Origin of the sequence: Saccharopolyspora sp. NPDC000359 (assembly GCF_040300525.1) — a bacterium.
Classification (GTDB): Bacteria; Actinomycetota; Actinomycetes; order Mycobacteriales; family Pseudonocardiaceae; genus Saccharopolyspora.
On record NZ_JBEPDU010000002.1, the window covers coordinates 226,893 to 277,788 of the forward strand.

Genomic DNA, 50,896 nt, shown 5'->3' on the forward strand with positions numbered 1-50,896 from the left:
TCGGTGCGCGCCAGCACGTGCAGCAGGTCGAGGAAGCGGCGGTGGTGCGCGGCCGTGGTCGCGCGGTCGTACTTCGCCGGGTCGGAGTTGAAGTCGATCCGCAGCGATCCGTCGGTGGGCCGGTCGTAGACGTTGACGCCGAGCCCGGTCACCGGGCCGTTGGAGAGGTTGCGCAGCACCGCGGGGTGGCTGCCGAACCGCAGCCGCCCGTCGTGGGTCATGACGTTCATGCCCCAGTCGCCGAGGTACCCGCCGCGGTGGTGCGCGATGCCCAGGTCCCGCACCAGGTGCGACGAGGAGTAGCGCTGGTGGCGCAGCAGGTCCTTCGCGCTGTTCGCGGTGGTGCGGACCAGCTCGGCCACGGTGGTCGACGGCGTCATCCAGGTCCGCAGCGGCAGCACGTTGGCCACCATCGACGGCACGCTGCGCGCGACGCTGCCAGACCGGCCGTTGACGGTCAGGTCCAGCATCACCTCGTCGCCCCCGGCCAAGCGGTGCAGGTAGAGCGCCAGCGCGGACATCGCGACCGGCGGCAGGCTCGTGCGCGCCTGCCGGGCCAGCTCCCGCAGCCCCGCGGCGTCCTCCGGCGTGACGTACCCCGTTTCGCGGAGGAAGGTGTGCGGCACGATGGACGACAGCCGCCGCGTCCGGTCCGCCTTGGGCCAGTCCGCCAGGTGCTCCGCCCAGTACTGGCGGTCGCGGGCGAACCGCTCCGACGCCTCGTAGTCGGCTTCGTCGGCCAGGATCTGCGCCAGCGTCCCGAACCGGCACGGTGGGAAGGGCTGCTCCGCCTCGGCCGCCGTGTAGAGCTCGGCGACCCGCTGGATGAACAGCGACAGGCCGAACCCGTCCATGACGATGTGGTGCAGCGCAAGGTAGACGGTGCAGGCCTCGTCCCCGGTCCGCAGCACGGCGAACGAGAACAGCGGCGACCTGCGGAGGTCGACCGGCGTGCTGAGCTCGGCCCACATCCACTCCTCCGCGGCCGCCACCGGGTCGGCGGCTCCGCGCAGGTCCACGTGCGGCAGTTCCCAGTCCAGCAGCGGTTCGACGGTCTGCCAGACCCGCCCGCGTTCGTCGCTGCCGAAGCGGACGCGGAAGGCCTCGGTCTCGGCGATGGCCTGCCGCAGCGCGACCTCGAGCAGCGCCACGTCCACCGGGCCGCTGATCTCCAGCGCTTCCGCGGCGCGGTAGAGGGGGTTGGACGGATCGAACTCCTGGGCGAACCACACTCCCGTCTGGGCAGCGGTCAACGGGAGCATTCCATGGTCGGTCTCCTCAGGCATGGCACGCTGCGTACCACGGGACCGCGGAATCCACACAGCGCCGCACTCCGCGCGTCGGGGTGACGATTGCATCGACCCTCCAGATCTCCGGCCCGCACACCAGGAACGTCCTTTTTGCACGGACCGACTCGCGACGAACACCTCGTGCTCCGCGCCAGTCCACCTGATTCCGTTGCGGGATGCGACTTTTCACGACCAGACGTGGTCGTCGATCGCCGTTGACCAGCCACTCCGCAGCACGTTTGCACGATCGAGTGACATCTAGATCCACTTCGGCCAGTGGGAGTCGGCCTGGACGAGGCACCCGCCACCGACGACGATCTCCACCACTACTTGAGATCCGGATAAAACAGACATTCCGTATACCATGGCCGAATCGGTGTGCCGCGAAAGCTCAAACAGCGCAAGAAGACGTCGCCACCGACATCCCGGGTACCGAGCCGATCAGCCGTTCCGACCGCCAACTTCCGGAACTCGGATCCACAACCGACCGAAGTTGATCTCCGCCAATTTCTCCTGCCGCAGCGGGCTTTTTCGCCTCCGCCGTCACCGCCCCACCCGGTCGGCGCCACTCGATCGTCCGCCCGAGTGGCCCTGCCTCCCTATGGTGTGGCGGCCGGAGCGGATCGGGCGAGTTCGGGGCAACGTAGGTCATGCCGGTCGGCGCACCCCCTCAGACCCCGGACGACCGGGACCGCTGATGCCGATCCGGCACCGTTTCAGAACATGGATGGGAGTTCAAGCAATGCGCACTTCGCTTCGTCTTATCGGTGTCACTGCTGCTTGCGCCGCGGCGCTGGCCATCGGCTCGCCCGCCTTCGCCGGGGATGACGCGTTCTCCGGTGCCGCTGGCGGCAACGGTGCCGGCGGCAACGGCGGGCTCGGCGTGAACGTCCTCTCCGGCATCAGCGCGCTGTCCAGCGGCGACGGCGGCAACGCCTCCGCGGGCAACGGTGGCGCCGGGATCGGTGGCGACGCCGCCTCCATCGCGGCCAACGACTGACCCGATTCGGGCGAAACCCCCGAAGACTGCTGAACCAGGTGTGGCGACCGGCCTCGCGCCGGTCGGCACACCTGCGCGTCCCGGACCAGGACATGGGCACGGTTGCGCGGCAGGGTGCTTCGCGATCCCAAACATCGGCGCGACTGGGCGATTCCCCAGCTGGCGCCTGGTTCAGCCGCGCTGGCTCATGATCTCCGCCACGACCTCGGTCTTGGCGTCGGCGTAGTCCTGCACGTACCGCCACAACCGTCGCGCCAGCACGCGCGTAGCGGTCGCGGTCGGCGTCGTTGGCCCGCAGCCGGTCGCGGAACCACAGCATCCGGTCGACCTCGGGTTCCCAGAGCTGAAGACGTGCGGGTTGGCGTCGGTGTCCGGCCCCTCCAGCAGGCGGTGCCCGCACCAGTCCGGTTCGCGGACCCGCAGGAGGTAGCCGACCGACTCGAGCGCGGGCAGGTAGGACGACTCGTCGGCGGCGTCCGGCACGACCAGGAGCATTGCCCCTCTCCTCGAAGCGGCGGGAACGAAGCCCTCCAGGATATACCGCCCCGAGGCTGAAGTCGCACCCGCAGCCGTAGGCCTCGGCTGTGGTCACCGCGCGGCAACGATCTGATCGCCCGAAGGGGTGGCATGCACCAGAGGTGGTTGGTATATGCCATCTGCGTGTTTACCGTGGAGGCGCGCGAGTGACGTTCGCGACCGAAGAGCCGACCGCGGAGTTCGCCGCTTCTGCGGCCGGCTCACCCAGCTGCGGCGCTTGATCGACGTTCCCCCAGATGGTCAAGCGCCGCAGCGCCTACTCCGTCTGCCTTGCCCACCCGACTTGCCTTGTTAATCCACTGTGGACTAGATGCTGCTCGGCTCGACACCGACCCTCGATCCGACTCGCCACGGAGGTGCCGAGGTGCGATCCCGTGACGCCGAACGACCGTGACGGCACCGGGTCCGGCCGATTCGGCGACGCGCGGTGGGGAGGTCGAGCGCGCAGGGGGTGGTCCGTCTTCCGGGGATCGTGCGATTCCGGTTGAGCTCGGATGTCCAATTTTCATTGGAACCACGCAGGTCTCGACGGAATCCCACTGTGAGGACGCAGCTGTGCGGCGGGCCGGAAACATCCACTTCTGGGTAATTCCGCCTCTGGGCTGGTGATCGCGTGGGACACTCCTGTCCGGTGATGCCGGCCTACCTGGGGAGACTGACATGGGTCGACCAGCGGGGACCGGGACGTTGGCAGATGCTCTCAACGAGCTGAAGCACTCCAGCGGTCTCAGCTACCAGCAGATCGGCGACCGGGCGCACTTCGGTCGATCCACCGTGCACCGGTACTGCAGCGGGCAGAGCGTGCCCGCCAGCTTCGGCACCGTCGAGCTGATCGCGAAGGTGTGCGGCGCCGATCGGGACAGCCTCTCCGGGCTCTACCGCCTGTGGGAGCAGGCGAACGACCCGAACCGCGAAGCCGAGCCGGAGGAACCGCCCGCCGCTGCGGAGGAGGTCGATCCACCAGTCGAGCAAGCACCAGTGCCACCGAAGCGGCGCGGCTGGTGGTTGGTCGTCGCCGCTGCGGCGATCACCGCGGTCGTTGGTGCTTACGCCTACCTGCCGGAGGACCGCACCGAGGTGCCGCGGAGGGACATCGCCGCGCCCAACTGGACCTACAACCCCGGCCTGGTCCCGCCCGAGTTCGTCGGGGTCACCATCAACAGCGCGACCGGTGCCATGCCGTCCTTCCCGGTTGGTTCGGTGCGGCTGTGGGATTCCAAGACCCGTTGGCAGGTCCTCGAACCCGAGCGCGGCCGGTTCGACTGGACGGTGCTGGACCGGCACCTCGCGGGCGCCGGGGCCAAGCAGCTGCCGGTGGACTACGTCCTCGGCGGCACCCCCGGGTGGGCCGCCCCGGACGGCCCGCCGACGCCGTACGGGGACGGGTCCCGGACCGACCCGCCCGACGACCTGGCCGACTGGGAGCAGTTCCTGCGCGCCCTGGTCACCCATGCCGACGGGCGCATCGAGTCCTACGAGCTGTGGGACATCGGGACCCCGCCGTTCTTCACCGGTTCCGTCGAGGAGCTGGTGGGAATGGCGCGGGTCGCCAGCGGGGTGATCCGCGAGCTGGCCCCGGCCGCCAACGTCGTCTGCCCCGGCTTCACCGGCCTGTGGGAGCCGGCGAACCAGCAGGTCATGCAGCGCTTCGCCGAGCTGGGCGGGTACGACCACTGCGACTACGCCGCGGTCAAGCTGTACCCGCGCGACGCCTCGGACCCGCCCGAGACGATGATGCAGCTCGCCCGGGAGGTCGAGCGGACGCTGGCCCGCGCCCGGACCGGCCCGCAGCTGTGGGCCACCGGGTGGGGGACCGAGGTCACCCAGCAGAGCCGGGTGGACCCGGAGCTCGCCGCCGACTACGCGGTCCGCTCCTACCTGGTCTCGCTCTGGCGCTGGTACGACCGCTCCTACTTCTACAGTTGGGGCGGCAGCCGGGTACCCATCGTGCTGCAGACCAACGGGTACCCGCCGACCAAGGCGGGCCTGTTCGTCGGTGAGCTGCACCGCTGGTTGGCGGACGCGAAGATCAACTCCTGCGGGCACGGCGCCGAAGCGGGCCTGCCGGACAACGTGTGGCAGTGCCACTTCCTGCGACGGGGCCAGCCGTTTTTCATCCGGTGGACCCACGAGAGCACCGCGCGGATGCGACCCGACCCCGGCACCACGACGGTCCGGCGGTTGGACGGCACCAGCGCACCGGTCGATCCGGCCGAGCCGGTGGAGATCACCGGTCGACCGGTGCTGCTGGAGCGGGGCTGACCCCGGGTTCACGCGGCCCCAGCAGTTCCAGCAGCCTCGGGGTGCGCAGGGCGGTCGCGGGGCTGATGCCCGCGAACACGTCGAAGTAGGTCGAGGTGAGTGCGTCCACGTACCCGTTGCGCCGGGTGGCGAGCGTCCCCGGCGCGTGCGGGGAGTCCGCGCCGTAGCGCGTCGGCGGTGTCGCCCCGGTGGCGTCGACGCCGTCGCGCAGCAGGTCCCACAGCTCGTCAGGTCCCGACGCGCCGGGGAAGAGAAGTCCCCACCGGCGTTCTCGTCGGTGGGGACTTCCGGGCCGTGCTCGGCGGGTCAGCGGACGTAGGTGCTCAGGAGGGCTTGCACCTCGTAGACGTCGACGCCCTTGCCGAACTGCTTGGCGATCGGCTCGGACGTGCCGGACAGCCAGATCTTCAGCTCCGCGTCGAGGTCGAAGGTGCCCGCGGTCTCCACCGAGAAGTGGGTGATCGCGCGGTACGGGATCGAGTGGTACTCGACCTTGCGCCCGGTCACGCCCTGCTTGTCGACGAGGATCAGGCGCCGGTCGGTGAACAGGAACGAGTCCCGGATCAACTGGTACGCGGCCTGGATCTCCTCACCCTGCGCCAGCAGGCGCCCGAACTCCTTGACCGCCGCCCGCGGATCGGTCCGCGAAGCGTTGCCCATCATCCCACCGAACAGTCCCACCCGAACTCCCCTGCCGAAGGTCCAACACTGCCCACCACGGTAGCGAAGATCGCGACGCCCGGACGTGGTCAGCTCTCGGGAGCGGTCAGGGTCAGGCTGCCGGGCACGGCGTCGAAGGCCTCTTCGATCCGGCGCACCAGCACCGCCCGGGTGCCCCGACCGCGGCGAGCGGTCTGGCGCTCGACCCGCACCCAGTTCTTCGCCGCGCAGCGCCGAGGTGTGCGCGACGAGCCCTCGGGTGGCGAGAAAGGGGCGTCCCAGTCGTCGGCCACCTCGATCAGCACCGGGTACCTCGTCGCCGCGGGGCGTGCGGGGTGCTCTTCGTCGTGCTGTGGCGCCTCCGGTTCGGGCGGCGGAGGCCGCTCAGGGCGGTCAACCGGTGAAGATCCGGTCGAGGTGGGCACTGAGGACGGCTTTCGCTTCGCTCGGGGCGCGTTGGCCGATCAAGATGCTCGTGCCGAGGCCGTTGTTGAGCGCCAGCAGGTGCGCCACCTCGGTGGCGACGTCCACGCCTTCGGCCAGCTGGCCGTGGGACCTCGCCCGCTCCAGAGCCCCGGTCAGCTGGCGCCCGAGTTCGTCCACATCGGACACGAAGGGTTCGCGGGCCAGTTCGGGGTCCGTCATCGCCAGCACCGCGTAGGACGTGCCGACCAGGTGGAACACCCGGCTCTGCGCGTCGGTCGGCAGCGCCTCGTCGAGGAACGCTTCGACGAACGCCCGGGGCGGCGCCGGGTCCGGCAGGGCGGCCAACCGGTCGCTCCAGCGCTGCCTGCTCTGCCGCTCCAGGTGGCGCAGCGCGCCGAGCAGCAGCTGGGCCTTGGTCTCGAAGTAGTACTGCACCAGCCGCAACGACACCCCGGACTCGGCGGCGACCGACCGCATCGTCACGGCGTGCAGCCCGTCGCGGGCCGCAACCCGGACCAGGGCTTCGGCGATCTGCGCACGCCGCTCGGTGTGGTCGACGGTCCTCGGCACCCGCACTCCTCCCGGTCGTTGTGGTACAACCGTATCTGATACAGACGTATCATAACGTGGGCGGTGATCGATGGCGCAGCGCGCGGAGGACCGCGCCGGTTCCCAGGCCGGGCGGGTGGTGCTGGCACTCGCGTGCGCGGCGCAGTTCATGGTCGTGCTCGACATCTCGGTGGTGAACGTCGCGCTGCCCTCGGTCCAGCGGGCGCTCGGGTTCGCCGACGGCAGCCAGCAGTGGGTGGTCAACGCCTATGCCCTGGCCTTCGCCGGATTCCTGCTGCTCGGCGGCAGGCTGGCCGACCTCGTCGGGCGGCGGCGGGCACTCGTCCTCGGCCTGCTGCTGTTCTCCGGCGCAAGCCTGGCGGGCGGTCTCGCGAACTCCGCCGAACTGCTCGTCACCGCCCGCGCGGCGCAGGGGCTCGGCGCAGCGGTGCTCGCACCCGCCACCCTGACCGTCCTGACCACGACCTTCCCCGAAGGGCCCCGGCGCACGCGCGCGCTGGCGACCTGGACCGCGGTCGGCATGGCCGGGGGCACCGCGGGCAACCTGCTCGGCGGCGTGCTCACCGAGTACCTGTCGTGGCGGTCTATCCTGCTGATCAACGTCCCGGTCGGCGTGGTCGCCGTCCTGCTCGCCAAGCGCTACCTGCCCGGCGCCCCGGAGAAGGGACGCGGGCGCCCACTGGACGTGGCCGGCGCGGTGCTGTCCACCGGCGGCCTCGCCGCGCTGACCTTCGGCATCGACCAAGCCCGCACGCACAGCTGGGCGACGGCCAGCACCGCCCTGCTCGGCGGGTTCGCGGCCCTCGCGGCGTTCCTCGTGGTCGAGGCGCGCTTCGCCCAGGAACCCCTGATCCCACTGCGGTTGTTCCGGCTCCGCGCGGTGTCGGTGGGCAACGTCGCGATGCTGCTCGCCGGGGCGGGCCTGAACCCGATGTGGTACTTCCTCACCCTCTACATGCAGCAGTCGCTGCACTACAGCCCGTTGGAAACCGGGTTGGGCTTCCTCCCGCACACCGTGCTGACGATCGTCGTCACCGCGCGCCTGGCCCCGTGGCTGGTGGACCGCGTCGGCAGCCGGGCGCTGATCGTGACGGGAGCCTTGATCGCCGCCGCCGGGTTCTGGTGGCAGGGCCAGATCACCGCCGACAGCGGCTACCTCCCGGGAATTCTCGGACCAGCCATCGTCTTCTCCCTCGGCAGCGGACTGCTGAACACCCCGCTCACCGCGACCGTCACCGCCGGGATCAGCGCAGCCGACGCGGGAGCGGCCTCGGGGCTGATGAACACCACCAAACAGTTCGGCGGTGCGCTCGGACTCGCCGTGCTCGTCTCCCTCACCGCCAGCGACCTCACCACTCCACAAGCACTCGCCGCGCAGTACGGCAGCGCCTTCCGCACCATCGCCGCCGTGCTCGTCGTCGTGGCCGCGGCGGCGCTGGCCCTGCCCGCACCACGCGACCGGCGGGCGCCCTGACTCCTGGCCACCAGCCCGCGCCGAACCACGTCGATTACGGTGGAGCCGGGTCCGGGCTGGGAAGGGAACGACGTGAGCGAGCGGATGCAGATCGGCGAGGTCGCTGAGCGCACGGGGTTGTCGTTGCGCACCATCCGCTACTACGAGGAAGTCGGGCTGGTCGTGCCCAGTGACCGCAGCCAGGGCGGATTCCGCCTCTACACCGAGCCGGACGTCGACCGGCTGAAGCTGATCATGCGGATGAAGCCGCTGGGGTTCCAGCTGGAGGAGATGCGCGAGCTGCTGGCGATCATCGACCCGACGCCGACCAGCCCGGAGGTCGACGACCCGGCGGGCAGGCTGGCCGCGTTCAGCGCGTCCGCCGAGCAGCGCTGCGAGGAACTGCGCGCCAAGCTGCGCATCGCCGAGGAGTTCGCCGCCACCCTCCGGGCGCACCTCGGCACCGGGCACGAGCGCACCGGCCGAGCCCGGCAGTGATACCGACCTCACCCGCGGCGGCGGGCTGGGGCGCACGGGCAACCCTCATCTAACGTGAGGGTAGAGTTCCGCGCCCCGAGTCGGGAGCGCGCCCGCGGCACCGTTCGCCGCACCGCCGAATCCCCGCGCCACCGTGCGGCGCCCGAGCATGTCAGGTCGTGAAGTGCCGAGTTCCCCGCTGTCCACCCGCCTGCGACCGTCCCGGCCGCCGTGGCTGTCGCCCAAGGTCCTGCGCACCGAGGTCCTCGCCGGACTCGTGGTCGCGCTCGCGCTGATCCCGGAAGCCATCTCGTTCTCGATCATCGCCGGGGTCGACCCGAGCATCGGGCTGTTCGCCTCGTTCACCATGGCCGTGGTCATCTCGGTCGTCGGCGGGCGCCCCGCGATGATCTCCGCGGCCACCGGCGCGATCGCGCTCGTGGTCGCCCCGCTGGCCCGCGAGCACGGGATGGACCACCTGGTCGCCACCGTCATCCTGGGCGGGGTGTTCCAGATCGTCCTGGGTTCGCTCGGGGTGGCGAAGTTGATGCGGTTCGTGCCGCGCAGCGTCATGGTCGGCTTCGTCAACTCGCTGGCGATCCTCATCTTCCTGGCTCAGGTGCCCGAGCTGGTCGACGTGCCGTGGCCGGTCTACCCGCTGTTCGCCGCGGGCCTGGTGATCATGGTGCTGTTCCCGAAGCTGACCAGGGTCGTCCCGCCGCCGCTGGTGTCCATCGTGGCGCTTACCGCGCTGACCGTCGCCGCGGGCATCGCCGTGCCCACCGTCGGCGACAAGGGCACCCTGCCGTCCTCGCTGCCGGTGCCCGGCATCCCCGACGTACCGCCCACATTGGGCACCCTCGGGCTCATCGCCCCCTACGCGCTGGCGTTCGCGCTGGTCGGGTTGATGGAGTCGCTGATGACCGCCAAGCTCGTCGACGACATCACCGACACCCGCTCCAACAAGACCCGGGAGTCCATCGGCCAGGGCATCGCCAACGTCGTCACCGGGATCTTCGGTGGCATGGGCGGCTGCGCGATGATCGGCCAGACCATGATCAACGTCCGAACCGCCGGCGCCCGCACCCGGTTGTCGACGTTCCTGGCCGGTGCGTTCCTGATGGTCCTGTGCATCGCCTTCGGGCCGCTGGTCTCGCAGATCCCGATGGCCGCGCTCGTGGCCGTCATGGTGCTGGTCTCCGTCGGCACCTTCGACTGGCACAGCATCGCCCCGAAGACCCTCAAGCGGATGCCCGCTGGCGAGATCACCGTGATGGTCGTGACCGTCGCGGTGGTCGTGGCCACCCACAACCTGGCCATCGGCGTGGTCGTCGGCGCGATCACCGCGATGGTCATCTTCGCCCGCCGCGTCGCGCACCTCGTCGAGGTCACCGCCGTCACCGACCCGGACGGCACCGAGGTCGTCTACCGGGTCTCCGGCGAGCTGTTCTTCGCCTCCAGCAACGAGCTGGTCACCCAGTTCGACTACGCGGGCGACCCCGGCAGGGTCGTCATCGACCTCACCGACGCCCACATCTGGGACGCCTCCACCGTCGCCGCGCTGGATGCCATCACCACCAAGTACCGGTCGCGCGGCAAGGCCGTCGAGATCATCGGATTGAACTCCCGCAGCGCCGAGATCCACGACCGGCTCAGCGGCGAGCTGTCCGGCAGCCACTGATCCCGCTCCAGCCAACGGCCCCTGCTCCCCGGCAGGGGCCGTTCGCTTCTCTGGCATATGCAAGGCATGGCTATGCCATCGATCCGGCACGGCGGCGGTGTGATCTTCAAGATCAATCTTTCGGCCCACCTGGGGGCCACTGATCGTGAGAACGCACTGGGCTGAACGCATGTTCTCGACCACCGGCGAGTGAACGTCCCCCGTTCTGGTCGCGAGCGGATCCACCGCTGTGGGATACAGGAGGCATCCCGTTCAACCGAGGTTCGCGAGGTCAGGGTGCGCCGGTTTCCCCTTCTGTTGCAAGGTGATCCAGCGCACCGCCGCATTGCCAGTCCTTTGTGGAAGGACCTGTTGCTCCTGCGGATCTGACCGGTCGACAACCTCATCACGGGAACCCCCCACAAGTAACCAGACCCTCCGCCGCCTGCGCTCGCAGGTGGCGCGGTCCCGCGCGTCCAGACGAAGGAGTTCGATGCGCACTGGCATCACCACGACAACCGGCGGAACCGCGTTGAAGGAGAAGGTCGCGGGGCTCATGCCCGCGCTGAAGTCCGACCTGATCGAGCTGGTCAAGATCAAGTCGGTCGCGGGCGGCGCCACCACCGAAGCGGCCAACAAGGTCGTGTCGCTGCTCCGCGGAGCCGGGGTCAGCGACGCCGCGCTCCTGGACATCGGCTCCAAAGCACCCGCGGTGCACGGCACGATCACCGGTCAGCCCGGCAAACCCACGGTCCTGCTCTACGCCCACTACGACGTGCAACCGGCCGGATCGTGGGACGAGGCGGTGGCCTTCAACCCCACCGAGGTCAACGGGCGCCTGCAGGGCCGCGGCGCGGCCGACGACAAGTCCGGGATCATGATGCACATCGGTGCGCTGCGGGCGTTCGACAAGGAACCCCCGGTGAACCTGGAGATCCTCATCGAGGGTGAGGAGGAGAGCGGCAACGGATCGCTGGAGGCGTTCCTCGCCAAGCCGGAGAACCAGCAGCGGTTCAAGGCCGACGCCTACGTCGTCGCCGACACCGGGGGCACCGCGGTCGGCCACCCGGCGCTGACCACCACGCTGCGCGGGATCGCCCAGGTCGACATCTCGGTCCGCACGCTCGACGCACCCGTGCACTCCGGGATGTACGGCGGCCCGGCGCCGGACGCGTTCATGGCGCTGGCCCGGATCCTGGCCACGCTGCACGACGACAAGGGGAACGTGGCGGTCGAAGGACTGCTCAGCAAGCCCGAGGCCAGTCCCGGCTACCCCGACGAGGCGACCTACCGGCGCGACGCCGGGGTGCGCTGCGGCGTACCGCTGATCGGCACCGGTTCCGCCTCGCAGCGGCTCCACCTCAAGCCGTCGATCAACGTCACCGGGCTCGACGGCGTGCCGACCATGGGCGAGGCGATCAACGCGCTGCGCCCCGAGGCCACGGCCCGGATCAGCGTCCGGCTCGCACCGGGCCAGCAGCCGGACGAGGCGATCGCGGCGCTGCGCGCGCACATCGACCGGCACCGCCCGTGGTTCCTGCCGGTCGAGGTGACCGGCATCGGGGGCGGCGAGGGGTTCGAGGCCCGGACCGACTCAGCCGCCTTCGCCAAGGCGCAGGCCGCGTTGCAGGAGGCCTACGGGCAGGCCCCGACCACGCTCGGCCAGGGCGGGTCGATCCCGCTGGTCAACCTGCTCCAGGCGCGCAACCCCAAGGCACCCGTGCTGCTCTGGGGCACCGAGGAGCCCGCCGCTCGCATCCACGCCCCCGGCGAGAGCGTCGACCTCGGCGAGCTGGAGCGCATGACGCTCGCCCAAGCCCTGTTCCTCAAGTCCCTGTCCCAGCAGTGATCCCCAGGAGGACGAGATGACCGAGCAGAAGGCACCGAAGCTGGACGACAAGGCGTTCGAGCTGACCGCCAAGGGGCTCAGCGACGACGAGCGCACAGCCCGGCTCAAGGAGTTGCACGAGTACCTGGACTACTACCAGGCGCACTTCCTCGGCTACCAGGTGAACCAGAAGTTGAGCTCGCTGGTGGAGGAGCTGGCGCCGTTCCTCGGCGTGCACACCAACAACATCGGTGACCCCTACGTCGACTCCAACCTCGGCACCCACACCAAGCCGCTGGAGCGGGCCGTGCTCAAGCGGTACGCCGAGCTGTGGGGGATCGCACCGCACGACGAGGCCAAGACCGAGGAGGCGTGGAACACCGCGTGGGGCTACGTGCTGTCCATGGGCAGCTCCGAGGGCAACGTCTACGGACTGCTCAACGCGCGGGACTACCTCTCCGGCAAGATCCTGCTCTCGCACCCCGGTGCGGACCCGGGTCTGCTCATGTCGCAGGCCGAGGTCAAGGCTGCCTACCTGGACAGCCCGACCAAGCGGGCCAACGCGCTGCAGCCGGTGGCGTTCTTCTCCGAGGACAGCCACTACTCGGTCGCCAAGGCCGCGCACACGCTGGCCATCCCCACCTTCGGCGAGGTCGGCAACAAGTACTACCGCGACGCCGCCGAGTACGAGAGCTGCGGCTACCAGGACGGCTGGCCCGCCGAGATCCCGTCCAACAACGACGGCAGCATCGACGTCGAGAAGCTCGTGACCACTGTGGACTTCTTCGCCCGCCGGGGGCACCCGGTGCTGCTGGTGTGCAACCTGGGCACCACGTTCAAGGGCGCCTACGACGACGTCGGGCACATCGCCAAGCGGCTCCAGGACACGGTGTTCAGCAAGTACTCCATGAACGAGCGGGAGTTCACCGTCAACACCAAGAGCGGCAAGCCGGTCAAGGACAAGCGGCGGGCGTTCTGGATCCACGTGGACGGCGCGCTGGGTGCCTCGTACCTGCCGTACCTGAAGAAGGCACAGGCCGAGGGCAAGCTCGGCGGCGAGAAGGTCGAAATCCCGGACTTCGACTTCCGCGTCCCGCAGGTGAGCTCGATCGTCACCAGCGGCCACAAGCACCCCGGGTCGCCGTGGCCCTGCGGGATCTACATGACCCGCCGCCAGTTCGAGCTGCAACCGCCGCCGATGGCCGCCTACGTCGCCTCGCCGGACACCACCTTCGCCGGGTCGCGCAACGGCTTCTCCCCCATCGTGCTGTGGAACCACCTCGCCAAGGTCTCCGAGGACGAGCAGGTCGAACGCATCGCCGAGAGCGTCAAGCTCGCCCGCTGGACCTACGAGGAGATCAGGGAGCTCGGGAGGCTGCACGGCAGGGACCTGCTGGCCGGGTACACGCCGGAAACGCTCAGCGTGCGGTTCCTGCGCCCGGCCGCCCACATCGTCCGGAAGTACTCGCTGGCGAGCGTCCCGATCGACGAGAAGACCACGATGTGCCACCTGTTCGTCATGCCGCACGTCACCAGGGAGGGGACGTTGAAGCAGCTCCTGGCGGATCTGAAGGCACCCGACGCCTTCCCGTCGGAGGACACCGGTCACGCCCAGGCGCCCGCGGAGTACCAGGCGTCCGAGTCCGCCGAGTGGCAGGCGCTGCTGGGCATCAACCGCGGCTTCATGTGATCCGCTGACGCCGGGAGGGCCCCAGCTGTTCGAGCGGCTGGGGCCCGCGCGCTCAGGGCACGAGCACCAAGCGGACCGGGTCGCCGGTCTTGTTCTCCAGGCGGTGGACCGCTTCCTCGGCCTCCGCCAGCGGCAGGTGGTCGGTGATGGACGGGGACAGGTCGAGGCGGCCGGTGGCGGCCAGCCGGATCAGCTGCTCGACGTGCTCGGGGCCGGATCCGTAGTGGCCGCGGACCTGGTTCTTGTTCCAGCTGAACCGCGTTCCGTCGGCGATGGTCAGCGGCTGGGGTGCCAGGCCCACCAGGACCATCGCGCCGCCGCGGCACAGCGCGGTGGCCGCCTGCTCCCGGACCGCGGGGACCCCGGCGAAGTCGAAGGCGACGTCCAGGCCATGGCCGTCGGTGGCGCGCCGGACCGCCGCGGTGAAGTCCGGGTCGGCCGGGTCCAGCGCCAGGTCGGCGCCGAAGGTCAGGGCGCGTTCCCGGGCGCTGGCCAGCGGATCGACGGCGATGACCGGGGCGGCCCCGGCCAGCCGGGCCAGCTGGATGCCGTGCGCGCCCAGGCCGCCCGCGCCCCAGATGCCCACCGCCTGGGCCGGGCGGACCTCACCGGTGGCCACGATCGCGGCGTAGGGGGTGGACACCGCGTCCGGGATGATCGCGGCCTGGTCGAAGGGCAGCTGGTCCGGGATTGGGGCCAGGGTGTCCTCGCGGGCGATCGCGAACTGCGCCCAGCCGCCGTCGTAGTCCACGCCACGGGTGCGGACCGCCAGGCAGGGCGCGCGGCGACGGCGGCAGTTGGCGCACTCGCCGCAGCTCTGCCCGGCCTGCAGCGCCACCCGGGTGCCCGGGGTCCAGTCGCCGCGCAGGTCCGGGCCGAGCGAGTGCACCACCCCGGCGACCTCGTGGCCAAGGGTGAGCTCCTCGGTGGGCACGAACGGCTTCAGGGTGCCGTCGACCAAGTGCACGTCGGACAGGCACACGCCCGCGGCCTTGACCTCGACGAGCACCTCCCCCGGCCCGGGGACCGGCACCGGGACCTCCTCGACGCGGAACCGGCCGCTGGGCACGTGCAGCCGTCCGGCGAGCATGGTGTTCATGGGTGGGAACCTCCGATTCTGCGCGGCGATCAGCGCGCGGTGTGCACGTCCTCGACGTAGCGGCCCTCGGCGATCAGCGAGTCCAGCCACGCGGTTCCGTCGCCACCGGTGCGCTCCGCGTGGATGGCCCGGAACGCCTCGCGCACGCCGGGGGCCATCCGGGTCCCGTCGCCGCAGACGTAGATCTTCGCCCCGGCGTTGAGCAGCTGCCACAACTCCTCGGCCTCGGCGGCGATGCGGTGCTGGACGAAGGCCTGCCCGTCGACCGGGGCGGCGCTGAAAGCCGGGCGCACCTGGACCACCCCGACCCGCTCGGCGGCGCGCAGCTCGGCGCTGTGCAGGTAGTCGGCATCCGGCGCGTCGCAACCGAAGTAGCACAGCGCCGGGGCCAGCGGGGAGCCGTTCGCGGCGCGGGCGAGCCGGTCGGCGATGGCACCGCGGAAGGGCGCCAGGCCGGTACCGGCCGAGACCATGACCACCGGGACGTCGTGGTCGACCCGGAACGCGGCCCGGCACGGCTGGACCCGCGCGAGCACGGTGTCCCCGGGGCGCACATCGTTCAGGTAGCCCGAACCGGTGCCGCGGAAGGTGCCGCGGCCCGACCGCGCGGGGGCTTCGAGCAGCGAGACCATCAGGTCGACGTGGTGCGGGTCGGCGCTCGGTGACGACGAGATCGAGTAGTGCCGCGGCCGGATCGGCGGCAGCAGGCCCAGCAGTACCGGCCAGCTCAGCTGCTCGGCCAGCGCGGGGTGGTCCTCGACGACCTCCAGCAGGTTCCGGTCGTCCGGGTCCTCGGCCAGGGCGCGCAGGGCCTGCTGCTCCGGCGGGCACGGGTTGAGCTCGGCGAGGGTGGTCAGCTGCGCGCTGGTCGGGCGGTCCTGCAGTTCGACGTGCCGGGTCAGCAGCTCGCGGGCGGTCACCGGGCGGTCGACCGCGACCCCGCCCCGGCGCGGCGCGATGTTGAGAACGGTGTCCGGGTCCACCCGCAGGATCCGGGCGGCGCGCTCGACCAGGGCCGGGTCGTTGGCGGGGAGCACGGTGAGGTGGTCGGCCGTCCGGTAGGTCTCGCCCTCGGGCAGTGCCAGGCGCACGAAGCGCTTGGCGCGCGGGTAGTCGGGGTGGGTGAGGCTGTCGGTCTCGGTGACCGCCATCGGCGTCATCCCGTGCCGGGCGGCCAGCGCGTCCAGCGGTCCGCCGGTGATCTCGGTGACGACGTCTGCGGTGCGCACGGGCTCGGCGGCCGCGGTGGGGTCGCCGTGCCGCTCCAGCACGGCGTCGCGCAGTGCGGTGGTGAAGGACTGGACCGCGCCGGTCAGATCGCCTGCGGCGTCGGCTTCCGCGCGCTCCAGCAGGCGGGTTCCGCCGAGGTCGGCCAAGCGCGCGTCGATGTGGGTCGGGATGCGCTGGTAGGTGGCCGACCAGTTGCGGTCACCGACGCCGAGGACCGCGTAGGTGACGCCCTCGGCGGCGCCGGGTTCGGCGTTGTCCAGCCAGCGGACGAACTCGGCCGCGTCGTCGGTGGGCTGGCCGTTGTAGGAAGCGGCGGTGATGACGACGATCCGGTCCGCGGGCAGTGCTCCGGTGTGCTTGTCGAGCGGGGCGGTCTCGGTGTCGCAGCCGATCTCGGCGGTGGCGTCAGCGAGCTGGGCGGCGAAATCCCGGCAGGTCCCGTAGTTGCTGCCGTGCAGCAGCAGGACCCCGGTGCCCGGCCGCACCCGGCTGGGCAACCCGCTGGCCTCGACGGGTGCCTCGGCGGCGCGGGCGGGCGCGGCGACGCGGTCCGCCGAGGTGCGCCGGGCCAAGGTGAGGGTCAGGCCATCGGGCTTGATGGTGAGGGCCTGCTTGAGGCGCAGCTGGTAGTCGGCGTGGTCGAGCAACCGGTAGCGGTGGACCAGCATCCCGAGCAGCATCGTGGCCTCGTGCAAGGCGAACTGCCTGCCGATGCACGCGCGCTCACCGGTCCCGAACGGCTTGAAGGCGTGCGGGGAGCGGGCCGCCTCGGCCTCGGGTGCGAAGCGGGAGGGGTCGAACAGCTCGGGGTTGTCGCCCCACACCGGGTCCCGGTGCAGCATCGGCGTCACCACCGACGCCCACTGCCCCGCCCGCATCGGGATGCCACCCAGCTCCGTGTCGTGGCGGGCCTGCCGCGAGAAACCCGGTGCGGGCGGGAACATCCGCAGCGTCTCGTTGAGCACCTGGCGGGTGAAGTGCAGGCGGCCGACGTCCTCGAAGGTCGGTTCCGGGTCGGCCTGGGCGCCCCACAGCTCGTCCACCTCCTGCTGCACCAACCGCAGCGCGGTCGGGTGCTTGACCAGGTTGTGCAGCGCGAAGGACAGGGTGCCCGAGGTGGTCTCGTGCCCGGCGATGAGGAAGGTGATCACCTGGTTGCGGATGTTGGCCAGGTCCAGGGTGGTGCCGTCGGAAGGGTGGGTGGCGCTGAGCATCAGCCCCAGCAGGTCGTCGTTCTCCGGTGCTTGGGCACCGGGCGCGGTGCGCGCCGCGATGACCTCGTCCACGACCGAGGCGAGGAAGGCCGCGTCGGCCCGGAACGCCTCGTCGGTGCTCGCGTGGTCGGCGTCCGGGTCGCGGCTGAGCTTGGTCATCGCCCAGTGCAGGCAGCGCACCAGGGCGTCGACGAACGGGTGCGGTTCGTCCCGCTCGAACGAACCGAAGTCGAACCCGAAACCGGCCAGGCCGATGGTGTCCAGCGTCATCCGGGTCATGTCGTCGGCCACGTCGACCGGGCTGCCCGCCGCGCACCTGCGGTCCCAGACCTCGACCAGCCGCTGCGCGACGCGCAGCATCACCGGGTGGTAGGCGCGCATCGAGCCGAGGGCGAAGGCGGGCATCAGGATGTCGTGCGCCTTGGTCCAGTTCGGCTCGTCGTTGTAGGCGGTGAACAGGCCGTCCTGGGCGAACTCGCGGACGTTCTCCAACGCCGGTCCGACTGCCTTCTCGAACCGCTGCTCGTCGGAGAGCTCGGTGACCAGCTCCAGGCTGCTGACCAGCAGGGTGTCCTGCCCGTGCTGGCGCTGGACGAAGGCCGGGCCGTGCTGCCGGACCAGCCGCATCGACCGCAGGACTGGGGTGCGGGTCGGTTCGCCGGAGACGTCGACGACGGGAATGCCGGGGGTCGCGGCCATGTGCGGGCCAACCGCCTTTCGTGGTCGGGTCGACCGCCGGGGAGAGCGGTCCCCTCCACACTCGCGCCGCGGGTGCCCCCGCCGCCGCCACCGCACTGCACAATCGTGTAGTAGGTCGGTGCGTCTCCGGCTTGCCAAACCGGCCGGGAACCGCAAGCACCAGGAGGGCTCCAGGTGGACATCGAGGACAACGGCGGTGGCGCACCGGACTGGCGCCGGGAGGCGATCTCCTGGCGAAACCGGTTCATCCTGCTGCTCGACCACCTGCCGCTGCCGCTGGCGCTCTGCGACCCGCACGGCGAGATCCGCGTGGCGAACCCGGCGATGGCCGCGGAGTGCGGCCTGCTGCCCGGCCAGCTGCGCGGCCGCAACGCGCTGGACTTCTTCGTGCCCAGCACGAAGGCCCGGCTGCACCCGATCGCGGAAGCCGTGCGGCGGCACCGCAGGTCCCGCTACCCGGTCGAGGTGACCTGGTGCCCGCCGAGCGGCGTCGAACGGCACGGGGAGATGGATGTGACCCCGGTCAGCGACGCCCCGGACCTGCCCCCATCACTGCTGCTGATGCTCCGCGTCGCGGGAGAACGCGCGGAACCCCGACCCGAGCCCACCTCACCGGCGAGCGAGACCGAAGCGCGCATCCTCGCCCTGGCAGCGGGTGGCGGCACGACAGCGCGAATCGCCAAAGCGGTCGGCCTGACCGCGGACGGCGTCAACTACCACCTGGCGCAGCTCTCCCGCCGCTGGGGCGTGCGAGGCAGAACAGCCCTGGTGGCCCGCGCCTACACCCTCGGCGTGCTCGACCCCGGAGCCTGGCCGCCGGTCGCAGCCCAGTCCAGGTGAACGGAGCCGGTCGGCGCGCTCAGGACCGGACGGCGGCGATCAGCTGGTCGATCCTGGTCGCGATCGCGCGGGCGTCCGCCGACGCGAGGACGCAGAGCTGTTCGCCGGACGAACCGCGTTCGCGGTAATCGAGGTAGCGGCCGTCGGGCTCGGCGTTGTCGAACCAGCGCAAGACCTCCGACCGGTGCACGCGGCCGTAGCGGTCGCGCGAGTTCGCCGCCAGCTGCCCACCGCGGACGTGCTCGGCCCGCCCGATCTCCTGGTACGCCGCCACCAGCCGGTCACCGCTGCTGCCCTTGGACTGCGTGACCTGCTGCATCATGCTGTCCGGCGGTTCCTCCGCGCGGTCCTGCGGGCGGAAGGACTCGGTCGGCACCCGGACCACGCCGCGGTTCCCGGGCGGTGCAGGTGGGAACGTCGGCAGGAGCACCTGGGGCAACGGCGCCTTGTCGTGCACCTCAACGGTCAGCGGGCCGCCGAAGCGCTCGGTCTCCCCCGGCCCCTGCACGCCGAGCACGACGCGCTGGCCCTCGGTGATCGCGGCGACCGCGCGCCAGGAGTGGTCGCTGTCGAAGTTCGGGAACCACAGCGAATCCACCCACAGGTACGGCTTGGTGAGCACCTTCAGCGCCTGCGCCAGTCCCGGCTCGACCTCGTTGTCGACGAGCAGGCCCAGCATGTCCATGGTGGGCGCTTCGCGCTTCGCGACCTCGCCGAGCTGCTGGAGGGTGCGCCCGTAGGCCTGCCCCTCCAGCGGCAGCGTCAGGTCGTCGAGGTCGAGGTAGCGGCGCACCAGGTACAGGTGCAGCGGATGCAGTTGCCAGCGACCGACGAGGGCCACGGAGTCCTCCCCCACATCACTCGTGAGCGGCGATGGTGGCCCTCACCACCACCGCCGCTCACGAACTGGTCCTGATCAGGCGCCGAACACCGGCGGCGCGGTCTTGGGCATGTCGTCGAGCCAGACGTCGTCCTGCTCCTCCAACCAGCTCGGGCGGTCGTGCTCCTGGTCCTCGCTGCCCTGCCCGCGCTGCCCAGCGCCAGCGGCACCCATGCCGCCACGAGCGCCACCCGCGCCCGCCGCGCCGCCACCAGCGCCACCGACGCCGCCGACCCCGGTCGCGCCACCCGCACCGAGCCCACCGGCACCGACGCGACCTCCGGCACCGAGCGAGCCAGCCCCGGCACCCGCACCGAGCCGACCGGCACCCATGCCGCCAGCACCACCGGGTTTGCCGAGCCCGCCAGGGCCACCGGTCTTACCACCGGCACCGCCGCCGCGAGGTCCACCGCCAGCGCCCGGCCCGTTGGGGCCGCCGATGCCGGGGCCGGGCAGCACCCCGGGACCGCTCGGATCGCCGGTCCCGCCGCGTCCCGGCAAGCCCGGAACACCACCACCCGGCCCACCGCCCGGTCCGCTCGGCACCCAAGCGGACCCGGTACCGGCCGGATTGGTGGATCCGCCACCACCGGGGTTGCCGCCGCCCGGAACACCACCGCCACCAGGAATGCTCCCGCCATCCCCAGTCCCGCCCGGGGGCACGCTGGAAGGCGTGACAGTGCTCGGGGGACGGACCTGCGGCGGCTCGATCGGCGGCGGCGGAGGTGGCGGCGGGGGCGGAGGCGGCGGCACGGGCTTGTCCTCGAGGTCCCGGAACGCCGGAACGGAGCTGTCCACATTGGTGTAGGTGGGGGTCAGCACCCGCCCCATGGTCTCCTGGGCGGCCCGCTCGGCCTGCTGCCGCTCCCGCATCTGCGCGACCGCGTCGGTGCCACCGGCAATCGGGTTGGCGAGCCCGATCGCGACAGACCGCCCGTAGTGGTGCCCCTCGGGCTCCGGCACCATGAGCTTGGCCTGCCCGGCAGCGGACCCGGCCTCCTCGATCTTGTTGCCGGTGGCCTGGAACGCATCAGCGCTGTCCGTCATCCACTTCACCAACGGCTCGGCGGACTGGTTGGCCGCATCCGCGGCATCGCCCTCCCAGCCGCCCTGGATGGCGGAACCAGCCTCCTGTTGCAGCTCCGGACCAATGGCCCGCAGCTTCTCCGCGATCTCCCGCCACTGGTTGGCGGCGTCCGCGGTCTTGCCCTGGTCCAGGGACCGCTGGTTGGTCTCGTAAAGCTCCTGGTGACCGTAGGCCTGCCAGTTCTCCTGCTGGGTGATCGAAGTGGGGTCGACGTCCATACCGGCCGTCAACTGTCGGTTCTGCCGCTCCAGGTCCTTGCGGAGCTGCGCGTTCTCCTGCTGCGCCCGCTCAGCCGCCTCCTGCCGAGCGTTCTCGGCGCGGGAGTCGTAACCGAACAGGTCAGCACCAAAGTCGTAAACCTCACCAGCGCCTTCAGCAACGGCATTGCCGACGGTCTTGACCCCGTCGACCACCGCGCCACCGACATCACTGGCAACATCACCGGCCCAGTCCATGAACCCCATCAGATCCCCCAGCTATCTCGGCATCCGAGGCGCAATGGCCTCAGCAATCTTCTGGGATTCGGCGCACTCGTCGAGTCCCTGGTCACGCGATTCGCTGACATCGACGATGATCGACCCGCCACCGGCGTCGAACAGGGTCGAGCAAATCCGTGCCTGCGTAGCAGTCTTGTCGATAGCACTCGCTGCTTTTCGCCCGTCGACCGTAAGCGCGTCGAACTTGGCCCAGTTGCTCTGCTGCCCGTAGGCCTCAACCGTCTGCTCTTGGTTCTTGTAGACCACTACAGCGGTGCGATCACCGTTGTAGTAGCAGCCAGGCTCCGACGCGATCCCGGTTTCCGGAGATCCCGGACCTTCAAGACCGAACGCCTGAAGGTCGTCGTCGGTGAAGATCCCGCAAGGATCGAGCTGCTCAAGCCCCTGCGTCTGTGATTCCGGGTCAGGCGTTTGACCAGCCGGGCCACCGCAACCGGCCACAGCCAGCAGCACCCCACCGGCACACACAGCGATCACTGCTTGAGACAAAGACTTCACGCCTGGCTACCCCTCTGCATGTCCTCGCCGATCTGCTCGTCGGTCGTAACATAGTCTTTCGCAGCCGTTCGGAAGAGATCAGCCTTGCGCCTCAGCTCATCACTCAGCTGCTTCAGCAGATCAGCAGCACCGTTCGTCCCATTGGAAGCCTTCTGGGCGAACTTGCCAGCCAGTTCCTGCGCAGAGCTGTAATCACCAAGCCCCTGAACACGCCCCAGCCTGCTCGCCCGCAGGCTGAGCCGCTCGACTTCATCGGCCTTCTTCTCGTAGACCTGAGCTGCCTTGTTCGCGGCATCGGGGTTCATCTTCAGCTGCCCCGAGGAGATCTGCTGCCCGAGCTGGTCGTTCTCCTGCCTGATCGCGCCCAGCGCAGCACCAGCGCCGACGAAGCCGAGGGCCGATCCTACCGCTCCTGCCCCCACCCCCAGGTCACCCGACATCTGCGCGTCCGCCATCCGCAGCCACCTCCGGTACCGATCGATCGACCCAGGTAAAGCTAGCGAACCGGGCAGACTACCCGCGATCGAACCCGAAAGATGATCACGTGATCAGCGCCACACCACCCGATCAGCCTAGCCAGGCTAGCTCCACTCGAACCGCAAGAACTCCAGCACCGGGACCTTCCGGTCCTTCTGGAGTCGCGACGCGACCGTCAGCGCCAGCGGCCTCGACACGGCATGCCCCATGCTTCTGCCCGACCGCCACCAACGAACAGCGGGTGAGCCACGCACCAGCGAGGTTGGAGCGCCAACCTATTTCGGCATCCAGGGCGCGATGGCCTCAGCAATCTTCACAGCCTCGCCGCACTCGTCAATGCCCTGGTCACGCTCGATTCTGCCGCTCCAAGTCCGCACAGAGCTGTGCGTTCTTCTGCGAGCTTGCTCAGCCGCCTCCTGCCGAGCGTTCCAAAGTCGTAAACCTCACCAGCGCCTTCAGCAACGGCATTGCCGACGGTCTTGGCCACCGCGCCACCGACATCGCTGGCGCCATCACCGGCCCACTCCATGAAGCCCATCAGATCCCCAGCTATCTCGGCAGCTTCGGTGCAATGACCTCAGCGACCTTCACGCTCTCGGCACACACGTTCGCCCCCTCGTCACGGAACTCCTGCACCGTCAGAGTGATCACACCGCCACCTGCATCGAACATCGTCGAGCAGAGTCGCGCCTGCGTCGATCCTTTGGTAATGGTGTTCGCAGCAGGACGGCCATCAACCTCAAGTCGGTCGAACTTCGCCCAGGTGTCCTGCTGACTGTACTTCTCGACGGTCATTTCCTGGTTTTTGAAGAAGGTCGCCCCAAAAGGCCGCCCGCTGAAAGCGCAGGCCGGCTCACCAGAACTACCGGTCTCAGGCTCGCCAGGCGCCCTGAATCCAAATGATTCGAGCTCTTCCGGGGTCAACAACGTGCACATATCGACCTTGGCGAGCCCCTGCTCCGCCGCGGCTGTGGGCGGGCCCTCCACTGAACTCGGTCGGCCACAGCTCGCCACCACCAGAGCCACGGCAGCGACACCCGCAGCAAGCACGGTTCGAGACGACGTCCTCACGCTTGACTACCCCTTTGCATGTCCTCACCGATCTGTTCGTCGGTAGCAACGTAGTCCCTCGTCGCCTGTCGGAAGAGATCTGCCTTTTTGATCAACTCATTGCTGAGTTGCATCAGCAGGTCACCAGCGCCTGTCTCACCATTGTTCGCCTTCAAGGCAAACTTGTTCGCAAGTTCTTGAACCGAGGCGTAGTCACCCAAACCCTCAACCGCCTGGAGGTCCTCAGCTTTGCGGAAGAGCGTCTGCACCTCTTCGGCCTCAGCTCGTACACATCCGCTGACTTTTTCGCGGCATCGGGGTTCATCTTCAGCTGCCCCGAGGAGATCTGCTGCCCGAGCTGGTCGTTCTCCTGCCTGATCGCGCCCAGCGCAGCACCAGTGCCGACGAAGCCGAGAGCCGCTCCTGCCCCCACTCCCAAGTCACCCGACATCTGCGCGTCCGCCATCCGCAGCCACCTCCGGTACCGATCGATCGACCCAGGTAAAGCTAGCGAAGCGGGCAGACTACCCGCGATCGAAGCCGAAAGATGATCACGCGATCAGCAACACACAACCCGATCAGCCTAGCCAGACCAGCCCCCCACTCGGACCGCGAGAACTCCAGCACCGGGACCTTCTGGTCCTTCTGGAGTCGCGACGCGACCGTCAGCGCCAGCGACTCGACACAGGCGCCATGCCCCATGCTTCTGCTCGACCGCCGCCAACGAACAGCGGGTGAGCCACGCACCAGCGAGGTTGGAGCGCCGATCTATCTCGGCATCCGGGGCGCAATGGTTTCAGCGATCTTCACAGCCTCGCCGCACTCGTCAATGCCCTGGTCACGCTTCTCCGTCACCGTGATCTTGATTAGGCCGCCGCCCGAATCGAACAATGCCGAGCAGATCCTCGCCTGGGTTGAACCCTTGTCGATCGCGCTCGCAGCCGGACGCCCGTCGATCTCCAAACGGTCAAACTTCGCCCAGTTGTCCTGCTGACCGTAGGACTCGACAGTCTTTTCCTGGTTCTTGTAGAAGATGCCAGCAATCTTGTCGCCGTTGAAATAGCAGCCGGGCCCTGACGAACCAGCGCCTTCTGGATCGCCAGGTTCCCGCAGGCCGAACGATGCAAGTACGTCAGAAGGAACCATCGTGCACGGGTCGATCTGCGCAAGCCCCTGGTCGCTCCTAGTGGGCGCTGGGTCTTCCTGCGGGGCACCACAGGCAGCCACCGCCAGCACTACTGCACCGGCGCATGCACCAACGGTGCTTCGGCCCGACACCTTCATGCCTGACTACCCCTCTGCAAGTCCTGATCGATCTGCTTGTCGGTAGCAACGTAGTCCACCGCAACTTGACGAAAGGATCAGCCTTCCCTTCCGAGCTCATCGGTCAACGAGGCGGAGGCCGGAGTTGCGGAGGAGGTTGGTGAGGTGGTCGTGCGGTAGTGCTGGGGTGCGGTGGCCGTCGCGGCCGGTCATGTCCGCGTTGGCGGTCTGCGCGTTGAGCACCGCTTCCTCGGTGGCCTGCACGACCGCCTCGTAGAACGGGTCCATCCGGCCCCACGGGACGAAGCGCAGCTGCTCGTAGTCCGGGCCGCCGGGGGCCATCGTGCTGGTCAACGCGCCGCGGTTCGCGGTGGAGAAGGCCAGGAACAGGTCGCCGGAGAAGTGGCTGCCGGTGGTGCCGGTGCGGGCCAGGCCCATCGGCACCCGGCGGGCGAGCGCGGTGCACTGGCCCGGCAGCAGCGGGGCGTCGGTGCCCACCACGACGATCACCGACCCCGCGCCCGGCCTGGCGAGCCAGTCGGATTCCTCCATCGGGTTGTCCGCCAGCAGCTGCTTGCCGACCGGGACGCCCGCGACCACGAGCTCCCTGCGCGCGCCGAAGTTGGCCTGCACGAACGCTCCCACCGCGTAGCGGTCCGCGCCGTGCTCGACGACCCGGGACGCGGTGCCGCTGCCGCCCTTGAAGGCGTAGCAGTTCATCCCGGTCCCGCCGCCGACCGACCCCTCCTCGACGGGACCGGAGCGGGCCGCGTCCACTGCCGCCGCCGCGTGGGTGGTGCGCACGTGCGCACCGTTGATGTCGTTGAGGTAGCCGTCCCAGGTCTCCCCGACCACCGGCAGCAGCCACTCGCGCGCCAGCTCGGGCCGGTTCCGCACCACCCAGTCGATGAGTCCCCTGTGGACGGTGCCGATGGCGTGGGTGTTGGTGATGCCGATCGGCAGCGCCAGCGAACCGGTCTCCTCGACCCAGGCGGTGCCGGTCATCTCCCCGTTGCCGTTGAGCGAGCACCAGCCCGCGGCGCACGGGTCGGCCACCCCGTCCCGGCCGCGCGGCAGGATGGCCGTCACCCCGGTCCGCACGGATTCCCCCTCGACGAGGGTGGTGTACCCGACCTGCACGCCGGGCACGTCGGTGATGGCGTTGTGCTGTCCCGGGGCACCGTCCAGCGGGATCCCGAGCGCGCGGGCCCGGGGCAGTCCGGCGGGGGTGCGCGTGGCGGTCATCGGCTCCTCCGAGGTCACGCGGGGTCAACCAGGTCGGGGGCCAGCTCCGCGCAGCCGGTGGCGCCGCGGGCGTAGGACAGGATCAGCTCGAAGGCCCGCTGCGGGGGCATCACCGCGTTCCCAGCCAGGATCTCCAGGCCGTAGCCGTTCTCCAGGCACACCAGGTTCGCCGCGATGTCCGGGATCGGCGCGGTCGGCGCGAAGTGCCCCTGCGCGCGGCCGATCTCCAGCACCGCGCCGTACATGGTGACCTGCCGGTCGAACAGGCTCTCCACGATCACCGAGTACACCGGGTCCTGCCGCACCGCGGTGGTGAACTCGTAGAGCACGTTGACCAACTCGTCGTCGGCCCGCCACGGGATGCCCGCGCGGGCCGCGGCGACCAGCTTCTCCCGCGCGTCGTCCAGTGTGGACAGCATCGCGGCCCGGTCGGTGCAGAACCGGTCCACCGCCTGACGGAACACCTCGCGCAGCAGCTCGGACAGGTCGGGGAAGTAGTAGTGCACCGAACCGCGGACCACCCCCGCCTGCTCGGCCACGTCGGCAACGCGCAGCGCGGCCAGGCCCTGGCGGCCGACGGCCCGGGTGGCCGCGGCGACGAGGTGTTCGCGGCGCACGGGTTTGCGACTGGGACGGGCCATGCCGAGGATTCTCTGGCACTCGTGCCAAGACAGTCAACAGACCCGCGCAACATCCCTTGACATCGGGCATCCGTTCTTTGACTCTGGCGCCAAACCATGGTCTCGAAGGTCGAGGTGCCCGATGACCGAGGAAGTCGCCGCCACCGCCAGCTCCACCAGCTACCGCCAAGACCTGTCCCGGTCCCTGACCTTCCGGGAGAACTCCTGATCACGCTCTCCGCGGTGACTCCCGCGTCGAGCGTGTTCATCATCGTCCCGTCGGTGATCCAGGGGGTCGCCGGTGCTTCCGCCGTGGTGTTCACCATCGCCGCGCTGGTCGGCGTCGTGGTGGCGCTGTGCTACGCCGAGCTGTCCAGCGCGTTCCCCATCACCGGCGGTGAGTACGCGTTCGTCGCGCGGACCGTCGGCAAGTCCACCGGGTTCGCGCTGTACCTGCTGACCATCGTGTCCGGCACGCTGATCCTGGGGGTGATCGCCAGCGGCACCGGCCAGTACCTCGGCGTGGTGTGGTCGGCGCTGGACGGCCACTGGGTCGGCGTGGTGGTCATCGTGGCCACCGGTCTGATCGCCGTGCTGGGCATCCGCACCAACGCGTGGGTGACCGGTGTCTTCCTGGTGCTCTTCCTGGTGCTCGAACTGCTGGCGCTCGCCGTGCTCGCGGCGCTGGGGTTCGTGCACGTCACCCAGCCGGTCTCGGTGCTGTGGACGGCACAGGCAGCTGGGCCGGACGGCACGCTGAGCGCGGCCTCGGCAGGCCTGGTCGTCTCCTACACCGCGGTCGCGATCTTCGCCTACAACGGTTACGGGACCGCCGTCTACTACGCCGAGGAAACCCGCCAGGCCACCAGGACGATCGGGCGGGCGATCCTGTGGTCGCTGGGCATCACGGTGATCGCCGAGCTCGTCCCGCTGGTCGCGGTGCTGCTGGGCACACCCAGCATGTCCGCCCTGGTCAGCGCGGAATCGCCGATGAACTACTTCCTGCTCGCCCGCGGCGGTCCGGTGCTCAACACGATCGTCAGCCTGGGCATCGCGATCGCGGTGATCAACGCGGTCATCGCGATCATGCTCCAGCTCGGCCGCAGCCTGTACTCGGCGGCCCGCGACCGCTCCTGGCCCGACGCCCTCAACCGCCCGCTGACCTGGATCCACCCGCGCTTGCGTACCCCCGTGGTGGCGACGCTGACGGTGGCGGCCCTGGGCGTGCTGTCCTACACCCTGCTGCCCTTCGAGGTCCTGCTGCTCGGCTCCGGCGCCAGCCTGGTGATCACCTACGTGCTGGTCGGCCTGGCGGCCCTGCTCGGCCGCGTCCGGGGCCGCACCCGCCGCGCGGCCTACCGCATGCCCGCCTGGCCGCTGCCCCCGCTCCTGGCGCTGGGGGCAATGGCAGTGGTCCTCTACGAGAACCTGCGCACCGACTGGCCCCCGGTGGCGATCACCACCGCGATCCTCGCGATCGGCTACGCCTACTACTACGCCTACATCTACCCCCGGAGGGACCGCTGGACCCTCCCCGACCCCACCGACGAGGACACGTGACACCGGCGTGCGAGGTGTTTGGCAGCACGCCGCGGGAGAGTGCGGCCTCCGGACGGAGGAGGTGCTGCGGATGATGTTCGTGGAGTTGTTCGCGCCCAAGGGGGCGCTCAGCTCGGATCAGCGGCGGCGGGTGGCCGAGCTGCTGGGTGCGCTGGACAGGTTCGTGCCCGACGAGGACCGGCACGCCGGGATTTCCGAGGTGTTCGGGGCACTGTTCCACGTGGTGGTGCACGAGTCTGCGGTGTGGGTCACCGGGGGCGAGGTGCTCGAGCCGGGCGCACCAGCGCGGTTCGTGGTCCGGGTGCACGTGCCGGGGCCCTGGCGCAAGGACATGAGCGAGTACGTCGTCTCCCACACGACCGAAGCCGTGGCGGCCGTGGCGGGCCCGGAAGCCGCCGTGCAGGTGCACGTGCTCGGGGTCCCGGAGGGCGGGATCGGGCTGAACGGGCAGGTGGCGACGTCGACGCGGATCGTCGAGATGATGGGCGAGCCGTACCTGGCGGACCTGGAGGCGGGCAAGGCCGTCCGGGATCCGCTGTGCGGCGTGATCGTTCCGCTGAACGAGGACGCGATCACCTTGGAGGTCGACGGGGCGGTGCACGGCTTCTGCTGCGCGGGGTGCCGCGAGGAGTACGTGGCGAAGCTCGGCTTGACCGGCTGAGCAGTCACGACTCGAGCAGTTCGAGGGCGCGAGCAGCACTCAGCTCCCGCCCCTCCGCGTAAGCCGCGCGGTAGGCCCACGGCCCCAGTTCCTGCTGGAGGTCGCGGGTCAGCCGCACTACGTCGGGATCGTGCGCGTCCGGGCCACCGCGCACCACGCACGCGGCACCCAGGATCGCCGCTGCGCGGCGCGGTTGCCCACGCCGCAGGAAGAGGTCGGCCTTGCCCACGCCGACCGCGGCCGCCATTGGGGCATCGGGCATCGTGGCGGCCATCGACAGCGCCGAGCACAACTTCGCCTCCGCCGAGTCGAGCTCTCCTTTGGCAGCGGCGAGGAAACCGGCCGTGCTCAGGTGCAGCACCTGGAACGGGCGGCTGTCCGGTGCGGCGTCCTCCTCGGCCCGGCGGAGCTGGTCCGCGGCCTGGTCGAGGTCCCCGGAGTGGCGCGCGAGGTCGGCCAGCGCCAGGCGGGCCAGCGCGACGTGGTGGGCGGAGCGGGCCTCGGCGACGACCGCCAGCAGCTCCGCCCGCGCGGTTGGCGCATCACCCGCGCTGATCCGGATGTTGGCCAGCCAGACGCGTTGGCCGTCGTCGCCGAGCTCCCGGGTCAGCGCCGTCGACTCGTCCAGGGCGGCGATGGCGGCTTCGGCGGAGCCAGCGGCGGTGTGGGCCGAAGCCAGGGACATCAGGGACAGCGCTCGGCCCCAGGAGTCGCCAGCCGTCGCGAAGTCCTCCGCCGCTGCCCGCAGGTCCTCGACGCCGTTGGGCAGGTCGCTGGTGGAACCGCGCAAGAATGCGCGGGCGAGCCGGAACATCGCTCGGGCCCACGGGTCCGGGTGGTCCAGGTGCGGTTCGGTGGCGGCCAGCCCCGCGGCGAAGTCACCGCGGGCCAACGCCAGCAGCGCGTCGACGAAGGCACCCTCGGGCTGGTCCGGCTGCCACTGGCGCTCGACATCGGCGCTCACCTCGGCCAGCATTCCCGCGAACATGGCGTTGAGCAGGTGACCGGCGACCACGACCGGGGCGGGTGTGCCGGCGCGGACCACCTCACCGAGCCGTTGCACGGCTTCGGCGTGGTCCCCGCGGATCAGCCAGAAGTGCCCGAGCACCGACCCCAACCGGACTGCGGTGTCGGCGGATGCGTGGCGCAAGGCGGCGGTGAGGTTGTCGCGGTCCGCTGCCAGCCGCCGCACCCAGTGCACCTGCGCGGGCCCCCGCAGGTGCCGGCGGGCGCGCTCGGCGAGGTCGAGGAAGCACGCGGCGTGCTGCTCCCGCGCGGAATCCAGCCGACCGGTCTCCCGCAACCGCTCCTCGCCGTACGCGCGGATCGTGTCGAGCAGGCGGTAGCGCTCGCCGGACAGCTGCAGCAACGACTTGTCCACGAGCGAATCCACCACCTCCTCCGCAATCCCCACCCGCGCGGCCTCGTCCGGCCCGAAACCGCCCGCGAACACCGCTAGCCGCTCCACCGCATCCCGCTCCTCCTCGGTGAGCAGCTCCCAGCTCCACGCCACGACCGCGCGGAGGGTCCGGTGTCGGGGCAGCGCGGTGCGGCTGCCGCCGGTCAGCACCCTGAACCGGTCGTCCAACCGCGCGACCAGGTGGGACAACGACATCGAGCGCAGGCGGGCGGCGGCCAGCTCGATCGCCAGGGGCAGCCCGTCGAGCCGTCGGCAGACCGCGGCCACCTCGTCAGTGGCGGTGAAGTCGGGGCGGGCGGCTCGGGCGCGGTCGGTGAACAGGCGGACGGCCGCCTCGGGGTCGAGCGGGCGGACCGGGATGAGGACTTCACCGGTGATGCCGAGCGGCTCGCGGCTGGTGGCCAGCACCCGCAGCCGCGGGCACCGGCGCAGCAGTTCGTGCGCCACCTCCGCCGCCGCGTCGACGACGTGCTCGCAGTTGTCCAGCACCAGCACCGACTTGGTCGCGGCCACCGCTTCAACCACCTGCGCGACGACGTCGTTCGAGCCGCCCGCTCCGCGCACACCGAGAGCGACGGCGATCGCGTACGGCACGTCCGCCGGTGCGGTCACCCGGGCCAGCTCGACCAACCGCACCACGCCGGTCAGCCGACCGGCGACCGCGGTGGCGAGGCGGGTCTTGCCCACCCCGCCCGGGCCCACCAGTGTCACCAGCCGACCGTGCTGGAACCGCTCCGCCACGGCGGAGCACTCCTCGACGCGGCCGACGAAGCTGGTCAACTCCGCGGGGAGGGCAGGGCGCGGCTCGGGCCTGCGGTCGCGCAGCAGGTCCAGGTGAAGCTCCTGCAGCTCCGAACCCGGGTCGCTGCCGAGTTCCGCCGCCAGCCGGGTGCGGTACTCCTCGTAGGCGGCGAGCGCTTCAGCTCGCCGGCCTTGCCGGCCCAGCGCTTCGAGCAGCAGGGCGCGCAACCGCTCCCGCAACGGGTGCGCGGTGGTCAGCGAATCCAGCTCGGCCACCACATCGGACCGGTGGTCACCGAGAGCGATTTCGGCGGCGATGCGGTCTTCGATCGCGCCGAGCCGCAGCTCGTCGAGACGCACCACTTCCGCCGCGACGTACGGTGCTGCGGGCACGTCCGAGAACGGCTCGCCTCGCCACAGCTCCAGCGCCGCGCGCAAGGTCTCCACGGCAGCGCTGCGGCGCCCCTCCGCGGCGAGTTCCTCGAAGTGCAGCACGTCGACCTGCTCGGGCCGCAGCGCCAGCAGGTAACCCCGCGGCACCGACCGCAGCGCGGACCGGTCCGGCAGCGCCCGCCGCAACCGCGCGACCAACGACTGCAGCGCGTGCGCCGGGTTCTCCGGTGTGCTCTCCGGCCACACCGCCTCAACCAGGGATTCCAGCGGGACCACTCGACCAGCGTCCACGGCGAGCCGGGCCAGCAGTCCGCGCAGTCGCAGACCACCGATCTCAACCGGTTCGCCGCCACAGCGCAATTGAAGCGGTCCCAAGAGGCCGACCCACATGCGCCCACTCTGCCACCCGGCACGACAGCGATCTGCGAGCTGGGTGGCAGGCGCGCCGCGCACGGTCCTCGACGTCCACCACCCGAGAACGGAGATCCGCCCGGTGGAGCACCTCGCCAACCACGAGCAGCACGAGGTCTGTCAAGGTGTTCCGCCGTTGTGAAGCAGGCGGCCGTGCGGATTGCGGTCCGGGGCTGGCTGGTCACGGCGCGGGCGCCCGGCTGAGCGTCCACTTCGGAGTCACCGCAGCCGGGTGGTGGGGAGCAGGTCCGCGGCCGTGGTGCGGATGGCCGCCAGGGATGCGGCCACCGCGGGGTGGTCGCGGCGGCCGAGGCGGGTTGCTGCGGTGATGCGGCGGGCCGGTGCCGGTTCGCCGCGCAGGGGCAGGCGGACGACGGGCCAGTCGTCGTGCAGACGGGCCAGCCGCGGCACCAGGATGATGCCGAAACCGTGGGCCACCAGGGCTGCTCCGGTGTCCCACTCGTTGGCGTGGTGGGCGATGTTCGGAGTGAACCCGGCCGCCATGCAGGCCGTGCGGACCAGGTCGTGGTATGCGCCGCCGGGCAGGGCCACGATCCACGGCTCGTCGGCGGCGTCGGCGAGGGTGACCGCGCGGCGCTGGGCCAGCCGGTGCCCCGCGGGCACGACCAGGTCCAGCGGGTCCTCGAGCAGCGGTTGCTGGTCGAAGCGCTCGTCGGCGGTGGACGGGGTGTCCGCGGAGTTGATCACCAGGGCGAGGTCGGCGTCCCCGGCCAGCAGCAGGTCGAAGCAGCGCGCAGGTTCGGCTTCGATCACCCGGACCCGCAGGTGCGGGTAGCGCTCCCGCAGCGCGGCAGCGGCGGGCGGGAGCAGGTTGGTCGCAGCGGTGGAGAAGCCGCACAGCGTGAACGAACCGCTGGGCTCGTCGGTGATCGAGGCGAGTTCGGCGTAGGCGAGTTCGGCTTGCGCCTGCAACGCCTCGGCGTGGCGCAGCACCGTCCGGGCCGCCGCGGTCAGCTGGATGCCCCGTCCTCGCTGGGTCATCAGCTCGACGCCGAGCTCCTCGGCCAGCTGGCGCAGCTGGTACGAGACCGCCGACGGGGTGTAGTGCAGGGCGGCGGCAGCGGCGGTGACCGTGCCGTGGTGGGCCACCATCTGCAGCACCTTGAGCTTGGGGTCGATCATTCGACCATTTTGCACGGTCATGTCGAAGACCGTTTGATTCTCTTTCCGGGTGAGGACCGGCAGCCTGGACGCCGTGATGCTGTCGAACCCCCTCGACCGGGCTCTGCCGCCCCGCGGCCGGGCGCGCGAACTGCGCACCGGCCTGTACGTGCTCGTCGTGCTCACCGCCGGTGCCTACCTGCCCAGCCCGCTGTACCCGGCCTACCAGGGCGCGTTCGCGATCAGCGACCTCGCGATGACCGTGGTCCACGCGACGTTCGCGCTGGTCAGCGCGCCTGCCCTGCTGCTGTTCGGGTCGGCGTCGGATGCCCTGGGACCGCGGTCGGTGCTGCGGGCGAGCATCGTGCTGGCGGCACTCGGTTCGGCCTGCTTCGCCTTGGCGTCCGGCCTGGGGTGGTTGCTGGCCGGGCGAGCCGCGCAAGGGCTCGCGCTGGGTGCCGCGACCGGCGCGGCCACCGCGTTGATCAGCGAGCGGGCCCGGCGCAACGGCTCGGTGCTGGCCAGCACGGCTTTCCTGGCGGGCACCGCCGCGGGACCGGTCGCCGCCGGGGTCCTCGCCCAGCACGCACCGGCACCGCGGCTCCTGCCGTTCGCCCTGCACCTCGCGTTGCTCGGGATCGGCTGGCACCTCGTCGCCGCGCTCTCCGCAGGCGGGTCCCGGACCGCTCGGTGGACAGCAACCCGGCCGGAGATCCCGCGGGGGATGCGACTGCACTTCAGCTCCGCCGCGGCGACCGGGTTCCTCGCCTGGACGACGGCGGGCCTGTTCCTGGCGGTCATCCCGGCACTCCTCGTCCGCGGTGGTCAGGCCAACGAAGCGGTGGTCGGCGGCGTCCTCGGGGCGGTGCTGATCTGCTCCGTGCTCACCCAGCCGCTGGTGCCCCGCCTCGGCACGCGCGCCGCGCAGCTGGCCGGGCTCGGCGCTGTGCTGACCAGCCTCGCCCTGCTGGCCCACACCGGCGGTGGGTCGCTCCCGGCCACCCTGCTCGCAGCAGTCGTGGCCGGTGCCGGGCACGGCCTGGCCTACGGCGGTGCCGCCGCTGCCGTCGACGCGGTCACGCCAGCCGGCAAGCGCGGTGCCACCACCGGCGCACTGAACCTGGCGTTCTACCTGGGTGCCGGGCTCCCCACCATCGCCGTCGGCCTCGTCACGCTCGAACACCCGCTGTCCGCCGCGATGTCGTGGGTCGCCACCGCCGCGGCCGCGCTCGTCCCGCTGGCTGCTGCGGCAGTCGCCGCCACCCACCGCCGCACGTCCAGTCCCGGCGGCGAGCGGGTTCTGCGCCGAACGCGTTCCGCAGCAACCGTTCCAGAGGCGCGACCTCAGCGAGCGACGACCGCGCGTCCCAAGCGCACGCACTCCAACCGCTCACCCCTCGCGTCGGCGAAGCGCCCGTCCGGCTCGCGGTGGCGGCGCTCCAGTTCGGCTCGACGATGACGCCGCCTGATCAGGCCGCATGGCTAAACTCCTGGTCATGGGTCTTTTCTCGCGGCGCGAGGCGCCTCCCGGGCCGACGCAGCCGTTCGAGTTCGTCGTCGAGCACGTGTTCGCCGTGCCGATGCGCGGGCTGGTGTTCACCGGTCACGTCACCAGCGGGCAGGTCCAGCGGGGGCAGGACGCCGTGCTGCACCTGCCCGGGGGTGCGCACGCCGTGCGCGTCAAGCGCATCGACGTCCGGAAGCGCTCCGCCAGCGTGGTCGGAACCGGGGCGGAGGCCGGGCTGTACCTCGACAGTGTCTCGTCGAACGACCTCCCGTCCACCCCTCGCGGCGACAGCAACCTCATCGACAACGACGCCATCGCGGGAACCAGGATCACCTCGGCCTGACCTGCGACCACGGCCCGCGGGAAAACCGGTTGCGGGTGCGTCGGACCGCCGCCTAGCCTCGTCGGTACACAGGAAAGGAGGTGGTCCAACGTTGAATACCAACAGGACTTGTGAGGTGGCTGTCCGCTAGGACCGCCTACGGCACTCCAGCCGACCCGACGTGCGATCGTCCTGCGGGACGCGAACGCGGGTGAGCGGTCGGCGAATTCCAGGCAGTTACCCGACCCCGGGGCTCCGAACTACGTCCGGTTCGGCCCGTCGGACCACCGACGGGAAGTGGCCCCGGGGTTGCCTGCTTTCCGGAGCCCACCAGGCGCCCGAGCACGCGCGGCCACACCGGCGGCGCGGTACGGAAAACCCTTAGCCCGCTGCGGGATTCACCACTGGGTGCGGTTCACCCGACTTCCTAACGTGTCGGTCACCACCGACCTGCGTGAGGACGTCTGATGACATCGACCCGACCTGCGGAGCCGTCTGCCAGCGTGCTGCGGCTGGGGGTGGCCGCCGGGGTCGGCACCTCCCTGGAGCTGTACGACTTCACCATCTACGGCACGGCCGCGGCGCTGGTGTTCGGCGACGTCTTCTTCAAGACCGGTGACGCCTGGCTCGGCACCTTCCTCAGCCTGGCCACCTTCGCCGCCGGGTTCGTGATGGCGCCGCTCGGGGCCGCCGTCTTCGGCTGGATCGGCGACCGGAAGGGCCGCCGCACCGCGCTGTCCGCCGCGTTCCTGCTGATGGGCTTGGCAACGCTGGGCATGGGCGTGCTGCCGTCCTACGCCGTGATCGGCGTCGCCGCGCCGCTCATGCTCGTCACGCTCCGGCTGCTGCACGGTGTCGCGCGAGGCGGTGAGAGCGCTGGTGCCGCGGTGCTCGCGATCGAGCACGCACCGGCGCACCGGCGCGGCGTGTACGGCTCGTTCGTGGCCTTGGGCTCGCCGATCGGCACCATCATGGCGAACTTCGCCTTCGCCATGGTCCTGTTCCTGCCGGACGACGACGTTCGGGACTGGGGGTGGCGGCTGCCGTTCCTGGCGGGCGGGTTGGTGCTGCTCCTCGGGTTGTGGGTGCGCAGGGGCGTGGCGGAGAGCCCGGTCTTCCAGCAGATGGTCGCCGACGAGGAGCACGACAACCGGTCGAAGCGCCCGCTGCTGGACGTGATCAAGTCCGACTGGCGCCGCATCGGGCTGACCGCCGGGATCAACCTCGGGCTCACCGCGACCACTTACACGCTGGTCACCTTCATGCTGTCCTACGCCACCGCCAGCGCCCCCGAGGGACTCGGGCTGCCCCGCCAGGCGATCGTGAACGGCTCCCTGCTGGGGTTGGCCTGCCACGCGGTCCTCAACATCACCGCCGCGTGGCTGTCCGACCGCATCGGGCGCAAACCGGTGATGCTCGCGGGTGTTCTGCTGTCCCTGGGCGGTGCGCTGGCGATGTTCCCGATCGCCTCGGCAGGCACCGTCGCCGCCGTCAACACGGCCGTCGTGCTGGGCTTCGCCGCGACCGGCGTGCTCTTCGGTCCGATGTACACCTACTTCTCCGAAGTCTACCCGCGGGAGAAGCGGCAGTCCGGGGTCGGTCTCGGCTACCACCTCGGCGCGGTGCTCGGCGGCGGCATCACCCCGATGATCGCGAACCGGATCATCGCCACCACCGGGAACCCGCTCAACGTCGGCTACTACCTGGCCGTCCTGCTGACGCTGTCCCTGCTCTGCCTGCTGGCCCTGCCCGAGACCGCTCCGGCGCGGCTGTCCCGGCGAGCCTCGCGGGGAGGAACCGAGGCTTCGGCCAACGTTGATCCACTAGGGTGAGGCGATGACATCGGTCAAGCAGTTCCAGGTCGCCTTCGACTGCGCGTCACCGCTGCGCGTCGGTCGCTTCTGGTGCGAGGTGCTGGGGTACGTGGCCCCACCGCCGCCGGACGGGTTCGCCACCTGGGACGAGTACAACGACTCCCTGCCGGTCGAGGAGCGGGACTCCTGGTTCGTCTGCTCCGACCCGGCGGGCGTGAACCCGCGGCTGTTCTTCCAGCGCGTGCCCGAGGGCAAGGTGGCCAAGAACCGGGTGCACCTCGACGTGCGGGCCGGTACCGGGCTCGAGGGGGAGGAACGCCTCGCCGTGCTCGAAGCCGAATGCGCCCGGCTGGTGGCGCTCGGGGCAGTGCGCGTGCGGCTGCTCGAAGCCGACGGCGAAGAGGAGTCGTGCATCGTGATGCAGGACGTCGAGGACAACGAGTTCTGCCTCGACTGACGTCCTAGCGGGCGCGGGACGGGATCATCCGGACGAACTCGGCTGCCGCCGGGGAGAGCGGGCCGCGGCGCCAGAACAGGGCGCCGCGGCGCACCACCCGGGGCCGCAGCGGCAACACCACCGCTCCGCGCTCCCCCGCTTCGCGGGCCAGCGAGCGCGGCAGCAGCGTCGCCCCAGCGCCGGCCAGCACCAGTGGCACGATCATCGCCTGGTGCGCCGTCTCCACCGCGACGCGCGGCTTCGCGCTCGACGCGGCGACGGTGTCCTCGATGACTTCGCGCGTGGCTGTCCCGCGCGGGGTCGTGACCCAGTTCAGCTCGGCGAGCTCGGCGCGGCCGATGCGCTCGCCCGCCGCCGACCCCGGCGGGAGCACCGCCAGGATCTCCCGGCCTTCGAGCACGACGTGCTCCAGCTCGGCGACCCCGTCCGCGGCGGAATCGGCCATGCCCAGCTCGGATTCGCCGCTGCGCACCGCGCTGGTGGCCGCCGAACCCAGCTCGTGGTCGGACACCCGCACCGCGACGTTCGGGTGGCTGCGCAGGAACGTGCCGAGCAGGGCGGCGAGCGGGTCGACCGCGAGCGTGGTCTGCGCGACGATGTCCAGTCGGCCCTCGGCGAGCCCCAGCACCCGGCGCACCGAGTCGGCTGCGGTGCTCAGGTCGCGCATGACCTGCCGGGCCGGTTCCACCAGCGCTTCCCCGGCGGGCGTGAGCGCGACGCCGTGCGGGAGGCGGTGGAAGACCTTGCCGCCCAGCTCCTGCTCCAGCGAGCTGATCGCGTGCGACAGCGAGGGTTGCGCGACGCGCAGCGCTTTGGCCGCGCCGGTGAAGCTCCCGCTCTCGGCGATGGCCAGGAAGTACTCCAGCTCCCGGCGTTCCACCCAACTCCTCCTCACGCGTCGCGGGCGCAGCGGAAGCCGGTGTTGCCGGTGGAGGTGTCGGGGGTGAGCCCCTGGCGGGCCGACACCCGGTAGCGGCGGCAGTACGAGTCGTGGCACAGGTACGAGCCACCGCGTGCGCTGCGACGTCCCGGGGTGAACCAGTCGGCGCACCACTCCCAGACGTTCCCGGTGGTGTTGTACAGGCCGAAGCCGTTCGGCGCGAACTCGGTGACCGGGCACGTGCCGCGCCAGCCGTCGGCCGCGTCGTTGCGCTGCGGGAACACCCCCTGCCAGACGTTCATCCGGTGCTCACCGCCGGGTTCGCGCTCGTCGCCCCATGGGAAGGCGCAGCCGGACAGCCCGCCGCGCGCGGCGTACTCCCACTCCGCCTCGGTCGGCAGCCGCAGCCCGGCCCACCCGCAGTAGGCCTGCGCGTCGGTCCAGGACACGTGCACCACCGGGTGGTCCGCCCGTCCGTCCACATCGGATCCCGGTCCTTCGGGGCGGCGCCAGTCAGCGCCCTCCACCTGCCGCCACCACGGCGCCGCCGCGACCCCGCGGGTCGGCGGGAAGTCGTCCGGCAGCAGGCCCGCGAACACGAAGGACCAGCCCCACGACTCCGCCTCGGTGCGGTAACCGGTGGCGGCGGTGAACTCGGCGAACTCCGCGTTGGTGACCGCGGTGGGGCTGATCAGGAACGGCTCGACCCGCACCTGCCGGACCGGCCCTTCCCCGTCCTCGGGGTAGGCGAGCGCGTCCTCGCTGCCCATCAGGAACGACCCGCCGTCGAGCCGCACCATGCCCGCCGCGCGTGGGGCGGCGGCGGGCGCGACGGGGTGCGCCTGCGTCGTGGGCCGTCCGGCCGAGGGAGCACAGCAGGCCCGCTCAGTCATGGGCAGCCTTGAACCGGGCACGCTCGTCGGCGGCGTCGTGCAGGTCGTCGCCCAGGTCGACGCGGACCCAGCGCAGCTCGCCGGTGAAGGCGTTGTCGGCCACCGGGTAGTCGTCGGTGACCGGGGTGGCGCGGTCGACGCCGACGTCGAAGGTCTCGTCGAAGGCGAAGTAGTACGGGATGGTCTTCGGGACCACCACCTCGCCGACCTGCTCCCCGTCGACGTGCAGCGCCACGTCGCCGCCCCGGCCGACCCCGCCGCCGTGGTAGGCGAAGTCGACCCTGATCTCGTGGCGGCCGGGCGCCAGCGGCGCGCGCGACCGCGCGGTGTGCACCTCCAGGCCGAAGTAGTTGTAGGCGTAGCAGAGCCGCCCCTGGTGGAAGTACACCGACCAGCCGCCGAAGCGACCGCCCTGGGCGATGACCACGCCGTCGGCTCCACCACCGACCTCGACCTCGGCGGTGAACCGGTGCGAGCGGTTCTTGACGTTCGGCGCGGTCTCCTCGGTCAGCCGCCCGGTCCCGGCGTGGAAGGTGATCGACCGGCGCTCGCCCATCAGGTCCAGGCGCCCGGCCTCCTTCGGGTTCTCCCGCTCGGTCATCCGGTCGTCGAGCGGGAACACCCCGTGCCGACCGGCTTCCACCAGGAACAGCTGCTTGAGCTCCTGGAGCTTGCCCGGGTGCTCGGCGGAGATGTCGCGCGCCTGCGTCCAGTCCACCGAGGTGTCGTAGAGCTCCCACTCGTCGTCGTCGAAGTAGCGCCGCTGCTCGCCCTGGACCATCTCCCACGGCGTGCCGTGCCGGGTCACCGCCATCCAGCCGTCGTGGTAGATGCCGCGGTTGCCGACCATCTCGAAGTACTGCAGCCGGTGCTGGTCCGGGGCGTCGGCGTCGTTGAAGCTGTAGAGCATGCTGGTGCCCTCGATCGGCTGCTGGGCGATGCCGTCGACCTCCACCGGGTGCGGGATGCTTGCCGCCTCCAGCACGGTGGGCACCACGTCGATCACGTGGTGGAACTGGTGGCGGATGCCGCCGCGCTCGGCGATGCCCCGCGGCCAGTGCACCACCATCCCGTCGCGGGTGCCGCCGAAGTGCGAGGCGACCTGCTTGGTCCACTGGTAGGGCGTGTTCATCGCCAGCGCCCAGCCGACCGGGTAGTGCGCGTGGGTGGTGGCGTCGCCCAGCGCGTCGGCGTTGTCCAGGATGAACTCGGCGCTGTCGGGGATGCCGCTGGCGAAGCGGTGCTCGTTGAGCGTGCCGCCGAGGCCGCCTTCGGCGGAGGCCCCGTTGTCGCCGAGGATGTAGATGAACAGCGTGTCGTCGAGCGCGTCGAGCTCCTCCAGCGCGTCGACGAGGCGGCCCACCTGGTCGTCGGTGTGCTCGGCGAAGCCCGCGTAGAGCTCCATCAGCGACGCGGCCGCCCGCTGCTCGGTCGCCGACAGCTCGTCCCAGTGCGGGACGCCCTCCGCCCACGGCGCCAGCTCGGCGTCCGGCGGCACCACGCCGAGTTCCTTCTGGCGCTGCAGGGTGATCTCGCGCTGCCGGTCCCAGCCGTGGTCGAACGCTCCCCGGTACTTGTCCCGGTACTCGCGGGGCACGTGGTAGGGCGCGTGGGTGGCGCCGAAGGGCAGATAGGCGAAGAACGGGTGGTCCGGCTTCAGCGCCCGCTGGTCGCGCACCCAGTCGATGGCGTGGTCGACCAGGTCCGCCGAGAGGTGGTAGCCGTCCTCGGGGCGGCGCGCGGGCTCCAGCGGCGTGGTCCCGTCGAACAGCAGCGGGTACCAGTGGTTCATCTCGGCGCACAGGAAGCCGTAGAACTTCTCGAAGCCCTCCCCCGTCGGCCACCGGTCGAACGGCCCCGCCGCGCTGACGTCCCGCGCCGGTGTCTGGTGCCACTTGCCGAAGGCCGCGGTGTTGTAGCCGTTCCCGCGCAGCACCTGCGCCAGCGTGGCCGCGCTGCGGGGGCGGATGCCGTTGTAGCCGGGCGCGGCGCTGGCCATCTCGGTGGTCACGCCCATGCCCACGGAGTGGTGGTTGCGGCCGGTCAGCAGCGCCTGCCGGGTGGGCGAGCAGATCGCCGTGACGTGGAACCGGCTGTAGCGCAGGCCGTTGTCGGCGAGCCGCTCGGCGGTCGGCATCCGGCACGGCCCGCCGAACGCGCTGGGCGCGCCGAACCCCATGTCGTCGATGAGCACGACCACCACGTTCGGCGCGGATTCCGGCGGGCGCACCGGCTGCACCGGCTCGAAGCGCGGTTGCTGGTCACGCGCGTCCAGCGCGGTGGCCGGCGGTGGGACCTCGTCCGGGATCGGCAGGCGCTCGCGGGAGCGGACCGCGTCGCTCATCCCCAACCTCCTGGCAGCATCGAGCCGCCGGGATGCGCGCAGCACCCGGCGGAGCACCGAACGGGAATTGTCACCGGCAACCCGGCGATCACCGCGAACCATAGCGATCCGGATTCGCCCACCCAAGCGTCCGAACGCGCCGGGAACCACTGCCCCACCAGGAAACCCGAGGGTACGAGCAGGTCAGGCGGCCAACCGAACGGCGGAAGACCAATTTCGAATACGGCCGATAGAAGACCTCTATACCCCGGATTCCGCGAATTCTCGGTGGCTGCGGAGGAAACGGGAAGCCCCTCGAGTGGCCGACGCCACTGCGCCGCCTGGCCCAGCGACGGCCGGACAAGTGCGTCCGGGGCCACAGCCAAATTCGATGCACCGTGCATCCGAGGGTGCAATAATGCACTATGCGATGAATCGTGCAACGAACACGCGCAGGCGGCGCATGGCCGCGACGGCTGCGCGGATGACCTCGATCGCCCGCAGGCTGACCGCGGAGCGCGGCCTGTCGGGCTTCACCGTTGAGGAGGTCTGCGAGCAGGTCGGGATCTCGCGGCGCAGCTTCTTCAACTACTTCGCTTCGAAGGACGACGCGGTCCTCGGAGTGCCCGCCCGCAAGGACGACGACGAGCTGAACGCCTGGTTCACCTCACGCGGCAACCCGGACGTCCCGGGGGTCTCGCCGACCCTGCTCGACGACCTCGTCGAGTTGGCGGTGCAGCGCTGGGACGACTCGGGCATCACCGCCGAGAGCGTGGCCGACGTGCGCGCCGCGTTCGAGCGGGAACCGAAGCTGCTCACCAAGGGCTTCGAACGGCTGCTGCGCGACGAGGAGTCCTCGGTCGAGCTCGTCGAGCAGCGGGAAGGACTGCCCTCCGGGGACCCGCGGGCGGCCACCGCGGTGCAGCTGGTCCAAGCGCTGGTCAGGGCCGCGGCGCGGGAGTTCCTCGACCCGACCAGCAACGACCCCTTCGCGGAGGTTTTGGGCCGCCGGCTCGCCGCCGCCCGCGAACTGCTCAGACCACAACACGACCCCGAACGGACATCATGACCACGACCGCCCCAACCCCGCTGCTGCTGACGCAGCGGCGGATCTGGATCATCTTCAGCGCGCTCATCGCTGGCATGCTGCTCGCCAGCCTGGACCAGACGATCGTCTCCACCGCCCTGCCGACCATCGTCGGTGACCTCGGCGGCGTCGAGCACCAGGTGTGGATCACCACCGCCTACCTGCTGGCGACCACCATCGTGATGCCGATCTACGGCAAGTTCGGTGACGTCCTCGGCCGCCGCCGGTTGTTCCTGGTGGCGATCGCCCTGTTCACCCTCGCCTCGGTGGGCTGCGCCTTCGCCACCGACTTCTGGGCGTTCGTGGTGTTCCGGGCCATGCAGGGCCTCGGCGGCGGCGGGCTGATGATCCTGTCGCAGGCGATCATCGCCGACATCGTCCCGGCCAGCGAGCGCGGCAAGTACCTCGGCCCGCTCGGCGGCATCTTCGGCCTGTCCGCCGTCGGCGGCCCGCTGCTCGGCGGGTTCTTCGTCGACCACCTGAGCTGGCAGTGGGCGTTCTACATCAACATCCCGATCGGCATCGGCGCGTTCGTCATCGCGCTGGTGGCGCTGACCCTGCCGAACAAGAAGGCCTCCCAGCCGATCGACGTGCTCGGCGTGCTGTTCCTCTCGGTGGCCACGACCTGCCTGATCTTCTTCACCGACTTCGGCGGCGACCGGGCGCACGGCTGGACCGCGCCCGAGACCTGGGCCTGGGGCGCCGGGCTGCTGGTGTCGGCGATCGCGTTCGTGATCACCGAGTCCCACGCCGCGGACCCGATCATCCCGCTGAGCCTGTTCCGCAACCCGATCTTCATCAACGCCACCGCGATCGGCCTCACGCTGGGGCTGGGCATGTTCGCCGCGATCGGCTTCCTGCCGACGTTCCTGCAGATGTCCTCGGGCACCTCGGCGGCGGTCTCCGGCCTGCTGCTGCTGCCGATGATGGTGGGCCTGCTGGGCACCTCGATCGCCTCCGGCGGCATGATCACCAAGACCGGGCGCTACCGGATCTACCCGATCCTCGGCACCCTGGTCACCGGCGCGGCCATGGTCATGATGACCACCCTGGCCGCGGACACCCCGATCTGGCTGATCTGCGTCTTCCTGTTCGTCTTCGGCGCGGGCCTGGGCCTGATCATGCAGGTGGTCGTGCTGGTGGTGCAGAACGCGGTCCCGGCGGCCATGATCGGCACCGCGACCAGCACCAACAACTACTTCCGCGAGGTGGGCGCCGCGCTCGGCGTGGCGGTGTTCGGCACGATCTTCACCACCCGCCTCACGGAGAACCTCACCGCGGTCTTCACCGGGGCGGGCGCCTCGGCGGCCGACGCCTCGACGGCCACCGCGACGCTGGACCCGAAGACGCTGAGCCAGCTGCCCGGGCCGGTCCGCGACGGCGTGGTCGCGGCCTACGCCGACGCCCTGGCACCGGTCTTCTGGTACCTGCTGCCGTTCATCGGCATCGCCTTCCTGCTCGCCCTCGTCCTCAAGCAGATCCCGCTGTCGGACGTGGCGGGCCTGGTCGACCGCGGTGAGGCGATCGGCGGCGAGGAAGCCGAGCGGCTGGAGGCCGAGCAGCGCAGGGCCAAGGAGAAGGAGACCGTCAGCGCGGGGGACGACGCCCCGAGCAGCTGAGTCCGTCAGGGGTGCTGGGTGGCGGTGAGGAAGATCGGGGGCTCACCGCCACCGTGGCACTCCACCGCCGCTCCGCTCACATAGGAGGCCAGGTCGGAGGCCAGGAAGAGCGCCACGTTGGCGATCTCCTCCGGCCTGGCCATCCGGCCGAGCGGGATGGTGCGCTCGATCGCGGCGACGGTGTCGTCCCCGCCGTAGTGGTCCGCGGTCAGCTCGGTGCGGCACAGGCCGACGTTGATCGAGTTCAGCCGCACCTTCGGCGCCCACTCCACCGCCAGGGAGCGGGTCAGGGAGTCCAGGCCCGCCTTGGCCGCCCCGTAGGCCGCCGTGCCCGGCGAGGGGCGGAGGGCACTGACGGAGGAGATGTTCACGATCGCGCCGCCGGTGTCCTGCTGCTGCATCGCGGCGTTGGCGGCTTGGGCGACGAGCAGCGGCCCGGAGAGGTTCAGGCCGAAGATCTTGTCGTGGAAGCGCGGCGAGACGTCGGCCGCCATCGCGTACGGCGCTCCCCCGGCGTTGTTGACCGCCACGTCGAGGCGGCCGTGCCGCGCCAGCAGCCGGTCCACCGCCTCGCGGATCGACTGCGCGTCGCGGACGTCGCAGCGCAGGTGCGTGGTGCCCGGCGCGGGCTCGTCCACTTCGGACCGCGCGAAGGTGACCACCTGCGCCCCGGCCGCCACGAAGGCGGCGGCGGTGGCGCGGCCGATCCCCTTGGTGCCCCCGGTGACCAGGACGACCCGGTCCGTCATGTCCAGCTGAACAGCCACGCGCACCTCCGGTGGTCGAGACCCGGGCACCAGGTTACCAAGCAAATGCTTGGGCAAGCACCACTGCCCGGCGAGTCCGGCTTCGGCACCCCAGGTCGCCGACCGGAGCGTGCTGGTCGGCCGGGGAACCCGTCCGCCGCGAACCTATGCGGCACCCCACCGGTCCTGATGTCGCCAAACCCGCTCAGTGGGACGACCCGTGATCGAGCAAGAAGCCGCGCCGCGGAGCTGGAGCGAGCAGGAGCAGGAGCAGGAGGCGACCACGGAACCAGCAGTCGAGGCGGGAGGAGGACTGGGCGCTCGTTGAGGTAGCCGTGCACCTCGGTGCCGGTCAGGGACGGGCGACCGTCGAGCTCAGCGTGCCGCACCAGCACTCGATGAGGCGGACGCCCTGGACCGTCGTCCGGTCGGTGCCACAGGAGGCGGCCTCGTGATCGTGCTGCTCACCGCGACCGCCACCCTGCGGTGTCCTCGGTGGACTGCCTACGCCAGGCGCAGCACCAGGTACCCCCGGCGGAGGGGCCGCTCATCCCCGCACGGTTCGCGCAGCATCCGGCCGACCTCGGCGAACCCGGCCTCCCGGGCCAGCCGCGCCAGCTCGTCGACCGGCCACTGGTACGCCGTCGCCACCTTGTGGTCGAACGGGGCGACCGGGCCGTCCCCCGACTCGAAGAACCCGAGCAGCAGGTGGCCGCCCGGCGCGAGCACCCGGCGGAACTCGGCGAAGAACCCGGGCACCTCCTGCGGCGGCGCGTGGATGATGGAGAACCAGGACGCGATGCCGCGCAGCTCGTCGTCGGCCAGGTCCAGAGCGTCCATCGAACCGACCTCGAACCGCAGGTCGGGGTAGGTCTGGCGGGCGATGTCGATCAGCGCTTCGGACAGGTCGACACCGAAGACGTCCAGCCCCAGGTCGCGCAGGTGCGCGGTCACCGGCCCCGGCCCGCACCCGAGCTCGGCCACCGGCCCGGGCGCACCGGCCCGCACGTGCTCGGCGAACGCGGCGAGCGCCGCCCGGTCCAGCGGCAGGTTCTCGAGGTCGTCGCGGGCGAGCCCGGCGTAGAGCGAGGCGACAGCGCTGTAGGCGTCGGCTGCCGCGCGGGAGGTCGAAGAGATCACGACCGAGCACCGTAGCGCTCGGCCCCGACAGCGATCCGCGTCAGGGGCACCGGCTCAGCGCCAACCCCGCCGCCCCGAACTGCCCACTGGAAGCCTCGAAGCTGCTACGTTCTGGGCAATTTCGACGAAGGTGGGGTTACCGTTGAGAGCGTCGGAAATCATCGAAGCCCTGGAGGGCCTGCCCGGGACCCAGCCAACGAGGGCGGACAACCGCGTGTCAGCGCACGTTCCCGCCATCGATGACACGGTCCTCATCGACTCCGCCGAAGTGGCGCGGTACCGGCGGATCTGGGCGCCGAACGGCGATCCGGCCGTGGAGTTCGTGCTCGGCGAAGGCCCCGGGGCCAGGCCGTTGATCATCACCGCCAGCGATGTCGTCTACCAGCCGGTGAGCCCCCGGGAAGTCCTCTCCTCCGGTCTCAACTACCACATCACCGACCTACCGCACCTCGTGTCCTACGCGGAGATGGAGGACGCGGCCCAACGCACGGCCAGGGAGCACGAGGAGCCGGGTCCGCTCAACATCGACAGCCTCGGCGCCTCCTACCTCGCCGTGCGGTGCTTCATCGTCGCCGCCACGCTGAACGGGCTCCGACCGGTGCGCAGCGTCGCGTGGTGGCAACGCGGGTGGGACGCCCTCGGCGGGGACCTGTGGCCGTCGAACTACCGGGCCGACCCGGTGTGGGACGAATTGGCGCAGGAGGCAGCGCACGTCGAGCTGTCCAGCCCTCCGGAGCGGGAGGACGGCGGAGCGGAGGCCACCGCCCACGTGGACGTCGCGGACTTCCGCCAGCTGGAGCCCGCGCTGACCGCGGTCGGGCTCGACGAGGACTTCGCATCGCGGTGGCGGGCAACCGTCCCGATCACCCCGGCGCGGTTCGCCAACACCCTGCTGAACCGGGTGGACCACGCCCGCGCCCACGTGGCGCTCTACCCGGACGGCGGTGGCAGCGTCGACGTGGAGGTGCGGGACCAGGACTCGGTGGCACTGCTCCAGTTCAGCTGGTCCGACGGGGAAGAAGTGCACATCGACGAGGTCCGGATCACCGGCTCACTGGCGGGCACCGGCCTGTTCCAGCGGCTCATCTTCAACACCGAACGCCTCACCAGCATGATGAGGTTCAAGCGCCTCACGCTGATGGCCACCGAAGTCGGCGCCTACGCCTTCGCCAGCATGGGCTACCCGAGGGACCCGGAGCTGCACCGGGCGATGCTGCAGGGCTTCCGCTGACGGTCCTCACGGCCGGAGCTTGCGCCGCAACCTGGTCATCGCCTCGCTACCGACTGCGGCTTCGGTCGCTTCGCACAGGGCCGAGCAGCGCTCGGCGGCTTCCGCCAGGTCGGCCCGGGCTGCGCCGAGCTCGGCGCGCAGCTCGTCGGCCCGCTCCCCGGCGACCCGGCGGATGTCGCGCACTTCCCGGGAACGGATCTCGCGGATGGTCTCGGCCGTCGCCACCACGTACCCGGCGCGGTCCGCACCGTCGGCGCCGATCGCCCGACCGATCTCCACCAGGCGCGCCACCTCGCCCGCAGGCAGGAAGAACAGCGTGGTCGTGGAGAAGGCGCTGAGCGACGCCTGCCGCTCCCACCTGGTCAGCAGCCCGGACTTCCGGTCGACCAGCGGCGCCAGGTCCAGGTAGAACCGCGGGTCGACGGTGGTCAGCAGCGCCCTGGAACCCTCCAGCGTGGAACGCACCGCGCCCACCGCCCGCGCCTGCTCCTGGAGGGTGGCGGTGAACTCCGCGGCGGTCTCCGGCGTGCCGCCGTCGCCGAGGAGTTCCTCGGCCAGCACGAGCAGCCGCTCCCCGCGGACGCACAGGTCCTGCAGGTCCACCACCACGTGCACCAGGTGCTCGGCGACCCGCGCGTCCCGGTTGACCTGCCGACCGTCCAGGAACCGGTCCCAGTACGAGGACAGGACCTCCGCCAGCTTCGAGAACAACTCGAACAACCCCGTCTCCTCCCGCAGCGCCAGCCGAGTGTACTGAGCCGCCAGCCGCCGGGGGGTGCGTTCGACCACAGGCACGAGCTAGTGTGATACCCCAGGGGGTACCTTCGGGGCAGGAGGCGAGAGATGCAGATGAAACCGGAACTGCTCGGCGATGCGCTGACACGGTTGAAGCGGGCGCAGGGGCAGTTGGCGAGCGTGATCGAGTCGATCGAGGACGGCGATGACTGCGCCGCCGTGCTCACCCAGCTGGCCGCCGTTTCCCGAGCTCTTGACCGTGCCGGGTTCAAGATCGTGGCCAGCGGCATGCGGTACTGCCAGCAGGCCCGGGAGGACGGGGAGGAACCCCCGATGACCGAGCAGGAGCTCGAACGGCTCTTCCTCGCCCTAGCCTGACCCGGCACCCGACCCCAACACGCATACCCCCCTGGGTATCGGAGGTGAATGGACGTGACAGCACCGTCCCAGACCGGTCAGCTCCAGGTCGAGGTCGTCGAGACCTCCTCACTGGGCGACCGGAGCTACCTCGCCACCGACGGCCACCGCGCCGTGGTGGTCGACCCGCAGCGCGACGTGGACCGCATCATCGGCGCCACCGGGCACGCGCGGATCGCGCTCGTCCTGGAGACGCACGTGCACAACGACTACGTCTCCGGCGGGTTGGAACTGGCCCGGCTGACCGGCGCCGAGTACGGCATAGCCGCGGCCGACCAGGCGCCGTTCGCGCACCGCCCGCTCCGGGACGGCGACCTGCTGGAGGTCTCCGACCGGCTCCGGGTGCGCGTGGTGGCCACCCCCGGGCACACCTTCCACCACCTGTCGTACGTGCTGGAGGACTCCGGGGAACCGGTCGGCGTGTTCACCGGCGGCTCCCTGCTCCTCGGCACCACCGGGCGCACCGACCTGCTCGGCGGCGAGCACAGCGAGGAGCTGGCCCGCCACCAGCACCGGTCCGCGCACAAGCTGGCCGACCTGCTGCCCGCCGGGGCGCAGATCTGGCCGACGCACGGGTTCGGCAGCTTCTGCTCGGCGACGCAGGCCAGCGGCGACTCCTCGACGATCGGCGAGCAGCGGGCGGTGAACCCCGCCCTGTCGCTGGCCGAGCAGGACTTCGTCGAGACCACGCTGGCCGGGCTGGACGCCTACCCCGCGTACTACGCGCACATGGGCATCCGCAACCTCACCGGCCCGGAGCCGCTCGACCTCCGCGCCCCGGCCGAGGCCTCCCCCGGTGAGCTCGCCGAGCGCCTTCGCCGCGGCGAGTGGGTGGTGGACCTGCGCTCCCGTAAGGCCTACGTCGACTCGCACCTCGCGGGCACGGTCAGCCTCGGCCTGGACGGCCCGATGGCGACCTGGCTGGGCTGGATGATCGAGTGGGGTTCGCCGATCACGCTGGTCGGCGAGTCGCGCGAGCAGGTCGCCGACGCGCAGCGCGAACTGGTCCGCATCGGCATCGACCAGCCCGCCGCGGCCGCGACCGGGCAGCCCGCGCAGCTGGCCGCCGACCCGGCGCAGCTGACCAGCACGCCGACCGCCACGTTCGCCGACCTGGCCGCCGCGCTGGACGGACGCCACGGCGCGCTCCCGGCCGCGGACGTCGTGCTCGACGTGCGGATGACCAACGAATGGCGCGCCTCGCACGTCGAGGGCGCGGTGCACATCCCGCTCTACGAACTGGCTTCCCGGATCACCGAGGTCCCGGCCGGTTCGGTGTGGGTGCACTGCGGCAGCGGCTACCGCGCCGCGGCCGCCGCCTCGCTGCTCGAATCCGCCGGGCGCACCGTCGTCGCCATCGACGACGCCTTCGCCGACGCCCGGCCCGCCGGGATCACCCTGACGACCGCTGGAGGAGAAGCATGACGAACGCGTTACCGTCCACTGTGGATGTCGCAGCGGCCCGGGAGCTGGTGCGCGCCACGCCCCGCGCCCGGCTGATCGACGTGCGCTCCCCCGGCGAGTTCGCCGCGGCGCACATCCCCGGCTCGCACAACGTGCCGCTGGACCTGCTGCGCGCGAACAGCTCCGGGCTGTCCGCCGACCACACCGACCCGGTCGTGCTGGTCTGCGGGTCCGGCGCCCGGGCCGAGCAGGCGCGGAACCTGCTGGCCACCGCGGGGTTCGCGCAGCTCGCCGTGCTGCGGGGCGGCATCGCCGCCTGGGAGCAGCAGGGCGCTCCGGTCACCCGCGGGGCCGGGAAGTGGGCGATGGAGCGGCAGGTCCGGCTGGCCGCCGGGTCCCTGGTGCTCACCGGTGTCCTGGGCAGCCTGGTCGCGCCGAAGCTGAAGTGGCTGGCCGGGTTCATCGGCGCCGGGCTCACCTACTCGGCGCTGAGCGGCACCTGCGGCATGGCTCGGCTCCTGTCCCTGCTGCCGTACAACCGCACCCCCGAGCAGGACGCGTCGGCGCTGCTCGCGGCACTGACCCGATGATCCTGGCCGTCGTCTTCGGTGTCGTGATCGGCCTGTCCACCGGTCTGCTCGGCGCCGGGGGTTCGATCCTGGCCGTCCCGGCGCTGGTGTACGGCGTCGGCCAGCCGATGAGCACCGCGGTCCCCACCGCGCTGGTCGTGGTGGCCGCCTCCGCCATCGGTGGGCTGTGCTCCCGGAACCGGCTGCGGCTGGTGCAGTGGCCGGTGGCGCTGGTGTTCGGCCTGGCCGGGATCCCCGGGGCGATCGGCGGGGCGGTGCTCGGCCGGTCGCTGCCGCAGGACTGGTTGCTGCTCGGCTTCGCGGTGCTGATGGTCGTCGTCGCCGCGCGCATGTTCCGCAGCGGCGGCCGGGGCCCGAGCAGCGAGGTCGACCAGCAGGGCTTCCTGCCGCGGACGGCAGCCGCCGGTTCCGGGGTGGGCGTGCTGACCGGGCTCTTCGGCGTCGGCGGCGGGTTCGTCGTGGTGCCCGCGCTGACGATCCTGCTCGGGTTGACCGCGCCGCAGGCCATCGCGAACTCGATGGTGGTGATCACGATCAACTCGGTCAGCGGGTTGGTCGCGCACACCGGTGCCGCGGCCCAGCTCGACCTCGGCGTGCTGCTGACCTTCGCCGCCACCGCGATGCTGGTGTCGGTCGCGGCCGCCCGGTTCTCCGACCGGCTGCCCGCGAGCACCGTCCGCCGCGCGTTCGCCTGGACGGTGCTGGTCATCGCCGCGGGCGTGGGCACCTCCTCCGCGATCAACCTCGCCACCGCGTAGGGGTCGTGAGTGCGTAACAGTGTTCGAACACTGTTACGCACCGAACAACCCCAGCCGCGAACTCACGGAGGGCGGGGGGGGGGGGGGTGGGGGGGTTTTAGGGGGGGTGCATGC

The 50,896-nt window shown here is 71.0% G+C and carries 48 protein-coding genes (1 of these 48 running past the window's edge); 21 read left to right on the forward strand and 27 right to left on the reverse strand.

Annotated elements, in window-relative coordinates; translation table 11 throughout:
• On the reverse strand, positions 1–1,286 hold the 5' end (the start) of the coding sequence (locus ABT324_RS02855) for a non-ribosomal peptide synthetase (RefSeq protein ID WP_351170560.1). Its footprint begins 2,548 nt before the window's first position; only the first 1,286 of its 3,834 coding nucleotides appear in the window; the start codon lies at positions 1,284–1,286; the stop codon falls past the left edge of the window.
• A 745-nt stretch (positions 1,287–2,031) separates the two neighbouring features.
• Here ABT324_RS02855 and ABT324_RS02860 point away from each other — a divergent pair.
• Positions 2,032–2,289: a hypothetical protein gene (locus tag ABT324_RS02860; protein WP_351170563.1), complete on the forward strand. Its 258-nt coding sequence runs from the start codon at positions 2,032–2,034 to the stop codon at positions 2,287–2,289.
• 171 nt (positions 2,290–2,460) lie between these two features.
• Here ABT324_RS02860 and ABT324_RS02865 read toward each other — a convergent pair whose 3' ends face one another.
• Positions 2,461–2,784 carry a GrpB family protein gene (locus ABT324_RS02865; RefSeq protein WP_351170566.1) on the reverse strand — a complete coding sequence of 108 codons (324 nt, stop codon included), beginning with the start codon at positions 2,782–2,784 and terminating at the stop codon, positions 2,461–2,463.
• A 702-nt stretch (positions 2,785–3,486) separates the two neighbouring features.
• Between ABT324_RS02865 and ABT324_RS02870 the strand changes: the two genes are divergently transcribed.
• Positions 3,487–5,088, forward strand: coding sequence for a helix-turn-helix domain-containing protein (locus tag ABT324_RS02870; protein WP_351170569.1), 1,602 nt, complete (start codon positions 3,487–3,489; stop codon positions 5,086–5,088).
• Here ABT324_RS02870 and ABT324_RS02875 read toward each other — a convergent pair.
• From ABT324_RS02875 to ABT324_RS02890, 4 genes are all read right to left on the reverse strand, one after another.
• A complete protein-coding gene (locus ABT324_RS02875; RefSeq protein WP_351170712.1) occupies positions 5,054–5,491 on the reverse strand; it encodes a beta-ketoacyl synthase N-terminal-like domain-containing protein in 438 nt (145 codons plus the stop codon). The genes ABT324_RS02870 and ABT324_RS02875 overlap by 35 nt on opposite strands.
• Positions 5,395–5,769, reverse strand: coding sequence for a PH domain-containing protein (locus tag ABT324_RS02880; RefSeq protein ID WP_351170572.1), 375 nt, complete (start codon positions 5,767–5,769; stop codon positions 5,395–5,397). The genes ABT324_RS02875 and ABT324_RS02880 overlap by 97 nt, the downstream gene beginning before the upstream one ends.
• Positions 5,770–5,837: 68 nt before the next feature.
• Positions 5,838–6,053: a hypothetical protein gene (locus tag ABT324_RS02885; RefSeq protein ID WP_351170575.1), complete on the reverse strand. Its 216-nt coding sequence runs from the start codon at positions 6,051–6,053 to the stop codon at positions 5,838–5,840.
• 88 nt (positions 6,054–6,141) lie between these two features.
• Positions 6,142–6,744, reverse strand: a complete 603-nt coding sequence (locus tag ABT324_RS02890) for a TetR/AcrR family transcriptional regulator (RefSeq protein ID WP_351170578.1) — start codon at positions 6,742–6,744, stop codon at positions 6,142–6,144.
• A gap of 70 nt (positions 6,745–6,814) precedes the next feature.
• Between ABT324_RS02890 and ABT324_RS02895 the strand changes: the two genes are divergently transcribed.
• The 5 genes from ABT324_RS02895 to ABT324_RS02915 all read left to right on the forward strand — a co-directional run bounded on the left by ABT324_RS02895 (position 6,815) and on the right by ABT324_RS02915 (position 13,852).
• Positions 6,815–8,218, forward strand: a complete 1,404-nt coding sequence (locus ABT324_RS02895) for an MFS transporter (protein ID WP_351170581.1) — start codon at positions 6,815–6,817, stop codon at positions 8,216–8,218.
• A gap of 72 nt (positions 8,219–8,290) precedes the next feature.
• A complete protein-coding gene (locus ABT324_RS02900; RefSeq protein ID WP_351170584.1) occupies positions 8,291–8,695 on the forward strand; it encodes a MerR family transcriptional regulator in 405 nt (134 codons plus the stop codon).
• Between the two features lie 163 nt (positions 8,696–8,858).
• The gene (locus ABT324_RS02905) at positions 8,859–10,355 is read left to right on the forward strand and encodes a SulP family inorganic anion transporter (RefSeq protein ID WP_502949675.1); all 1,497 of its coding nucleotides are present in this window, start codon (positions 8,859–8,861) and stop codon (positions 10,353–10,355) included.
• A gap of 472 nt (positions 10,356–10,827) precedes the next feature.
• Positions 10,828–12,183 carry a M20/M25/M40 family metallo-hydrolase gene (locus tag ABT324_RS02910; RefSeq protein ID WP_351170590.1) on the forward strand — a complete coding sequence of 452 codons (1,356 nt, stop codon included), beginning with the start codon at positions 10,828–10,830 and terminating at the stop codon, positions 12,181–12,183.
• 16 nt (positions 12,184–12,199) lie between these two features.
• The gene (locus tag ABT324_RS02915) at positions 12,200–13,852 is read left to right on the forward strand and encodes a pyridoxal-dependent decarboxylase (protein ID WP_351170593.1); all 1,653 of its coding nucleotides are present in this window, start codon (positions 12,200–12,202) and stop codon (positions 13,850–13,852) included.
• 52 nt (positions 13,853–13,904) lie between these two features.
• On the opposite strand, the gene ABT324_RS02920 is transcribed toward ABT324_RS02915, so the two are convergent.
• Positions 13,905–14,951, reverse strand: coding sequence for a zinc-binding dehydrogenase (locus tag ABT324_RS02920; RefSeq protein ID WP_351170596.1), 1,047 nt, complete (start codon positions 14,949–14,951; stop codon positions 13,905–13,907).
• Positions 14,952–14,980: 29 nt separating this feature from the next.
• Positions 14,981–18,094, reverse strand: a complete 3,114-nt coding sequence (locus tag ABT324_RS02925; RefSeq protein ID WP_351170599.1) for a bifunctional cytochrome P450/NADPH--P450 reductase — start codon at positions 18,092–18,094, stop codon at positions 14,981–14,983.
• 174 nt (positions 18,095–18,268) lie between these two features.
• Here ABT324_RS02925 and ABT324_RS02930 point away from each other — a divergent pair, with 174 nt between their 5' ends.
• Positions 18,269–18,934 carry a PAS domain-containing protein gene (locus ABT324_RS02930; RefSeq protein ID WP_351170602.1) on the forward strand — a complete coding sequence of 222 codons (666 nt, stop codon included), beginning with the start codon at positions 18,269–18,271 and terminating at the stop codon, positions 18,932–18,934.
• 19 nt (positions 18,935–18,953) lie between these two features.
• Here ABT324_RS02930 and ABT324_RS02935 read toward each other — a convergent pair whose 3' ends face one another.
• From ABT324_RS02935 to ABT324_RS02985, 11 genes are all read right to left on the reverse strand, one after another.
• Positions 18,954–19,775: an ESX secretion-associated protein EspG gene (locus tag ABT324_RS02935; protein WP_351170605.1), complete on the reverse strand. Its 822-nt coding sequence runs from the start codon at positions 19,773–19,775 to the stop codon at positions 18,954–18,956.
• A gap of 75 nt (positions 19,776–19,850) precedes the next feature.
• Positions 19,851–21,365 carry a PPE domain-containing protein gene (locus ABT324_RS02940; RefSeq protein WP_351170607.1) on the reverse strand — a complete coding sequence of 505 codons (1,515 nt, stop codon included), beginning with the start codon at positions 21,363–21,365 and terminating at the stop codon, positions 19,851–19,853.
• A 12-nt stretch (positions 21,366–21,377) separates the two neighbouring features.
• Positions 21,378–21,896, reverse strand: coding sequence for a DUF3558 domain-containing protein (locus ABT324_RS02945; RefSeq protein WP_351170610.1), 519 nt, complete (start codon positions 21,894–21,896; stop codon positions 21,378–21,380).
• Entirely contained in the window at positions 21,893–22,351 is a 459-nt protein-coding gene (locus ABT324_RS02950; protein WP_351170613.1) for a hypothetical protein, read from the reverse strand. Before ABT324_RS02950 ends, ABT324_RS02945 begins: the two co-directional genes overlap by 4 nt.
• Before the next feature lie 335 nt (positions 22,352–22,686).
• Positions 22,687–22,911, reverse strand: coding sequence for a hypothetical protein (locus ABT324_RS02955; protein ID WP_351170616.1), 225 nt, complete (start codon positions 22,909–22,911; stop codon positions 22,687–22,689).
• A gap of 11 nt (positions 22,912–22,922) precedes the next feature.
• The gene (locus ABT324_RS02960; RefSeq protein WP_351170619.1) at positions 22,923–23,399 is read right to left on the reverse strand and encodes a DUF3558 family protein; all 477 of its coding nucleotides are present in this window, start codon (positions 23,397–23,399) and stop codon (positions 22,923–22,925) included.
• Positions 23,400–23,440: 41 nt separating this feature from the next.
• Positions 23,441–23,692: a hypothetical protein gene (locus ABT324_RS02965; protein WP_351170622.1), complete on the reverse strand. Its 252-nt coding sequence runs from the start codon at positions 23,690–23,692 to the stop codon at positions 23,441–23,443.
• 238 nt (positions 23,693–23,930) lie between these two features.
• Entirely contained in the window at positions 23,931–24,170 is a 240-nt protein-coding gene (locus tag ABT324_RS02970) for a DUF397 domain-containing protein (protein ID WP_351170624.1), read from the reverse strand.
• A gap of 21 nt (positions 24,171–24,191) precedes the next feature.
• A complete protein-coding gene (locus ABT324_RS02975) occupies positions 24,192–24,707 on the reverse strand; it encodes a DUF3558 domain-containing protein (protein WP_351170627.1) in 516 nt (171 codons plus the stop codon).
• Between the two features lie 96 nt (positions 24,708–24,803).
• A complete protein-coding gene (locus ABT324_RS02980) occupies positions 24,804–25,931 on the reverse strand; it encodes a DmpA family aminopeptidase (RefSeq protein ID WP_351170630.1) in 1,128 nt (375 codons plus the stop codon).
• Between the two features lie 14 nt (positions 25,932–25,945).
• The gene (locus ABT324_RS02985) at positions 25,946–26,572 is read right to left on the reverse strand and encodes a TetR/AcrR family transcriptional regulator (RefSeq protein ID WP_351170633.1); all 627 of its coding nucleotides are present in this window, start codon (positions 26,570–26,572) and stop codon (positions 25,946–25,948) included.
• A 222-nt stretch (positions 26,573–26,794) separates the two neighbouring features.
• On the opposite strand from ABT324_RS02985, the gene ABT324_RS02990 reads away from it, so the two are divergent.
• The gene (locus tag ABT324_RS02990; RefSeq protein ID WP_351170636.1) at positions 26,795–28,111 is read left to right on the forward strand and encodes an APC family permease; all 1,317 of its coding nucleotides are present in this window, start codon (positions 26,795–26,797) and stop codon (positions 28,109–28,111) included.
• A 70-nt stretch (positions 28,112–28,181) separates the two neighbouring features.
• Positions 28,182–28,772, forward strand: a complete 591-nt coding sequence (locus tag ABT324_RS02995; RefSeq protein WP_351170639.1) for a hypothetical protein — start codon at positions 28,182–28,184, stop codon at positions 28,770–28,772.
• A gap of 4 nt (positions 28,773–28,776) precedes the next feature.
• Here ABT324_RS02995 and ABT324_RS03000 read toward each other — a convergent pair whose 3' ends face one another.
• Complete coding sequence (locus ABT324_RS03000; protein ID WP_351170642.1) at positions 28,777–31,716, reverse strand: ATP-binding protein; 2,940 nt, start codon at positions 31,714–31,716, stop codon at positions 28,777–28,779.
• 240 nt (positions 31,717–31,956) lie between these two features.
• Entirely contained in the window at positions 31,957–32,880 is a 924-nt protein-coding gene (locus ABT324_RS03005; RefSeq protein WP_351170645.1) for a LysR substrate-binding domain-containing protein, read from the reverse strand.
• 49 nt (positions 32,881–32,929) lie between these two features.
• On the opposite strand from ABT324_RS03005, the gene ABT324_RS03010 reads away from it, so the two are divergent.
• The 4 genes from ABT324_RS03010 (at position 32,930) to ABT324_RS03025 (ending at position 36,959) form a co-directional block, all read left to right on the forward strand.
• Positions 32,930–34,318: an MFS transporter gene (locus ABT324_RS03010; RefSeq protein WP_351170648.1), complete on the forward strand. Its 1,389-nt coding sequence runs from the start codon at positions 32,930–32,932 to the stop codon at positions 34,316–34,318.
• A 37-nt stretch (positions 34,319–34,355) separates the two neighbouring features.
• The gene (locus ABT324_RS03015) at positions 34,356–34,709 is read left to right on the forward strand and encodes a hypothetical protein (RefSeq protein WP_351170650.1); all 354 of its coding nucleotides are present in this window, start codon (positions 34,356–34,358) and stop codon (positions 34,707–34,709) included.
• Positions 34,710–35,155: 446 nt separating this feature from the next.
• Positions 35,156–36,520, forward strand: a complete 1,365-nt coding sequence (locus tag ABT324_RS03020) for an MFS transporter (protein WP_351170653.1) — start codon at positions 35,156–35,158, stop codon at positions 36,518–36,520.
• 4 nt (positions 36,521–36,524) lie between these two features.
• On the forward strand, positions 36,525–36,959 hold the full coding sequence (locus tag ABT324_RS03025; RefSeq protein ID WP_351170656.1) for a VOC family protein: 435 nt from the start codon (positions 36,525–36,527) through the stop codon (positions 36,957–36,959).
• 4 nt (positions 36,960–36,963) lie between these two features.
• Here the strand turns inward: ABT324_RS03025 and ABT324_RS03030 are convergent, their stop codons facing one another.
• From ABT324_RS03030 to ABT324_RS03040, 3 genes are read right to left on the reverse strand one after another with little or no spacing between them, the layout of a single operon-like run.
• The gene (locus ABT324_RS03030) at positions 36,964–37,839 is read right to left on the reverse strand and encodes a LysR family transcriptional regulator (RefSeq protein WP_351170659.1); all 876 of its coding nucleotides are present in this window, start codon (positions 37,837–37,839) and stop codon (positions 36,964–36,966) included.
• An 11-nt stretch (positions 37,840–37,850) separates the two neighbouring features.
• Positions 37,851–38,732, reverse strand: a complete 882-nt coding sequence (locus ABT324_RS03035) for a formylglycine-generating enzyme family protein (RefSeq protein WP_502949676.1) — start codon at positions 38,730–38,732, stop codon at positions 37,851–37,853.
• On the reverse strand, positions 38,725–41,076 hold the full coding sequence (locus ABT324_RS03040; protein WP_351170662.1) for an arylsulfatase: 2,352 nt from the start codon (positions 41,074–41,076) through the stop codon (positions 38,725–38,727). The genes ABT324_RS03035 and ABT324_RS03040 overlap by 8 nt, the downstream gene beginning before the upstream one ends.
• A gap of 409 nt (positions 41,077–41,485) precedes the next feature.
• Between ABT324_RS03040 and ABT324_RS03045 the strand changes: the two genes are divergently transcribed.
• A complete protein-coding gene (locus ABT324_RS03045; protein WP_351170665.1) occupies positions 41,486–42,124 on the forward strand; it encodes a TetR/AcrR family transcriptional regulator in 639 nt (212 codons plus the stop codon).
• Positions 42,121–43,761: an MDR family MFS transporter gene (locus ABT324_RS03050; protein ID WP_351170668.1), complete on the forward strand. Its 1,641-nt coding sequence runs from the start codon at positions 42,121–42,123 to the stop codon at positions 43,759–43,761. Before ABT324_RS03045 ends, ABT324_RS03050 begins: the two co-directional genes overlap by 4 nt.
• A gap of 5 nt (positions 43,762–43,766) precedes the next feature.
• Here the strand turns inward: ABT324_RS03050 and ABT324_RS03055 are convergent, their stop codons facing one another.
• Complete coding sequence (locus ABT324_RS03055; protein ID WP_351170671.1) at positions 43,767–44,528, reverse strand: SDR family oxidoreductase; 762 nt, start codon at positions 44,526–44,528, stop codon at positions 43,767–43,769.
• A 483-nt stretch (positions 44,529–45,011) separates the two neighbouring features.
• A complete protein-coding gene (locus ABT324_RS03060; protein ID WP_351170674.1) occupies positions 45,012–45,647 on the reverse strand; it encodes a class I SAM-dependent methyltransferase in 636 nt (211 codons plus the stop codon).
• Positions 45,648–45,789: 142 nt separating this feature from the next.
• On the opposite strand from ABT324_RS03060, the gene ABT324_RS03065 reads away from it, so the two are divergent.
• Positions 45,790–46,878, forward strand: coding sequence for a hypothetical protein (locus tag ABT324_RS03065; protein ID WP_351170677.1), 1,089 nt, complete (start codon positions 45,790–45,792; stop codon positions 46,876–46,878).
• 6 nt (positions 46,879–46,884) lie between these two features.
• On the opposite strand, the gene ABT324_RS03070 is transcribed toward ABT324_RS03065, so the two are convergent.
• A complete protein-coding gene (locus ABT324_RS03070) occupies positions 46,885–47,598 on the reverse strand; it encodes a hypothetical protein (RefSeq protein WP_351170680.1) in 714 nt (237 codons plus the stop codon).
• Positions 47,599–47,721: 123 nt separating this feature from the next.
• On the opposite strand from ABT324_RS03070, the gene ABT324_RS03075 reads away from it, so the two are divergent.
• Genes ABT324_RS03075 through ABT324_RS03090 form a run of 4 tightly spaced genes read left to right on the forward strand, consistent with a single transcriptional unit; the run spans position 47,722 to position 50,782 of the window.
• On the forward strand, positions 47,722–47,991 hold the full coding sequence (locus ABT324_RS03075) for a metal-sensitive transcriptional regulator (protein WP_351170683.1): 270 nt from the start codon (positions 47,722–47,724) through the stop codon (positions 47,989–47,991).
• 48 nt (positions 47,992–48,039) lie between these two features.
• Positions 48,040–49,455, forward strand: a complete 1,416-nt coding sequence (locus tag ABT324_RS03080; protein WP_351170686.1) for an MBL fold metallo-hydrolase — start codon at positions 48,040–48,042, stop codon at positions 49,453–49,455.
• Complete coding sequence (locus ABT324_RS03085; protein ID WP_351170689.1) at positions 49,452–50,024, forward strand: rhodanese-like domain-containing protein; 573 nt, start codon at positions 49,452–49,454, stop codon at positions 50,022–50,024. Before ABT324_RS03080 ends, ABT324_RS03085 begins: the two co-directional genes overlap by 4 nt.
• Entirely contained in the window at positions 50,021–50,782 is a 762-nt protein-coding gene (locus ABT324_RS03090) for a sulfite exporter TauE/SafE family protein (RefSeq protein WP_351170692.1), read from the forward strand. The genes ABT324_RS03085 and ABT324_RS03090 overlap by 4 nt, the downstream gene beginning before the upstream one ends.
• The last annotated feature ends 114 nt before the right edge of the window (positions 50,783–50,896 follow it).

Excerpts from the sequence above, each read along its gene's own strand:
- ABT324_RS02860 (WP_351170563.1), top strand. The coding sequence starts at position 2,032 with ATGCGCACTTCGCTTCGTCTTATCGGTGTCACTGCTGCTTGCGCCGCG.
- ABT324_RS02865 (WP_351170566.1), bottom strand. The coding sequence starts at position 2,784 with ATGCTCCTGGTCGTGCCGGACGCCGCCGACGAGTCGTCCTACCTGCCC.
- ABT324_RS02870 (WP_351170569.1), top strand. The coding sequence starts at position 3,487 with ATGGGTCGACCAGCGGGGACCGGGACGTTGGCAGATGCTCTCAACGAG.
- ABT324_RS02895 (WP_351170581.1), top strand. The coding sequence starts at position 6,815 with ATGGCGCAGCGCGCGGAGGACCGCGCCGGTTCCCAGGCCGGGCGGGTG.
- ABT324_RS02910 (WP_351170590.1), top strand. The coding sequence starts at position 10,828 with ATGCGCACTGGCATCACCACGACAACCGGCGGAACCGCGTTGAAGGAG.
- ABT324_RS02915 (WP_351170593.1), top strand. The coding sequence starts at position 12,200 with ATGACCGAGCAGAAGGCACCGAAGCTGGACGACAAGGCGTTCGAGCTG.
- ABT324_RS02920 (WP_351170596.1), bottom strand. The coding sequence starts at position 14,951 with ATGAACACCATGCTCGCCGGACGGCTGCACGTGCCCAGCGGCCGGTTC.
- ABT324_RS02925 (WP_351170599.1), bottom strand. The coding sequence starts at position 18,094 with ATGGCCGCGACCCCCGGCATTCCCGTCGTCGACGTCTCCGGCGAACCG.
- ABT324_RS02940 (WP_351170607.1), bottom strand. The coding sequence starts at position 21,365 with ATGGGGTTCATGGACTGGGCCGGTGATGTTGCCAGTGATGTCGGTGGC.
- ABT324_RS02950 (WP_351170613.1), bottom strand. The coding sequence starts at position 22,351 with ATGGCGGACGCGCAGATGTCGGGTGACCTGGGGGTGGGGGCAGGAGCG.
- ABT324_RS02955 (WP_351170616.1), bottom strand. The coding sequence starts at position 22,911 with ATGGGCTTCATGGAGTGGGCCGGTGATGGCGCCAGCGATGTCGGTGGC.
- ABT324_RS02975 (WP_351170627.1), bottom strand. The coding sequence starts at position 24,707 with ATGAAGGTGTCGGGCCGAAGCACCGTTGGTGCATGCGCCGGTGCAGTA.
- ABT324_RS02980 (WP_351170630.1), bottom strand. The coding sequence starts at position 25,931 with ATGACCGCCACGCGCACCCCCGCCGGACTGCCCCGGGCCCGCGCGCTC.
- ABT324_RS02985 (WP_351170633.1), bottom strand. The coding sequence starts at position 26,572 with ATGGCCCGTCCCAGTCGCAAACCCGTGCGCCGCGAACACCTCGTCGCC.
- ABT324_RS02995 (WP_351170639.1), top strand. The coding sequence starts at position 28,182 with ATGATGTTCGTGGAGTTGTTCGCGCCCAAGGGGGCGCTCAGCTCGGAT.
- ABT324_RS03000 (WP_351170642.1), bottom strand. The coding sequence starts at position 31,716 with ATGTGGGTCGGCCTCTTGGGACCGCTTCAATTGCGCTGTGGCGGCGAA.
- ABT324_RS03005 (WP_351170645.1), bottom strand. The coding sequence starts at position 32,880 with ATGATCGACCCCAAGCTCAAGGTGCTGCAGATGGTGGCCCACCACGGC.
- ABT324_RS03015 (WP_351170650.1), top strand. The coding sequence starts at position 34,356 with ATGGGTCTTTTCTCGCGGCGCGAGGCGCCTCCCGGGCCGACGCAGCCG.
- ABT324_RS03020 (WP_351170653.1), top strand. The coding sequence starts at position 35,156 with ATGACATCGACCCGACCTGCGGAGCCGTCTGCCAGCGTGCTGCGGCTG.
- ABT324_RS03025 (WP_351170656.1), top strand. The coding sequence starts at position 36,525 with ATGACATCGGTCAAGCAGTTCCAGGTCGCCTTCGACTGCGCGTCACCG.
- ABT324_RS03035 (WP_502949676.1), bottom strand. The coding sequence starts at position 38,732 with ATGACTGAGCGGGCCTGCTGTGCTCCCTCGGCCGGACGGCCCACGACG.
- ABT324_RS03040 (WP_351170662.1), bottom strand. The coding sequence starts at position 41,076 with ATGAGCGACGCGGTCCGCTCCCGCGAGCGCCTGCCGATCCCGGACGAG.
- ABT324_RS03045 (WP_351170665.1), top strand. The coding sequence starts at position 41,486 with ATGAATCGTGCAACGAACACGCGCAGGCGGCGCATGGCCGCGACGGCT.
- ABT324_RS03050 (WP_351170668.1), top strand. The coding sequence starts at position 42,121 with ATGACCACGACCGCCCCAACCCCGCTGCTGCTGACGCAGCGGCGGATC.
- ABT324_RS03075 (WP_351170683.1), top strand. The coding sequence starts at position 47,722 with ATGCAGATGAAACCGGAACTGCTCGGCGATGCGCTGACACGGTTGAAG.
- ABT324_RS03080 (WP_351170686.1), top strand. The coding sequence starts at position 48,040 with ATGGACGTGACAGCACCGTCCCAGACCGGTCAGCTCCAGGTCGAGGTC.
- ABT324_RS03085 (WP_351170689.1), top strand. The coding sequence starts at position 49,452 with ATGACGAACGCGTTACCGTCCACTGTGGATGTCGCAGCGGCCCGGGAG.
- ABT324_RS03090 (WP_351170692.1), top strand. The coding sequence starts at position 50,021 with ATGATCCTGGCCGTCGTCTTCGGTGTCGTGATCGGCCTGTCCACCGGT.